This is a genomic window from Streptomyces sp. CNP082, from assembly GCF_059570535.1.
Map to the genome: position 1 here is coordinate 114,161 of NZ_JCANSZ010000010.1, position 57,671 is coordinate 171,831.

Consider the following 57,671-nt stretch of genomic DNA (forward strand, 5'->3'; position numbering starts at 1 on the left):
GTTCGAGCCCATCACGTGGGACGAGGCCCTGCGCACCGTCGCCGCGAAGCTGCTGGAGCTGCGGGACGCGGGCCAGGCACACACCATCGCCAACCGCACCACCGGCCGCCTTCCCCGCGGCACGGGCTCCCTCGTGGCCCGCCTGTTCGCGATGCTCGGCAGCCCCAACAACACCGACGTCGGGCCCGTCTGCAACGACGCCGGCGGCAACGCCCTGGCCACCACGTTCGGCCTGGGGAACTTCACCAACGGCTACGGCACCGACGGCGCCACCGGCAAGGACGACCTCGGCTCGGCCCGCCACTACCTGTTCCTGGGCACGAACCAGGCGGAAACCCACCCGGTGACCTTCGACTACCTGCTGCGCGGCCGGAGCAGGACCAAGGCCACCCTGACCGTGGTCGACCCCCGCCTGACCCCGACCGGCGCGGAGGCCGACCGGTGGGTGGCGCCCAAGCCGCACACCGACTTCGCGCTGCTGCTTGCCATGCTCCACCACGTCGTCGAGCAGGGGCTGTACGACAAGGCGTTCGTCAAGCGGTGGGTGGTCGGCTTCGACGAGCTGCGGGCACACCTGGAGAAGCATCGGTACACCCCCGCGTGGGCGGCGGAGGTCACGGGCGTAGAGGCCGCCACCATCAGGGAGATGGCCGAGGAGTACGCGACGGCGAAACCGGCGGCGATCTTCTGCAACGCCGGCATCTCCCACCAGCTCGGCGCCTTCGACACCTACCGGGTGGCGGCGTTCCTGGCCGCGGTGACCGGCAACATCGGCGTACCGGGCGGCGGCTGCAACTTCATGCACAACACCTGGCCGGGTGACCTGCACCTGCCGCCGCTCACGGTCGAGGTGCCCGAGCGGCGCGAAGCACTGCCCGTCGGCCCGGACTACTTCGCCGAGTCCATCCTGACGGGCGACCCCTACCGGCTGCGCGCGGTGATCACGCAGGGCAACCCGCTGGTGTCCTCGGCCAACACCACCAAGGTCAAGAAGGCGTTCGAGCAACTCGACTTCTACGTCTACACCGGCTTGTTCATGGAGGAGGCGGCCTTCTACGCCGACATCATCCTGCCCGTCTGCAGCGGGCTGGAGATGGACGGCGTCTACATGCGCCGCGACGACCGGGCCATCCGCTGGCAGGAGCAGGTCGTCGACCGGGTGGGCGAGTCCCGGCCCGACTGGGAGATCTGGATCGGCCTGGCGCACACCCTGGCCGAGTTGGACACCGACCGCCCCGGGGCCGAGTGGCGCGAGGCGTTCCCGGAGCGGTGGACGGACTACCGGCACCTGTGGGACGACTTCACCGCCCACACCCCCGGCACCGGCGGGATGACCCGTACCCGGATGCGCCGGCGCGCCGAGCCGCTGCGCTGGCCGTGCCCCACCCCCGAGCACCCCGGGGTCAGCACCCTGTACCTGGATCACCCGAGCTGGTACGAAGCCGCCGAGTCGCTGGATCCGGGCAACCGCGGCAAACGCTTCCTCACCCCCAGCGGGAAGGTCGAGATCACCACCCCGGAGCTGGAGAGCAAGCTGGCCGCGACCGGGCACAGTGCCCTGCCGGTCTTCTACACCCACCCCGAGGTCACCGGAAAGAACCCGACTCTGTCGTACAGCCGCAGGTTCGTCACCAACCCGATCAACCCCCAGGCCGTGACCCACCCGGTACGCCTGGGCGTTCCCGGAGACGACGCCGTGCACCGGGACTTCCCGTTGATGGGGATGACCGGCCGGCCCAGCGTCGTGCACTTCGCCGAGATCACCCACTGGACGCCGACGGGCAAGCAGCTCAACGGCATCCGCTTCATCCAGATCCACCCCGACACCGCCCGCCGGGCCGGCATCCGGGACGGCGACGACGTCCGCGTCGAAAGCCCGCGCGGCTCGGTCACGGGCACGGCACTGCTGTGGGAGGGGATCAGGACGGACACCGTGTTCGTCCCCAACACCTTCGGCCCCGCCCAGAAGACCGGCGACCTCTTCGACGACCCCCGTTACGAGGCGGCCAACACCCTCCCGGACGACCGCTACTACGACAACCTCTCGGGCCAGCAGGCGTTCAAGTGCTTCGCCTGCCGGGTCGTCAGGGCCTGACCGCCACGCGACGCCGCACCGTTCGTCCCCGACCGCTGGAGGCAGTGCATGACCGCAACGTCCGATCCACGCCTTGAGGCCGAGTCCGTCACCGTCCGGCCGCTGCCCGGTTTCGACGAGACCGTCCACGTCCTGGGTTCCAAGAGCTACACCAACCGCTACCTGGCCATCGCCTCCCTGTCCGGGCAGCAGACGGTCATCGACAAGGCGCTGCTCTCCGACGACACCGTCTACCTCGCCCGCGCCATCGAGAAGTTCGGGCACGTCACCTGCGACATCGACCGGCAGGCGGCCCGCATCCGGGTCACGCCCACCGGCAGGCCGATGCGCGCACCGAGTGAGGAGATCTTCGTCGGCGGCGCCGGCACCCCGCTGCGGTTCCTGATCTCCATGGCCGGGCACGCCGAGGGCACCACGATCATCAACGGCAACGCCCGTATGCAGGAACGCCCGATGGGCGACCTCCTCAAGGCGCTGCCCGCGCTCGGCGTGGACGCCGCCGCGGTCCGCGGCAACGGCAGCCCGCCCATCCGGGTGGTCGGCGGCTCCTTCAAGGGAGGCGCCACCTCGATCAGCGGCGCCGTCTCCAGCCAGTTCACCTCCAGCCTCATCATCAACGCGCTGCGGGCACAGACCACCACTGAGATCACCATCAGCGACGAGCTGATCTCCAAGCCGTACGTGGAGATGACGCTCGCCGCGCTGAAGGAGATGGGGGTGAGCGTCGACCGCGACGGCCACCGGCGGTTCACCGTCGCCGCCGGCCAGCAGGCCCGCGGCGGCACGGTCACCGTGGAGCCGGACGCCTCCGGCATGTCCTACTTCCTGATCGCCGCGGCCATCCTGAAGTCCAGGGTCGTCATCCCCGGCATCGGCAGCGGCTCCCACCAGGGTGACGCGCACCTGGTCCAGGCACTGGAGCGCATGGGCTGCCGCGCCGAGGTCACGGACGACTCCATCATCCTGACCGGGGGGCCGCTGCACGGCATCGACATCGACATGGAGGCCATGCCCGACGTCGTGCCGTCCCTGGCGGTCGCCGCCGCCCACGCCCGGGGCACCACCCGGATCACCAACATCGCCTCCCTGCGGGTCAAGGAGTGCGACCGCATCGCCGCCGTCACCACCGAGCTGCGCAAGATGGGCATCGAGGTCGAAGAGCACGCCGACGCCATGTACATCACCGGCGGCACCCCGAGCGGCGCGGAGATCGACACCTACGACGACCACCGCATCGCCATGACCTTCGCGATCGCCGGTCTGCGCACCGAGGGCGTGGTCATCAAGGACCCCGGCTGCGTCGCCAAGTCCTTCCCCACCTTCTGGCAGACCCTCGACACCCTGCACCCCACCCTCCAGAGCACCGTATGAGCGCGCCGGACGACAGCCGCGCCGGCCCGGGCATCCTTCTGGTGCTCGACGGCTGGGGCCACGCCCCGGCGGCCGACGACAACGCGCTTGCCCTGGCCCGCACTCCGGTCCTGGACGACATGGTCATGCGGTTCCCGAACACGCTCGCCGACGCCTCCGGCGAAGCCGTCGGACTGACCGCGGGTACGGTCGGCAACTCCGAGATCGGGCACATGGTCATCGGCGCCGGACGGCCCGTGCCGTACGACAGCCTGCTGGTCCAGCAGGCCATCGCCACCGGCACCCTGCGCACCCACCCGCGGCTGGGTGCCGTCCTGGACAGTACGGCTGCCGCGGGGCGTGCCCTGCATCTGATCGGCCTTTGCTCGGACGGGCAGATCCACGCCCACGTCGGGCATCTCGCCGAACTGCTGGCGGCAGCAGCGGCCCACGAGGTGGGCCGGGTGTTCATCCACGCCATCACCGACGGACGGGACGTCGCCGACGGCACCGCCCGCACCTTCCTGGCACAGGTCGGCGAGATGACCGACCGCGCCGGTACGGGACAGCTCGCCACCGTCATCGGCCGCGGCTACGCCATGGACAAGGCCGGCAATCTGGACCTCACCGAGCAGGCCGTCGCCCTGGTCGCCGACGGCCGGGGCACCCCCGCCGGCAGCGTGCAGCAGGCACTGACCGCCTCCGAACGCGGCGACGAATGGGTGCCCGCGAGCGTGCTCACCACCGCCGGAGACGCAGCCGTCGCCGACGGCGACGCGGTGCTGTGGTTCAACTTCCGCAGCGACCGCATCCAGCAGTTCGCCGACCGCCTCGCCGGGCACCTCACGGCCACCGGGCGCTCGACGCGGATGCTCAGCCTGGCCCAGTACGACACCCGCGCCGCCATCCCCGCTCTGGTGGAGCGGGCGGACGCCTCCGGCGGCCTGGCCGACGAACTCTCCGCGGCCGGACTGCGCAGCGTCCGCATCGCCGAGGCGGAGAAGTTCGAGCACGTGACGTACTACGTCAACGGCCGCGACGACACGGTGCGCAGCGTCGAGGAGCACGTGCGGATCACGGGCGACGGCAGACCCGACTACGTCGCCCGCCCGCAGATGAACCTCGACCGCGTCACCACGGCCGTCATCGAGGCCGCCGGCCGCGCGGACGCCGACCTTGTCGTCGCCAATCTGGCCAACATCGACGTGGTGGGGCACACCGGCCACCTGGCCGCCACCGTCAGCGCGTGCGAGGCCACGGACGGCGCGATGGGACGGATCCTCAGGGCGGCACGGGCCGGCGGGCGGTGGGTGCTCGCCGTCGGCGACCACGGCAACGCCGAGAAGATGACCAAGGAGGCGGCGGACGGCACCACCCGCCCCTACGGCGGCCACACCACCAACCCGGTCCCTGTGGTGCTGATCCCCCGCGAGTGGAGCGCGCCCATGCCGGCGCTGTCCCGGGCGGCGACGCTCGCCGACGTCGCCCCCACGGTCCTGCACCTGCTGGGCCGGAAGCCGGGCTCCGCCATGACAGGAAGGACACTGCTGTGACCCCCCACCCCGCTGCTCCCGCGAAGACCGTCTGGACCCGGGTACCGGAAATGACCCGGTGCCTGGACACGCCGCAGGTCGCGGCCGCGTTCGCCGACGACGCGGTCGTGCGCCGGATGGACATCGACGGGGTCGACGTCGTCGTACGCGAGCCGGCCGACCGCTCCTGCGTGGTGCTGGGCCTCTGCAACCTGTCCACGCACGAAGCCCGCATCGGCCTCAACGCCCTGCTGCCCGCCTACGCCGACAGCGCCTGGCGCTTCATCAGCGGCTCCATGCGCACCAGTCCCGCCGCAGACGGGATGAACGTCCACCTTCAGGCAGCAGGCCACGTCTGGCTGACCGCCACCCTCTGAGGAAGGGAGACCTCAGCTTTCCGGGCAGACTGAGCCCGCTTCTTGTCAACGGGCCGGCAGCGCCCCGCTGCCGGCACACCTGCGCCAGATCCACCGCAGCCTGCGCGGGGCAGCCCATCCGGGCACCGATGCCCCGCGTTCTCTTCAGGGCACCGCCAACCCGAAGGATCTGACCATGCACCAGCCCGTTCGCTTCGCCATGCCTGTTTCCGCCGCTGCCACCGGCACGGCAAGGACAGCAGCCGGACCTCCCCGTGTCGCTCCCGGCGACTCCCGGCTTTCCTCGGCCGCCTTCTGCGGCAATGCGTGCACCGCCGTCTCCCCCTCCGGGAGATCGAGCGGGATGTCTCGACCACTTCGCCGATCCGTCGCCCATCACCACGTCGGGTGACCTCCCGAAGAGGCTGAGCACGTCACCAACCACACCACAGCGCACATCACGCGCACGCACGCAGAGAAACCCGCAGAGGAAAGAGTCCCCATAATGATCACTTACAAGCGCCCCGCCGCATATCTCACCTCGACCGCCGTGCTGTTCATGTCCCTGGCCGGCTGTGCCGGCGACGATGCCGGATCAGGAGGTGCGCTGCAGGTCAGCGGCTCCACCACGGTGGCTCCGGTGGCAGCGGACGCGGCCGAGGCACTCAAGTCGAAGGGCCTCGACATCATCGTGGCCACCCAGGGCGGCTCCGCCGGCGGCATCTCCCAGCTCGCGGCGGGCCAGATCGGCATCGCGATGAGCTCCAAGCCCATAGCGGAGGAAGACAAGTCCGCCCATCCCGACACCGACTTCCGTCCCACCCAGGTCGGCGCGGATGCCGTCGGCGTCATCGTCAGCGATGAAGTCGCCGAAGGCGGCGTGGAGAACCTCACCGCTGCCCAGGTGCGTGACCTGTTCGAAGGGAAGATCACCAACTGGTCCGAACTCGGCGGCCCGGACCTCGAGGTCTTCGTCTACGACAAGGAACCCGGACGCGGCACCCGCGAAGTACTCGACAAGTACATCTACGGCGAAGAAAAGGCCCCGCCCCCGCCGGAGTCGGGCAACTTCGCCATCGTCGGCGGCAACCTCGAAACCCGCAACAAGCTGAAGTCGACCCCCGGCGCCGTGGCGCCGCTGTCCACCAGCTTCGTCGAAGGTCACGACGACCTGGCGGCCGTGACGCTGGACGGCATCGCGCCCAGCCCCGAGAACATCGCCTCCGGCACGTACCCCATGTCCCGGCCGCTGTTCCTCATCACCGATGGCAAGCCGGAGGGGACGGCGAAGAAGTTCATCAACTACGTCCTTTCCCCGAAGGGGCAAGAGCTGATGACCAAGCACGGCTACCTCAAGCTCATGGAAATCGGGAAGTAGCCGATGGCTGTGACCAAGACACCGGCTCGACCATCCGTCGCCCCCGGAGAGGGAAGACGCCCACGCCCGTCCACGTGGGTGTGGAGCTGGGTCTACGCCGGAGCGCTCGCCGTCGCGGGGCTGCTGCTGGCCGTTGCCGGGTATCTCGGCAACGGTATCGGCAGCGGCACCGTCGACTGGCTGAACCTGGTGACCGAGGCCGCGTGGAGCCCGCCCAACTCCGCGTTCGGCGGCCTGGCGATGATCTACGGCACCGCCGTGGTCTCCGTCCTCGCCCTCGTCCTCGCCGTACCCGTCGGATGGGCGGCGGCCATCGCCCTGTCGGAGTACCTCCCGCCGCGCATCGGCCGGCCGATGCGCATGTGCGTGGAGTTGCTCGCCGCCGTACCGTCGATCGTCTACGGCCTCATCGGCATCGCCGTCCTCCGTCCCGTCATCGCGTCGATCGCCGACGTGCCGGGCGGAGACAGCCTCGCGGCAGCCGGCATCGTCCTCGCCGTCATGATCGTTCCCACGGTCGTGGCCGTCAGCGTCGACGCCCTCGCCGCGGTTCCCGACCGCTACCGCGAGGCCGCCTTCTCCCTCGGCCTCACCCGCGGGGAAGTGATCCGCTCGGCGGTCCTGCCGCTGGCGCGGCCGGGTATGCGTGCCGCCGTTCTGCTCGGCCTGGCCCGGGCGCTGGGGGAAGCCATCGCGGTGTTCCTGGTCGTGGGCAGGGCCGACGGGCGGGTGCCCCGCAGCTTCGGCGAGTTCCTCGACTCGCTGAGCCACCCCGGCCAGACGCTGACCACGAAACTCGCCGGCCCCGAGCCCGTACTCGCCGGCACCTCAGGACCGCACTTCGCCGCCCTGTGCGGCCTGGGCATCATCCTCCTGGTGCTGGTGGCCGGAGCGACGGTCTGGGGCACGCGGGAGCGACGCCAGAGCGCCCGCAAGGCCGGGCACCTGCCGACACCGCGGCTGCGGCAGCAGCGGGACCGGCTGCTGACGGCATGGCGGCTGGGAGCCCTGCTGCTGCCCAGCGCACTGCTGATCGGGATACTCGGCCTCCTCGTGACACGGGGCAGCGAGGCGTTCAACCCGTCGTTCTGGTTCAGCGCTGCGACAGGAGCGGCCGGCGGCGGCGTACGCGACCAGATAGCCGGCACCGTCCTGCTCGTCCTCACCACCGGACTGCTCGCCCTGCCGCTGGGCTTCGGCGCCGGCATCCTGATCGGCACCCACGCCTCCCCGCGGACGGCGCGTGTCCTGCAGACGCTGACGCTCGTCCTGGGCGGCGTTCCGACCATCCTGCTGGGGCTTGCCGGATTCGTCATCCTGTCCACCACCATGGGATGGGGAAGATCGTGGCTGGCCGGCGCCATCGTCCTCGTCCCCGTCGTGGCACCCGTCGTGGCCCTGACCACCGCGGCACGAATCCGGAGCCTGCCGCCCGAACTCACGGAAAGCGCGCTGTCGCTGGGGCTCACACGTGCCCAGTACATCCGGTCGGTCGTCGTGCCCTACACCTGGCCCGCCACCGTCACCGGACTGCTCCTCGGCCTGGCGCGCGCAGCCGGCGAGACCGCTCCGCTGCTCTTCACCGCCACCGTGTTCTTCGGCGCTCCCGCGGTGCCGAACGGGATCGTGGAGTCCCCGGTGCAGGCACTGCCGACCCACATCTTCACCCTCTCCCAGGACTCCGGTGACCCGCAGGCCGTCGACCAGGCCTGGGGAAGCGCCATGGTGCTGGTCCTGATCACCGCGGTACTCCTCAGCGCGGCGATCGCGCTGCGCAACCGCTTCGAAGGAGAACGATGGACGACGTAATCACGGTGCACCAGCTCTGCGTACGCACGCGCGACAAGACCCTGGTCGGCCCGGTCTCCTTCAGCCTCGAACGGGGCTCCACCACCGGACTGTGCGGCCCCTCGGGCGCCGGCAAGTCCACCGTCCTGCGCGCCCTGGTGGACCTGCTTCCCCACGGGCTGGTCAGAGACGGCGACTTGAAGGTGCTCGATCGCACCATCGCACCCGGCAAGGGAGACGCGGACCTCAGAGCGAAGGTCGTCCTGGTGCCCCAGACGCCGGTCGTCTTCGGGGGCAGCGTCCTCGACAACGCCCTGTTCGGCCTGTGCCACGTCCTGCGCGCGTCCCGTGAGGCGCTACGCGAACGAGCGGAGCAGGCCCTGCGCGAGGCCGGGCTGTGGAAGGAGGTCGCCGACAGGCTCGACGCCCCGGCCCAGACCCTGTCCGCGGGACAGCGGCAGCGACTGTGCCTGGCCCGTGCGCTGGCCCTGGAACCGGCCGGGCTGCTTCTCGACGAGCCCACCAGTGCGCTCGACGAGCAGAGCAGGGACACGGTCGAGCAGTCCATCGCGGCGCTGCGCGGGCGACGCACGGTCCTCCTGGTCTCCCACGACCCGGCGCAGGTGGAACGGCTGTGCGACACGACCGTCCACCTGGACCTGCCCGCCGTAGCCGCGGTTCCCTGACCGCCTCCGCCGAAGAGGACACCCGTACCGCGGTACGCCCCGGCGCCCCGGCTTCGTACCGCCGTACGGGACCGGGCCGCAGGGACGGCCGGCCCTATGGGACACCGACCTGGCTGCGCTGATGCAGGATGTGCATCAGGGCCGTGCGCACTTCCGCACGCAGGCGGTAGTAGACGAGCCGGCCGTCCCGCCTGCTCTCGATCAGACCGATGCAGCGCAGGCGCTTCAGGTGGTGGCTGACCGTCGCGAGAGACACCCCGACGTCCGCCAGTTCGTGCACCGCCACCTCGGCCCCCTGCCGTTCGGCCAGGCGCATCAGGAGCCGGAGGCGCACCGGATCTCCCAAGGTCTTGAACACGCTGGACCACCAGACCACGTCCGCCGCGCTGAGCGTCAGGCATGTTCCGTCGCAAGCAGCAGCGCCGTCCCGGCACATGTCGTCTCCTCAGCCGCCGATCGGGTCGGTCTGCGACAGCAGGCCGGCCATGACCGACAGCGCCCCGGGCACGACCCGGTAATACACCCAACTGGCGCGGCGTTCGGACAACAGCAGCCCGGCTTCCCGCAGTTTGCGCAGGTGGTGGCTGACCGTGGGCTGGGAGACACCGACGTCCTGGATCTCGCAGACGCAGGCTTCCCCGCCCGGGCGAGCCGCGATCCTTGAGAAGAGCCTCAGGCGGACGGGGTCGGACAGCGCCTTGAACATGGCGGCGACCTGCTCGGCGTCCGCGGGGGAGAGCTCTTCCCGACCCAGCGGCTGGCAGCACCCCAGCGGCGTGACGGTGGCGAGCACGGCGGAGTCCGAAGCCAACTTAGACATACGTCTATGTTGACATCCGCCGAATCACCTGCCAAGAGTCGTGCGTGCTACGGGCGGCTTCCACCGGATGGATTAGACGAATCTCTATGTTGACGAACGTCGATTCAGCGTGCACGCTAGGCAGTATCGAAGAACGTCGAAACAGAAGGAGCGGCTCATGTCTCGGATGCAACTCGCTCTGCGCGTCCCCGACCTGCAAGCATCGATCGACTTCTACAGCAAGTTGTTCGGGGCCGAGCCGGCCAAGCTCCGCGACGGCTACGCCAACTTCGCCATCGCCGAGCCTCCCCTCAAGCTGGTCCTCATCGAGGGAACGGCGGGGGAGGATACCCGCCTGGACCACCTGGGAGTCGAAGTGGCGTCCGCCGAGGACGTCCGGCAGGCCACCGCCAGACTGGACCAGGCCGGACTGCCCACCGTCGAGGAGAATGACACCACCTGCTGTTACGCCCTGCAGGACAAGGTCTGGGTGCAGGGCCCGGGCCAGGAGCCGTGGGAGGTGTACGTCGTCAAGGCCGACGCCGACTCCCTGGTGAAGGAGCAGAACAGCAACTGCTGCACGCCCGCTGGCGCTGCCGCCACTCCCGCGGAGCAACAGACCGCAGCCGCCGGTTGCTGCTGACCGGCCGATGAGCGACGTGGGCACGAGCGGGGACGCGACCACAGCCGGTCACCGGCCGCGTCCCCGCGCGGCTCTGCCCGCCCTGTGCCTGACCCAGATCACGAGCTGGGGCATCGTCTACTACGCCTTCCCCGTCCTCAACCCCGAGATCACCGCCGCCACCGGCTGGAGCCCGGCGGCCACCACCGCGGCGTTCTCCGCCGCGCTCCTCGTCTCCGCCCTCGCCGGTATCCGCATCGGCCGCATCCTCGACGCCCACGGCCCGCGCAGAGTGATGACGTGGGGGTCGGTTGCCGGCATCACGAGCCTGGCCCTCATCGCCACGGCCCCCGGCCTCCCCCAGTTCTTCGCGGGGTGGCTGCTGGCCGGGCTCGCGATGGCGGCCACCTTCTATCAGCCCGCCTTCGCGGCCCTCACCCGGTGGTTCGCGCCGGACCACGTACGCGCCCTCACGACCGTCACCCTCGCCGGCGGGCTGGCCTCCACCGTCTTCGCGCCCCTGACCGCCGAACTCGCCGCCCACTTCTCCTGGCGGCACACCTACCTCATCCTCGCCGCCGTCCTGGCCGCACTCACCCTGCCCGCCCATGCCCTCGCCCTGCGCGGCCCCTGGCCGCCCGCCCCGCCGCCTCCCGCAGCGGGCCCGACGACCTCGACAAGCATCGCCCGCAGCCGCACCTTCGTACTCCTCGCCGCAGCCCTGACGCTCTCCGCCTTCGCCATGTACGCGGTCGTCGTCACGGTCGTACCCCTGCTCCTCGAACGCGGATACACCACGGGACAGGCAGCCTGGGTCCTCGGTCTGGGAGGCGTGGGCCAGACCCTCGGGCGCACCCTGTACGCGGCCCTCGCCCGCCGCACCCGGCCCGCGGCACGCACCGCCGCCCTCGTCGGCCTGGGCGGCCTGAGCACCCTCGCGTTCGCCCTCATCCCCGGCCCGTACGCGCTGCTCGCCGCCCTCGCCGTCACCGCGGGCGTCGTCCGCGGCAACCTCACCCTCCTGCAGGCCACCGCCATCACCGACCGCTGGGGCACCACCCACTACGGACGCCTCTCCGGGCTGCTCGCCGCACCCACTATCACCGCCTCCGCCCTGGCCCCCTTCGCGGGCACCGCCCTGGCCGCACCGCTCGGCGGCTACCCGCACCTCTTCGCCGCCCTCGCCGTGATCAGCGCGGTGGCGGCGCTGACGGCTCATCGCACGGCACCTCCGCAAGGGAGCCTGCCGGGGGAGGGGACGGTGCCGCCCGAGAGGGCGACCCGCCAGCCCCGCCGGTCATGACTCCCTACGCGCCGGCTGCCGGGGCGATGCCGGCGATGAGGGCTTCGATACGCGCACGGATCTCGTCGCGGATGGGACGTACGGTCTCGACGCCCTGCCCGGCGGGGTCGTCGAGATCCCAGTCGAGGCAGGTCTTGCCGGGGAAGACGGGGCAGGCGTCGCCGCAGCCATGGTGATGACGACGTCGGACGCCTGCACGGCGTCGGCGGTGAGGACTTTGGGCTGCTCGTGGGTGATGTCGATGCCGACCTCCCGCATCGCCTCGACGGCCGCGGGGTTGACGGTGCCGGCGGGGATCGAGCCGGCGGAGCGGACGTCGACGCGGTCGCCGGCGAGGTGGGTCAGCCAGGCGGCGGCCATCTGGGAGCGGCCGGCGTTGTGGACGCAGACGAACAGGACGGAGGGCTTGTCGGGCATCGCGGTCTGGCTCGTCGGCCCGGCGGTGATGTCCGCCCTCGCCTGGACCTTCCTGCCCGGCCTGCCCGAGTACCGCACCGGCCTGATCATCGTCGGGCTCGCCCGCTGCATCGCGATGGTCATCATCTGGAACGACCTGGCCTGCGGCGACCGCGAAGCCGCCGCCGTCCTGGTGGCGCTCAACTCCGTCTTCCAGGTCCTGGCCTTGGGCCTCCTCGGCTGGTTCTGCCTCGACCTCCTCCCCGGCTGGCTCGGCCTGGGTGAAGGCGAACACCTGGACATCTCCGCCTGGAAGATCGCCGCCAACGTCGCCGTCTTCCCCGGCGTCCCCCTCCTCGCCGGCTTCCTCACCCGCCGCCTCGGCGAACGCAGGCTGGGGCGCACGGACTACGAGCAGAAGTTCCTGCCCCGCATGGGCCCCTGGGCCCTGTACGGGCTGCTCTTCACGATCGTGCTCCTCTTCGCCCTCCAAGGCGAGACCATCACCTCGCGGCCCCTGGACGTCGCCCGGATCGCGCTGCCGCTCCTGGTCTACTTCGCAGTGATGTGGTTCGGCACCTTCGCCCTCGGCAAGGCCATCGGCCTGACCTGCGACCGCACCGCCACCCTCGCCTTCACCGCGGCCGGCAAACAACTTCGAACTCGCCATCGCGGTCGCCATCGCCACCTTCGGCGTCACCTCCGGCCAGGCCCTCTCCGGCGTCGTCGGCCCCCTCATCGAGGTCCCGGTCCTCGTCGCCCTGGTGTACGTCTCCCTGGCCTGGCGCCGGAAGTTCACCCCCCGCCGAGCGGACCCGCCTTGAAGGTGCGAACGAGGGTCGACGGCGGTCCGCTCGTTCCGGTGTGGAAGACGCTGACCACCACCGACACAAGGGCATTAGATAGACATGAAAACCATGTTCATCTAGCATGGCGCAGAGCACCAGTGCCGGTCAACCCTTGGGAGTCTTGCCATGCCAGAGACGCGGCTGCGCAGGACGCGGCAGCGCGCCGCGGTGTTCAGCGCGTTGCAGCGTGGCGGCGACTTCGTCTCTGCCCAGCAGTTGCACGCGCAACTGGCCGCGGTGGGTGCCGCCGTCGGGCTGACGACGGTCTACCGCACGCTGCGCGAGTTGGAGCGCATCGGGCGAGTGGACGTCGTACGGGATGAGTCCGGCGAGCGGCTGTACCGCCCGCGGCCGGACGCCGGTCACCGTCACTACCTGATCTGCCGCCTGTGCGGCTTCAGCCGGGCCGTCGATACCGAGGTCGTCGAGCGCTGGGCCGACTGCCTCACCGGCGCGACCGGCTTCGCCGACATCGAGCACACCCTCGAACTCAGCGGCGTCTGCGCCCGCTGCGTGCCGGACCACAGATAGGAGCCGCCCCATGCCGCCCGGTGTTCCTCAGCTCCACCCGTCCTCCCGCGTCACCGAGTTGAAGCGGCCCGTCCGTGAACTGCTCGGCCCGGACGACGCCGCCGCCGTGATGAACCGTCAGCCTGCCGAAGGAGCCTGACCACCATGACCGATGCCACCGCCCACGCAGAGCGCGTCGACGACCGGGTGCCGGTGACGGTGCTGACCGGCTTCCTGGGCTCCGGCAAGACCACTCTGCTCAACCGCATCCTCACCGAGCACCACGGCCTGCGCATCGCCGTCATCGAGAACGAGTACGGCGAGGTCGGCATCGACGACGGCCTCAGCGGCGTCGAGGTCATACCGGCCGCGCACGCCGAGATCGACCTGCGGCGCATCCTCGACGTCATCGGCCGCCACCTGGACCGGGCCGAACTGGAGCGCGGCTTCGCCGGCTGCCTGGTGGGTGCGGAGGCCGTCGTATGAGCACCACGTCTGACACGGTTCCCGGGACCGACGGCTCCCCGGCCGCGTACGCGTGGACCACCGAGGTGGACGACGCCCCGGTCTCCGTCAGCGCCGCCGGTGACCTGGTCGTGGTCGCCGGGGCCGGCGGCACGGCCTGGGTCTTCCATGCGGCTGCCGGCGCGCCGATTGACCACTTTCCGCTGCCCGAAGGCATGTTGCACACCGCGCTCTCCCCCGACGCGCAGCACCTGGCCGTTGCCGGCCCCGGCGGCCACGCGCTCTGGCGCCGTGCCGACCGGCGCGTACGACGGGCCGCCACCGGCACCTGGTCGCAGGCCGCCGCCTGGTCCGGCGTGGACCAGGTGGCCGTCGCGACCGGTCGCCGGGCCGTCGTCCTCCGCCCCGACGGCACCGAGGTGTGGACCACCGAGCCGGCGGCCAGCACGGTCACCGACGTCGCCTGGATGCGCGGCGGACGGCGGCTGGCCGTCGCCGCGTACGGGGCGGTGCGCTGCCACGAACGCCACCAGGCCGCACCCGTGGTCACCTATCCCTATGCCGGCTCCCACCTGGCGCTCGCCGTCGCCCCGACCGGCCGCTGGATCTGCAGTGGCAACCAGGACGCCTCCATCCACATCTGGCGCACCCGCGACGGCGACGAGCTGACCATGTCCGGCTACCCGGCGAAGGTCTCCCGGCTCGCTTTCGACGACACCGGCCGCTGGCTCGCCGCCGACGGTGCCCCCGACGTCACCGTCTGGGACTTCTCCGGTCAGGGCCCTGCCGGCACCAGTCCGCGCATGCTCCGGGCCCATGAGACCGTCACCGCGCTGGCCTGGCGTCCCGGCACCCGTGCCCACCTGGCCAGCGGCGGCGACGACGGCACGCTCGCCCTCTGGCACGCGGCTGCCGGCCAGGCGGGGGGACGCGTGCGACCCGTGCACCGGTACGAACTCGGTGCCCCCGTCACCGCGTTGGCCTGGTCCGGCCCGGGGCTGCTGGTCGCCGCCACCCGCGACGGGCGCGTCGCGGCGCTCCGGCTGCCGGACGGGACCCGGCTGTGACGCCTCAGCCTCCTGGCCCTGTCGATTGGCCGGAGAACTCGGACATCGTGAGGAAGAGGTAGTTCATGGATCCCGAAGAGTTCTGGGAGAACTTCTACCGCGAGCACCGGCAGGACGGTGCCGTGTGGCGAACCCGGACCAACCCGCTGCTTGTCGACGTGGCCGGGCAGCTTCCGGCCGGCACCGCACTGGATCTGGGGTGCGGTGCCGGCGGTGACACGCTCTGGCTCGCGCGCCGGGGTTGGCGGGTCACCGCGGCCGACATCTCGGCCACCGCGGTCGAGCAGATCCTCCTCATCGCCGGGGAGGCCGGTCTCGGCGGCCTTGTGGCCGCGGAACGGCACGACCTGGGACGGTCGTTCCCGAGCGGTACGTTCGACCTGATCTCGGCGCAGTACTTCCACACTCCCTTCGACCTCCCCCGCGCGGCGATCCTGCGCACCGCAGCCAGGGCGCTGAACCCGGGCGGGCACCTCCTGGTCGTCGACCACGGATCCATCGCCCCCTGGTCCTGGAACCAGGACCCCGACACCCGCTTCCCGGCCCCGGAGGAGATCCACGCCGAACTCGACCTGCCCACCTCCACCTGGACCGTCGAACGGGCCGATGCTCCCGAACGTGAGGCAACCGGCCCCGGCGGACAGACGGCCACCGTCACCGACCATGTACTGCTCATCCGCCGGACACCGCGCTGATCGCCCGTACCGTACGGGCGGTTCATGCGCGCACCGTGGACCGCGCCGCGGTGCGGCGGGCACCAGCCTTTTGACATCCGTTCCGGCCCATGATGAAAATGATTGTCATGAAGATTAGTCGCCGATGCATACCCGGCCTCTCCGTGACCGCTTTCGCCTCCGCCGCTGTGCTGACGCTTGCCGCCTGCGGCTGTGACGGTGGCGCCGGTGCCGGTGGCGGGGACGGCAAGCTGCAGGTGACCGCGTCGTTCTACCCCATGCAGTTCCTTGCCGAGGAGATCGGCGGCGAGCGCGCCGAGGTCACCACGCTCACCGCGCCCGGGGCCGAGCCGCACGACCTGGAGCTCTCCCCGCAGCAGATCGGCGAACTGGGCGATGCCGGCCTGATCCTCTACCTCAAGGACATACAGCCCGTGGTCGACGAGGCGATCGAGCAGTCCGGTGCCGAGCACGTGGTGGAAGCGTCGGAGTTCACCACCCTCGAGGCGCACGGGGGTGAGGAGGACGGCCGCGACCACGGCGGCGAGCACGCTGAGGGCGAGTCCGAGGACGAGGGACACGCCGAGGAGGAGGGCGAGGGCCACGACCACGGTGAGGAAGGTCTCGACCCGCACGTCTGGCTCGACCCCGTGCGCTACGCCGAGGTCGCCGAGGGCGTCGGCAAGGCGATGGCGAAGGCCGACCCGGAGCACGCCGCGGCGTACGAGAAGAACGCCGCCGGCCTCGCCGACCGCCTGCACAAGCTCGACAGGCGGTTCGAGGAGGGGCTGGGGAACATGAAGACCGATACCTTCATCACCACCCACGCCGCCTTCGGCTACCTCGCCGAGCGATACGGTCTGACGCAGGAGGCGATCAGCGGCCTCGCCCCCGAGTCCGAGCCCAGCGCGGCCCGGATACAGGAGCTTCAGGACATCGCCGAGCACGACGGCGTCACCACGGTCTTCTTCGAGACGCTGGTCAGCGACAAGACGGCGAAGACCCTCGCGGACGACCTGGGCCTGAAGACCGACGTGCTGGACCCGGTCGAGGGCATCACCGGCAAGTCGAAGGGCGACGACTACTTCACGATCATGGAAGCGAACCTCACCGCGCTCCAGAAGTCGCTCGGAACCAGCTGAGCGACCGGGCGGAGCTCCGGCGCTCGACGCCACGCGGGTGCGGTGAAGCCGGTCAAGCCGGCCGTCCGCGGTGCCGAGGGCGGGCGACGGTACGGGCCGTCCCGACTGCCCCGTCATGCCCGGCCGTTCACGGGGACCGGCCGGGGGGACGGGGCCGCGGCCCGCAGCAGTGTCGGGTGCAGCGGGCCGGCGACGAACCGTACGCCTTGCGGAACGATGAGGCCGACGAGGCCGATCGCGCCGACGGAGGCGACCGCGACCGCCGTCATCAGCGAGGTGACGACCAGGAGGACCGTACGGGTCCGGCGTACGGTGATGCTCAGCGAGCCCGCGCCGTCGCCCGAGGACGACCACGATCACGGCCCCGGTCGACGCGCCGGGGGAGACCCCGAGCAGGTACGGGTCGGCGAGCGGGTTGCGCGTGACGGCCTGCAGCGCGGCGCCGCACATCGCGAGACCGGCGCCGACCAGGGCCGCGAGCCCACCGACACCATCGCCACCGCCGGCGGCCGCACCATCTTCGCCGACCTCGACGAGCGCTGGACCCAGGTGGGCTGGGAGGCATCAGCGGCCCGCGGAACATCGACGGCCTGGAGAAGCTCGGGCGTTACCTGCGCGGACTGGAGAGCTGAGCCGGACGACCGCCCGGCCGCGCGGGCGGTCTCCGCGGCGTACCTGCTCGGCAGGCTCTACGTCACGATCCGGCCGTGGCGGTCACGCGCCATCTGCGTGCGCTCCTCTGCGCGGCCCACATGCCGGCGTAGCGCCCGCCCCTCTCCAGCAGTTCGGCGTGCGTGCCGCGCTCGGCGACCCCGCCCCCGTCGATCACGAGGATCTGGTCGGCACCGGCCACGGTGGACAGCCGGTGTGCGATGACCAGCACGGTCTTGTGCGCGACCAACGTGTCGATGGCTTCCTGGACTGCTGTCTCGCTCTCGCTGTCGAGTGCGGCGGTCGGCTCGTCGAGGATGACGACGGGCGCGTCCTTCAAAATGGCCCGGGCGATCGACACCCGCTGTCGCTCGCCTCCCGAGAGCGCGCCCCCGATCTCGCCGACGCGGGTGTCGTAGCCCCGGGGGAGGCGGGTGACGAACTCGTGCACGTTCGCCGCCCGGGCCGCAGCCTCCACTTCCTCGTCGGACGCCCCGGGACGGGCCATGGCGATGTTGGCACGGATGGTGTCGTTGAAGAGGTAGACGTCCTGGAAGACCACCGCGACATGGCGGTAGATCTCCCCGGGCGCGACATCCCGCAGATCGGCGTCGCCGATCCGGACGGTCCCGGCTTCGGGGTCGGCGTAGCGGGTGATGAGCTTGGAGATCGTGGACTTGCCCGACCCGGAGGGGCCCACGAGCGCGGTCAGGGAACGTGCCGGCAGGGTGAAGGAGAGGGCGTCGAGTACGGGCTCGGGGTCGGACGGGTGGTAGCGGAACGTCACTTCCTCGAAGGAGATGTCGAAGCGGTCGAGGCGCGCGTCACCGCCGGCGGCCGGCAGTGGCTCGCTGTCCATGATCTCGGCGATGCGCTCCAGCGATGCCTCCGACAGTTCGAATACGGCGATCATGGAGGCGGCGTTGGCGAGCGGCTCGGCGAGCTTGACGGCGGCCACCACCAGCGCGACGAGCAGTGCGGCGGACAGGTCGGCGTCGAAGACCATGGATGCCCCCGCCGCGGAGGCCGCGACGATGCCGATCTGCATGGCCGTGGTGGCGACGATGCTGGGCAGGGTGAGCGACTTCTGGGTCTTGCTCATGACGTGCGTCTGATGTTCGAGCGCCTCGTTGAGCCGGCGGGAGGAGGCGCCCGCCTGACCCGTCGCCCGCAGCACGGGCAGAGCCTGCACGTACTCGACGATCCTCGACGAGGCCGCGGCGTCCGCGGCGGCGCCAGCCCGCTGTCCCTCGCCGGAACGCCGCTGGATGCGGCGGACGAAGGGCAGTGCCGCCGGCAGCGTCACCGACAGCACCAGTCCGACGCGCCAGTCGACCGCGAAGATGACGGCCACGAGCACGACGGGAACGATGGCGGCCTGCAGGAACAGGAACGCGATATGCGACGCGCCCATCGATGCGTACGCGACGTTGCCGCCCACCACGGCGCTGAGATCGCCCGCGGATCGCTTCTCCAGGTCCCGCAGGGGCATCGTGCGAAGCTTCTCACCGAGCCCGAGGCGCAGGTCGGACATGACCTGCGCCCAGTCGTGGTACTGGAAGCGGAGTTCCGCCAGCCGGCAGACGGCTTCGATCGCGTACAGCGCGACGAATGCCGCGAACCAGGTCCAGGCGGCGGCACTGTCGACATCGGGCTGCGCCAGCTCGTGGATCAGGCCGATCAGGACGCCGTACGCGGCTGCCTGCGCGACCGAGCCGACGACCGACGCGCGCAGCGAGGCAAGGAACTGACGGCGGCGCGATCCGGCGGCGAGCAGCATCAGGCGGTAGAGGCGCTTCATGCCGGAACCTCCGAGGTGTCGGCGGTGGCCACCGCGGCGGGCCGGCTGCCGCCGAGCCCCCACCCGTCGGCCTTGGTGTGCTGCCGCCACAGGGCGGCGTAGCGGCCGTCGGCGTCGAGCAGGGACGTATGGGTGCCGCTCTCCGCGACCTTGCCGTGGTCGAGGACCACGATCTGGTCGGCGTCGACGATGGTGGCCAGGCGGTGCGCGACCACCACGACCGTGCGTCCGCGGGTCAGTTCGGCCAGGGCGCGCTGGATCGCGGCCTCGTTCTCCGGGTCCGCGAACGCGGTGGCCTCGTCGAGGACGATGACGGGCGCGTCGGCCAAGAGCGCCCGGGCGATGGTGATGCGCTGCCGCTGTCCGCCCGAGAGCAGGGTTCCGCGCTCGCCCACGCGGGTGTCGTAGCCGTCGGGCAGCTCGGTACGGATGAACTCGTCGGCCTGCGCGGCGCGTGCCGCGGCGCGCACGTCGTCGTCGGAGGCGTCGGGGCGGGCCAGCCGGATGTTCTCCGCGACGGTGTCGTCGAGGAGGAAGGGGTCCTGGAAGACGAGGCCGACGTGCCGCAGCAGCACGTCCGGGGCCATGTCGCGGACGTCGACGCCACCGACGCGCACGGTGCCCGAAGCCACGTCCCAGAACCGGGGGATGAGCCTGGCGACGGTCGACTTGCCCGAGCCCGAGGCGCCGACGAGGGCGCACACCGTGCCGTCGGGGATGTGCAGGCCGACCCCGTCGAGCGCTCTGCGGCCGGCGGACTCGCTCCCGCCGCCGGCGGTCGCACCGACGCCCGGGCCGTAGGAGAAGACGACGTTCTCGAAGGTGATCGAGCCGTCGGCCGGCTGCCGGGGGGCCTCCGGCTCGGGAAGGCGTTCGATGGCGAGGATCTCGCCGATACGGATGGCGCCGGCGCGGGAGTCGGTGATGAAGTTGCTCAGGTACATCAGCGGCACCACCGACTCGATCGGCATCGTGCCCAGCAGCGTGGCGAGGACGAGGTCGATGACGGACATGGAGTCCGCCGACACCAGCCAGGTGCCGACCGCGAGGACGATCACCAGGGTGGGAAGAGGCGTCATCGCGGCCCGGGTGAGAACCCCGGCGGTCCTGCTCTGCCGCTGCCAGACCTCGGTTGCCCTGGTGAAGTCCTCGACCCGGTCGGAGAAGCGGGCGAACGAGGTCGTGCCGTCGTCGAAGGTGCGGACCACCGGCATGCCCTGGACGAATTCGACGACGGCTTCGTTGACGGCTTCGTTGGCCTCGTCGTAGGCGCGGCGCTGGGCCGCGTAGTCGCGCGTCACGAGGCGGAAGCCGATCGCGACGGCCGGGACCAGCGCGAGAACCGCAAGCAGCAGCCGCCAGTCGATGACCGCGAGCGCGGCGAGGGCGGCGAGGGGCTGGGCCAGGCTCGCGCCGAGCATCGGTGTCGCGTCGGCCACGGCGCCGTGCAGAGCGCGGACATCGTCCTGGACGACCTTCTTGAGCGCCCCGGAGCCGAGGTTCTGGACTTCGCCGAGCGGCACGGCCGACAGGTGCTCGGCCAGATCGCGCCTGAGGGTGGTCTCCAAGGCGAACGAGGCGAGGTGCGACAGGTCGAAGGCCCACTTGCGCGTCGCGAACCGACCGATCATGACCGCTGTGGCGGCGGCGAGGAGCCATGCGACGCGCGTGCCCGACGGGTCGCCGGCGAACAGCTCGTCGAGCGCGAACCCGACCAGCACCAGCCCGGCGACACCGAGGACTCCGCCGGCGGCCCCCACAACGAGTGCCAGACACAAGCGTGCTCGGACGCTGCCGAGCAGAGCGAAGAGCGGATCCCCGCCGCCCGGCGGTTCCTTGCCCGTGCTCTCTGCCCTGCCGGGCTGTGCCGTGGTGTCCCTGACGGACATGGGTTCCTCCCTGAGTCATGCGGATACCGGAGCCAATTCGGGTATGAAAATCATTATCATATACTCTGGTCGTCAGTTCGGTGGCCGATGGGTAAGGGTAGCCTTACGCGCACACCGTACGCATAGCTCTGCCGATCGAACACCGGAGTGTCATGTCCCGCATTGCGCCGCCCGGCGGCCATCCGCTGTCCCAGCCCCTCACCGGTCACGTCACCCGGCGCGGTGTGCTCTCCCTTCTGGGGCTCGGCGCCGCCTCCGCCGCCGCGCCGCTCCTCGTCGGCTGCGCGTCGGGCGAGGAGCCCGGCCCGGCGGTCACCGGTGCCCCGAGCGGCAAGCCGAGACGTGGAGGCACCGTGCGTCTGGCCTTCGCCGGCTCAGGCGCGGGCGAATCACTCGACCCCACCGTCGGCACCGCGCCCTGCGACCTCGCCAGGTACGCCATCGTGTTCGACCAGCTCTTCTTCTTCGCCGACGGCGAGGCGCAGCCAGCCCTGGCGACCTCCGCCAAGCCCGACGCACGGGGCAGCCAGTGCACTCTGACGCTGCGTCAGGACGTCACCTGGCACGACGGCTCCGCCTTCACCTCGAACGACGTGGTGTACACGCTGGGGCACCGCGCCTCGCCCGACCGGGCGTTCCCCAGCGAGCTCTCCGCGTACTTCGACCTCGCGGCGGCCAAGGCGACGGACGAGCACACCGTCGTCCTGCCCACGGTGCAGCCGGTGGGGGATCCCGCGACCCTGCTCGCCGGCTCCGGCCTCTACGTCATCAAGAACGGTGCCGCCCACTTCACCCCGGCGGACACCGTGGGCACCGGCCCCTACCGGGTCACCGCGTTCAAGCCGGGGGTCGAGACCCGGCTCGAACGGTACGACGACCACTGGGACGGTGCCGGATACGCCGAGGCCGTCACCCTCCTCAGCGTCAACGACCCGCAGGCCCGGGTGAACGCGGTCAAGGGAGACCAGGCCGACTACGCCTCGGACATCGCCTACGTCACCGCCAGGACCGGCGTCCAGGAGTCCGGTCTGCAGATCCGTGACGGCGGCGAGGCCATGCGTACGACATACGGGTTCGTCCTCAACGTCACGCGCGGCATCTCGTCCGATCCCCGGGTCCGCGAAGCCATCAAGCTGGGCATCGACCGCGCAGCCTTGGTGGAGGCCGTGTTCCTCGGGTTCGGAGAGGTCGCCAACGATTTGTTCGGGGCAGGTGCGAAGCACTTCCTCGAAGGCGTCCCGGTGCCGGTGCGCGATGTGCGGAAGGCCAAGCGCCTGCTGCGGACGGCCGGGGCGGCGGGCAAGCCGTTCGTGGTCAGGACGGCGGAGTACGAGTCGGGGCTCAACTCCTCCGCGGAGCTGTTCGTCGAGCAGCTCGGCGGCCTGGGGCTCGACGCGACCCTGGACAAGGTGACCGTCAACGAGGGCTTCGACCCCGAGGGCATGAAGGCATGCGACGCCATCTCCTTCCCCCTCGGCCCCTTCTCCCTGGCCGTCACCTACACGCGCTCCGCCGCGTACGAGACCCTCGCCTTCCCGGACGCGGAGCTGACCCGGGCGGTCGCCACCGCGATATCCACGACGTCCGAGACCACCCGGGCCGCGGCGTGGAAGACGGCGCAGCAGGTGATGGCGGACCGCGGCAACTGGGTGGCCTGGGGGCGCGGCGACGTGCTCAGCCTGGCGAAGGAGAAGCTCACCGGCGTGGACGGCCGCGAGTCGCCCAAGTACCCGTGGCTGGGCAGAGTCGGGTTCGTCGCGTGAGAGCGAACACCCTGCGGTACGTCGCCGTGCGGCTCGCGACAGCCGCGGTGCTGCTCACCGTGCTGTCCCTGGTCGTCTACGCCGGCGTGGACCTGCTCCCCGGAGATCCGGCCACCGCCCGCCTCGGGCCCGGTGCCACACCCGAGCAGGCGGCGCTCGCCCGCGAACGGCTCGGTCTCGACGCACCGTTGTTCCAGCGGTATCTGGAGTGGGCCGGCGGGCTGCTGCGAGGCGATCTCGGCACGGCGGCGAACGGCACGCCGGTCTCGCAGATGCTCTCAGACCGGATCGGCAACACCGCTGTCCTCGCCGGGCTCACCATCCTTCTCCTCGTGCCGCTCTCACTTGCCCTGGGCGTCGCGCTCGGCCGCCGGGCCGGCAGCCGGCTGGACCGGCTGGGGTCGGCGGGCCTGCTCCTGACCTCCGCGGTGCCCGAGTTCGTCGTCGCGGGAGCGCTCGCCCTCGTACTCGCCGGGCAACTGGGCTGGTTCCCGGCCACCTCGCTCGTCCCGGCGGGAGACCATCCGCTCGCTCATCCCGAGGTAATCGCCCTGCCGGTGCTGAGCCTGCTATGGGTGAGCCTCGCCTACGCCACCAGGGTCATCCGCGCCCAGACCTCGACAGCCATGCGGGCGCCGCACGTCGAGGCCATGCGGCTGAACGGCGTACCGGAGCGGACCGTCGTGCGTCAGGGCGTCCTGCCCGCGGTCCTCCCGTCCGCGGCGCAGATCTGGTTGATCAGCGCCGCGGCGCTGCTGGGAGGAACGGTTCTGGTGGAAGTCGTCTACAGCTATCCCGGGATCGGGGAGGTGCTCGTCACCTCGGTGGCCGCCGGCGACCTGCCCGTGGTCCAGGCGCTGGCCATGATCATGGGTGCACTCACCCTCGTGGCCACCGTAGCCGCCGACGTCATCGGTGCGGCCGTCGGCCGTACGAGGTCGGCGTGAGCGCCCGTGCGCCGGTGAACGGCGCTGCTCGGGGCCGGCGTGCGCGCCGTCACCGGATAGCCGCGGTCACGGTCGCCACCGTGGTGGCGGCGGGACTGCTCGGGCCGCTTCTCGCACCGCACCCGCCCACCGCGACGATCGCCGCCCCCTACGCGCCGCCCAGCGTGGGCCATCCCCTCGGCAGTGACCACCTCGGCCGCGACGTGCTGTCCCGGCTGCTGGACGGGGGCCCGTCGGTGCTGGTCACGACCACGCTCGCGACCGCCGTCACCGTCGTCCTCGGTACGACAGCCGGACTGCTCGCCGCGTTCGCCGGTCACCGCAGGCGCGGATGGGAAGGGCTCGTCATGCGCCCGCTCGACGCGGTCGCCGCCATCCCGCCGGTCCTCGCACTCCTGCTGGTCCTCACCGTGACCCCGGGGCGTCTCGGCATGGTGCTCGCCACCTCACTGGCGAGCGTCCCGCTGTCCGCTCGCGTGATCCGCGCGGCGGCTGCGCCGGTGCTGCGCCGGTCCCATGTGGAACTCGCGATCGCCCGCGGCGAGCGGTGGCCGTGGCTGCTGCGCCATGAGGTGCTGCCCCTGGTGTCCGCGACCGTGGTCGCCGACGCCGGCCTGCGATTCGTCCTGGCGCTGTACCTGGTCACCGCGGCCGGATTCCTCGGCGTGGGGGGCGCCGCCACCGACTGGGGGACGCTCGTCCATGACGCCCTGCCGGGAGCCGCCCTGCAGCCGGTGGCGTTGCTTGCACCGCTGCTGCTCATCGCCACGCTCGCGGTGAGCGTGAACCTGTTGTCCGACCGCTGGACTCTCCGGAAGCGGGTGGCCGCGCCATGAGCGAGACGATGGTCAGCATCGAAGGTCTGGAGCTCTGCTCGTCCGAGGGGCCGGTGCTCGACGGGGTCTCCCTGGCCATGGGCCCGGGGGAGTCCGTCGCCGTGGTCGGCTCGTCCGGCTCGGGCAAGACGACGCTCGCCCTTTCCGTGTTCGGTCATCTGCGCCCCGGGATCACCCACCGCGCCGGTCAGGTCACCGTCGGCGGACGTCCCACGCTGCCGGTCCCTCCGCGCGGGCTGCGCGGAGGGACCGTCGCGTACCTCGGACAGGACCCGGGCACCACCCTCAACCCGTACCGGCGACTGGCGACGAACATCCGGGCGGCCCTCGGCACCACCGACGGACACGCGGTCGGGTCCCTGCTGGAGAGGGTCGGACTGCCCCCTTCACTCGGCGCGCGCAAGCCGGCAGAACTCTCCGGCGGCCAGCAGCAACGCGGGGCACTCGCCCTCGCGCTGGCCGCCGGACCGCGTCTGCTGGTGCTCGACGAACCGACCTCGGCCCTCGACACCGCCGCCAAGGCCGAGGTACGGGAAGAGCTGGCGCGCCTCCGCGCCTCCGGCGTCGGACTGCTGTGGGTCACCCACGACCTGACGTCGGTTGACGGTCTCGTCGACCGGATCGTCGTCCTCAGCGACGGCCGCGTGGTCGAGGACGGGTCACCGCGGCAGATCACCGAGGCGCCGGCATCCGCGGCAGCCGGATCACTCGTTGCGGCAACCCGGTTCGCGTCACCTCGCCGTCGCGGTACGGAACAGAAGACCCCCGTACTGCAGGCCGAAGGGCTACGTGCACACCACAGCCACCACCTGGTGCTGGACGGCATCAGCCTCGCTGTGCACGCCGGCCAGTGCACGACCGTGACCGGCGCCTCGGGAGCCGGCAAGAGCACGCTCGCCCGCTGCCTGGCCGGTCTGCACCGACCCGCCGGGGGAACGGTCCTGCTGGACGGGCGACCCCTGCACCATCAGGCACGCAAACGAACACCCGGCGACCGTGCGGCGCTCCAACTGGTACCCCAGAGCCCGGCGGAGACACTGCACCCCGCGCAGAGCGTGCACGCGGCTCTCGCGCGCCCCCTGCGGGTCCTGCGGGGCATGAGGCAGACGGCGGAGATCGACCAGGAGATCGAACGGCTGCTGTCGATGGTCCATCTGCGGACGGACCATCTGCGCAGGCTCCCGGGCGAGCTGTCGGGCGGACAGCGCCAGCGTGTCGCGATCGCCCGAGCCCTGGCCGCACGCCCCCGCGTGCTCCTGTGCGACGAGATGACCTCCGCGCTCGACTCGGTCACCCAGGCATCCGTGCTCGACCTCGTGCGTGAACTCTGCGAACAGGAGAAGCTCGGTGTCCTCGTGATCACCCACGACCCCCAGGTGGTCCGCCGAGTCGGCGACGAGACGGCCGTACTCGCCGACGGCACGTTGCACTGGACCGGCCCGCCGCAAGAGGCCCCGACGCACGAGGACCGGCCCGCCGGCCCCCTCCCGCGCCCCACCGGCGCCCCCCGGCCGGAAGCCCGCCGCTGACCAGGCGCACGGTTGCCGGGGCAGCGAAGGCGCATCCGCGGGCGCCGGCCGATCGCCCGCCTTGCGCACAGCCCCGCGACACGGCTCCGTACACGGCCCGCGTCAGGGGAACCCCACGTGCGGAAGCGTGCGGGCGCGGGCGGACGCCCGTCGTGCGAGCATGACCGGATGGCGAAACAGACCTGGCCGCACGGCGTCGGCCGCTACGGACCGCGTCGTCCCAGACCCGGGCTGACGACCGCGTCCGTCGTCGCGGCCGGACGGCGCGTCATCGAGCGGGACGGCATCGACGCCCTGTCCATGCGAGCGGTGGCCGCCGAACTCGGCACGGCCGCCACCTCCCTGTACCGCCATATCGCCGACCGCGACGCGCTGTTGCTCGCCATCCTGGAAGAGATCGCGGACGGCCTGCCGGTCGACGTGCCCGGGAAGAGCCCACATGCCCGGCTGCTGACACGTCTGGTGGCCGCGCACGACTACATGGCCGATCACGTGTGGGTCCTGCACGTACTGATCCGGGGAGAACTCGTCGCCGAAAACGCCTTCCCCTTCACCGACGCGTGTCTCGCGGACTTCCTGGCGGCGGGGCTGGAACCCCGCCCGGCGATGTCCGCCTTCCGGTCATGCTGGCACCTGATCGTCGGTGAACTCGTCTCCCAGCACCCGCTGTCGCCCCCCAGCCGGCCGAGCCAACGCGACCGCGCCGTAGCCGCCATCGACCCCGACGCGCTCCCCGCACTCGCGCGCATCATGAAGGCCACACCGGATGCCGCCCTGCCGAACGACGAATTCGCTCAGGCCATCGCCGGCCTGCTGACCTCGCTGCTCCCCAGCCGCTGACTCCCTCGTTCACACGGTCGCCGTGCGGAACGAAGAGATGCGCGGGGCCGAGCCCTTGGCCGATGGGCCGGCATCAGGTCCACCACAGGAGCTCGTCGCCCACGATGCCGGTGAAGCAGGTGATCAGCAGCCGCCGGTTCGCGTCCTCGGCCGGCCGGCCGCCCAGAACCGCATGGATCAGGTTCCCGTTGATCAGGCACAGATCCCCCGTCTCGACGGGGACCACGAGGGTCGGCAGCCCGGACAGCGCGGCCCGGGGGTAGGGGAAGCCGCTGTGGGTCAGGCCGAGCCGGGCACGGGAGTCGTCGTCCGGGGCGATGTTCCAGAGCTGGAGCTGGCCGGTCCCGGCCGGCACGTACGGGTAGGCGTTCACCGCCATTACCCGGTGCACAGCCTGGATCTCGAAACCGGCCTGGAGCGGGTCGCCGAGCTGGGCCACGTCGTCGTGCGGCTCCAGCAGGAAGTACCCGGTCCCGGTCCAGCTCACCGCCTTCGCGGAGCCGGATGCACGGCCGTCCTGCTCGGCCGCACGTACCCGCCGGACGGGGCCGTGGCCGGCGAGCCGGTCCCGGAGGCTGGAGACCGGGTCGGACACCCCGCTGAAGAGGTCCGCGAGGGCCCCGGCGAAGCGCCCGGCCTCTCCGAGATAGGCGTCGGTGGTCTTCTCGATGTGCGAGGCGCCGACGAAATAGCCCTCGACGCCCTCCTCACCCACACCGTAGCGGGGGGTACGCATGGAGGACGCCTGGAAGTTGCGCACGATACGCACGCAGTCCTGCGCGGGGATGAAGTGGCGCACCCGGTGGGCGGCCAGCTCGCCGCCGAGTACCGCGAGTGCCGCCTCGGCATCGACGTCGTGGTCGGTCTCGTGCACCCGGAACCCTCCCGGCGCCAGGGAGGTGCCGGTGAGCTCGGATACGGCCGCATCGGATTGCTGGTGCGCCGTCGACACGCGCTCCCCGCTCATGGGCGCTCACCCCGGATCTGGTGCAGCATCGGTCTGTCGCGGTACAGGAAGCCGAGCATGGCCGGTACGGGGCTGATGACCCGCTCGCCGCTGTCAAGCCGGTCCCGGGACCGCTCGCGCACCCGGGGCAACTCCGACCAGTGCGAGGACGGGCTCAGATGGTGCTCCTGGTGGTAACCGTCGTTGAATGCGATCAGGTTGTAGAGGCGACTGTAGTGACTCACCGCGTCCGCGGTCCGATGGTCGGGGTCAGCGCCGTAGTGCCGGTAGTAGTTCTGCACGTTGACCATCGTCAGGGCGAGGAAGAACGCGGGCAGATACACCGTGAGCGTCCACTGCCAGGAGATCACGGCGAAGCCTGCCAGCGACCCCACGTGCGCGACCCGGTCGAGCCGGACCTGGCGCAGCTCCCGGGCACGACGGGGATCTCGCGGGGCGGCCAGGGAAAGCAGGGTGCGTTCATGGGAGCCGACCCGCCACAGCCGGGTCACGGCCAGTACTTCGCGGGCGCGGTCGGCCAGCGACTCCAGTGCGCCGCCCAGGGCGTACGACAGCAACGGCTCGTGCTCACCGTTCCTGCCCTTCCGGTAGGTCGAGGAGAGATCACGGGTGGTGCCCTCCGCGTCCTGCCGGTCATTGTTGAACCGGTGGTGGTTGCGCACATGGGTGAGGTGGTATGCCTGCACCGACTGCCCGATGTTCACTGAATTCAGCAGAGATGCCACGGCATTGAGCCGTCTGGAGACGAACCACGGCGCGTGTGTGAACAGGTGGCTGACGACGATGATGTGGTACGCGATAAGGACCGCCACGGCCGGCACCGAGACCAGGCGTTCCGCCGTGGACGCCTCGGTCCACCTGCCGCACAGCCCCAGCATCACCGTGAGCTGAATGATGCTGACCCCGAGCAGGATTCCGTCCCGGGGAGTGTTCTTCCATATCCGCACACCGGCCTCCTAGAAGTACGACTGGAGATCGCCGCGACGGCGAACGTCGAGGGTGGCGCAATGAAATGACCCGCCGAAGCTGTTGAAGTGCCGGAAGTCGCAGAGGATGGGGGTGAATCCGTGGCTCTTCATCAGCGCGATCATGGGTTCGTCCTGCCGTTCGACCATGACCCGCTGCTCGTCCAGCATCAGGACGTTCATGTTTATCCATTTGCTGGTCATGTACAGGGGATGGCTGTCGGAGATGACGGGGCGTGGTGCCACGATGACGTCCCAGCCCTTGAAGAGCTTCGGCACCTTCGGCACGCGTTCGGGATTGATGAGCACCTTGCCCGGTGCGAGCGGGACGAGGGTGGCGTCGATGTGCATCGGGTGGGGGTCGTCGAACTCCAGAACATGAATGGTGTAGTCACTGGTGAGGTGGCGGCGCAGCCACTCGATCCCGAATGCGTTGGTGACGTTGCTCTTCTGGGCGATGATGTCCCGCCCCAGGCGGGTGAAGTCCGCCGCGTCGAACGTGGGCTCGAACTCGGTCACCACCAGCCGGGCCGGGCCGTCGTCCCCGGGATCCGTCCAGTCCTCGTCGTACAGGGCATCGCTCAACTCCGGCTTGGGGCCGGCAGTCCAGCGGGCGCCGCCGTGGAAGTACTCCTTGAGCAGGGGCCGGTAGGCGAGCGACTCGTAGTACCGGGAGCGCCACGCCATCGGGCACTCGATGATCTCGTCGCCCACCACCAGCAGCACGTCCCTGGGCATCGCCGCGTACATGCCCGTGCTCGTCCACGCCCGGGTGGCGTACGGCGTCCGCTGCGGGATCGGTTCGGGGCGCCGTACGGTCACGCCCTCGCCCTGAAGGATGTGCGCGAACTCGTCGAGTTCGCGGCGGGCGGCGGCCACCGCTTCGGCCGGGAAGGGCCTGCCCGCGCGCGTGCGGAAGGTCTCGTGCTGGTGCTCGGGCAGCAGCCGGTGGCAGCGCACGGTGCCAGGGCGGGAAGCTGGCATCGTCGACGATGCCGACGATCACCTCCTCAAGCGGGTCCCACTCGTTGTAGGAACAGACGGGGCCCGCCAGGCCCGCATCGGCCGAAGGCGTGACGCCGCGGGGTGCATCCGGCATAGAGATGTCTTCCCTGCTCTCGTGTCGGTTTCGTCAGCGTGGGGTCACTGCGGGCCGGCTTCGGCCAGTACGGCGCGCAACCGGCCGGCCAGCGCGGTCACATGAGGGCTTTTCATCATCGAGAAGTGGTCGCCCGGTACCTCGTGGACGGTCAGGCCGGCCGCGGCCAGCTCCCGCCACCCCAGGTGGGCATCGGCGGCCGTGTCGCCGGGCCGGCCGGCCGCCCGGAGCAGCACCACAGGCGTGCGCAGCGGCGCGGGCCGATGGTGCCGCATGGCGTGGACGTGCGCCCGCGCCACCTCGCGTGTCCGGGCGTCGAGCAACAGCATCCGGTAGACCACGGGTGCATCCGGGTCCAGCAACTCGCGGGCGAGCGCCGGCGGGACGCCGGCCGCCCTGATCTCCTCCCCGGTGGGCTCCGGCTCGGCGAGGAGCCGCGGCACCGCCTGAAGGTGCGGTTCCCAGGCGTCGAGGAAGTCCGCCAGCCCCGCCATCTGACGGGCCATCCGGCGGGGTGCTCGGCTGTCGAGGAGGACGACCGGTCCCACCTCGCGGCCGTCCTCGGCGAGCAGCCTGGCCACCTCGGTCGCGACCACGCCGCCGAAGGACCAGCCGCCCAGCAGCAGCGGGCCGTCCGGCCGGACCGAGCCGATGTGCCGGGCGTAGTGGCGGGCGAGTTGCCGGACATCCCGGAAGGGTTCCTGCCCGCCGTCGAGCCCGGGGGCCCGCAGCGCGTGGAACGGCCGGTCGGTGCCGAGTTCGGCGGCGAGCGCACGCAGTCCGACGGCACTCCCTTCGACCGGGTGGACGCAGAAGAACGGAGGAGCGTCCCCGGCCGCCTGGAGCGTGACCACCGGACCGTGGGCCGCGCCGGCCGTGCTGTCCTCGCTCTGCAGCCAGCGGGCCAGAGCCGCGATCGTCGGATGCTCGAACAGGCCCCCCAGCGGCACCCGTCGGCCGAGTTGCTTCTCCAGGCGTGCCTGGACCCGTACGAGGAGCAGGGAGTTGCCGCCGATGTCGAAGAAGTCCTCGTCCCGGCCGATCCCTTCGCGGTCGAGCACCTCGCCCCAGACGGCGGCAGCCTCGGCCTCCAGGCCGGGAAGAGGCGGGGCGGTGGCGCCGGCCGGCTGCCCGGCGGCGGGCAGCAGCGAGCGGTCCAGCTTCCCCCGCGGTGTGAGGGGCAGCCGGTCCAGGACCGTCACCGGGGGCACGAGGGCGGCGGGTAGCAGGTCACGCAGGTGCGCGCGGACCTCCTCCACGGACACCTCCGGTCCCGTCACATAGCCGGCCAGCCGGTCCCGGTGCCAGACGGCCGCGGCCGAACGCACACCGGGGGCGCCCCGCAGGGCCGCCTCGATCTCACCGGGCTCCACCCGGTGGCCGTTCAGGTTGAGCTGGTCGTCCATCCGGCCGAGTACCAGGACCGTGCCGTCCGCGCGCCGTCGCCCGAGGTCGCCGGTGCGGTAGAGCCGCTCTCCGCCGTACTCGCCGAACCGCGCACCGGTGGCTGCGGGATCACCGTCATAGCCCTGAGACAGGTACGGCGTGCGGACGGCGATCTCACCGACCTCGTCGACCGCGGCCGGGAACCCGCCGCGCGTCAGCACCAGGAGCTGCACGCCGTCGATACCCGTCCCGACCGGGACCGGGTCGAAGGCCGTGCGGGGGATCCGGTACGAGGACACCGCCTGCGGGGTCTCCGTCGTGCCGTAGAAGTTGACGAACTCGGCGTGCGGAGCCCGCAGGTCGTGCACGTGCCGGGCCGTCAGCCGCTCGCCGCCGAAGAAGACGTACCGCAGGTCCGGCAGTTCCTCCCCCGGCAGCGCGGCGATCTCGCCAAGACCGGGGGTGAGATGGGTGACGGTGACGTGCTGCCGGCGCAGCCAGTGCGCCAGCCTCTCCGGCGACCGGGCCTCGGCCTCGGCCGGCACGCACACCGTGCCGCCGAGGGTCAGCGGACCCAGCGTCTCCCGCAGGAACGGGTCGTGCCCCAGCCCGCCCAGCGCGCTCCACCGGTCCCCGGGACCGAGGCCGAACTCGGCCGCCTGCCAGTCGAAGAAGTGGGTCAGCGCGGCGTGGGATCCCCGTACGGCCTTCGGCGTGCCCGTGGTGCCGGAGGTGAAGGCCAGATATGCGGTGTCCCACGGTCCGGCGGACGGCCCGGGCCGCGGCGCCGTCGCGGTGAGGTCCGTGTGCAGCACCACCGGTGCCTCCAGCCCGGCCGGCGGGCCGTACACGACGAGGCCGCGTGCCGCCGACGCGGCCAGTTGGGTACGGCGCCTGGCCACCGGGTCGGCGGGATCGAGCAGCACGAACGACGCACCGGCCTTGAGTACGCCCACCATGAGACCTATCAGCCCGGCCGACCGCGGGCCGTGCAGCGCCACCCGGTCCCCCGGTCCGATTCCGGCCGCGTTCAGCTCGGCGGCGAGCCCGTTGGCGCGGTCGTCCAGCTCCCGATAGGTCCAGGAGCCGGCCGGGTCGACCAGGGCGACGGCCTCCGGGGTGCGGTCCGCCCGCGCCTCGATCAGGTGGTGCACGGCGTGTTCGGCCCGCCGGGGCAACGCCGGTACGGCGCTTTCCGCACCGGCCGGGGGCGCCTGGAGCCGGTACTCCTCGATGGGGAGCGCCGGTTCTGCGGCGATGTGCTCAAGCAGGGCCACGTACTGCCCGAGAAGGCGCTCCATGCGCTCCGGGAGGAACAGGCCGGAGTTGTAGACGAGGGTGAGCACCAGTTCGGCGCCGGGATCCTGCACGTACAGCGTGAGGTCCAGCTTCGACGGGGTGTCGTCGTAGAGGTCCGCCTGCACCGCGACGTCTCCGAGATCGGGCTCCGGAGCGGCGCCGCCGAGCATGTTCAGCATGACCTGGAAGAGAGGCTGCCGGGCGAGGTCCCGCTCCGGGGCCACGGCCTCGACGATCTGCTCGAAGGGCACGTCCTGCCCGTCGAAGGCGTCCAGTACGTGATCACGGACCTGGTCCAGCAGATCGGTGAACCGGGGATTCCCGGAGAGGTCGGTGCGCAGGGGCAGCATGTTCAGGAAGCAGCCGACCAGGTGCTCCACCTCGGCGTGCTGCCGCCCGGAGACGGGCGACCCGACGACGATGTCGCGCTGCCCGGAGATCCGGGCGAGCAGGAGCTGGAAACCGGCGAGCAGCGTCATGAACAGTGTCGCGCCCCCCGGCCTGCCGACCGCCCGCAGCCGGTCCGCCAGTTCGGCACTCACCTCCGCACGCACCCGGCCACCGGTGAACGTCTGCACGCGCGGCCGGGGCCGGTCGGTCGGAAGGCCGAGGAGGGGCGCGTCCGTCAGATGGCCGCGCCAGCGTGCCAGGTGCCGGTCGGGGGAGAGGCGGCGTTGCCACGAGGCGTAGTCGGCGTACTGCACCGGGAGCGGGGCGAGGTCCGCATCCGAGCCGCCCGCGCGGTACATCTCCGACAGCTCGCGCATCAGCACCCGCAGCGACAGGCCGTCCCCGGCGATGTGGTGCAGGGTCATGGCCAGCACGTGCTCCTCCGGCCGGATGCGCAGCAGCAGCCACCGCACCGGCACATCCCGCCGCAGGTCGAACGGGGCCGAGTGCGCGCGGTGGATCCGCGCGGCGACCTCGTCCTCCGCGACATCGGCCACCGGCAGCACGTTCTCGGGTACGTCGACGACGCGCACCCACGGCACCCCGTCCCGCTCCGCGCACACGCTGCGCAGCACCTCGTGACGGCGCATCAGATTCCGCAGGGACCGGCGCAGCGCCCCGACGTCCAGCTCTCCGGTGAGCCGCAGCGTGCCGGGCATGTGGAACGCGTCGCCCGCCGACCCCAGCCGCTCCACGAACCAGATCCGCTGCTGCGCGTAGGACAGGGGTCCCCGCTCTCCGGCCGGCCGCGGCGCAAGCGGAATCGCCTGCGTCTCCCCGGCTCCCGCCCGGGCGGCGTCTTCCACCAGCCGGGCGAGCCCCGCCGCGGTCGGTGCGTCGAACACGGCACGGACGGGGAGATCGGCACCCAGGGTCGTCCGGATGCGGCCGACGAGCTTCGCCACGAGCAGGGAGTGGCCGCCCAACTGGAAGAAGTCGTCGTGCGGTCCGACCGAGGCGATGCCGAGCACCTCGGCGACGAGCCCGCACAGGATCTCCTCCCGCGGGGTCCGCGCCCGCTCCCCGCGCGGCGCCGGGTCGGGTGCGGGCAGCGCGCGCACGTCGACCTTCCCGTTGCGGTTCAGCGGCAGAGCGGCCAGCGGCACGTAGACCGCGGGTACGAGATGTCTGGGCAGGATCGCCGCCACGTGATCGCGCAGGGTGTCGAGGTCGACGTCACCGTTCTCGGCGACGACATAGGCGACCAGCCGCTCGTCGTGGACCTGGACGTTCGCCTGCCGGACACCGGGGTACCGGGTGAGCGCGGCCTCGATCTCGCCCGGTTCGATCCGGAACCCGCGCAGCGAGATCTGCCGGTCCGCCCGGCCCAGGTACTCCAGCGTGCCGGATCGCGTCCAGCGGGCGAGGTCGCCCGTACGGTACATCCGCTCCCCGGAACCGGTGAACGGATCGGGGACGAACGACGCGGCGGTCCACCCCGGCCGCCTCAGGTAGCCCCGCGCCAACTGCGCACCCGCCACGTAGAGTTCGCCGGTCACCCCGGCCGGAACCGGCTCCATCCGCGCGTCCAGCACGTAGCAGCGGACGTTCCACATGGGACGGCCGATCGGCGGAAGCAGGGGGACCGGCTCGTCCGCGGGGGGCAGCACCCAGGAAGTGACGACGTGGGTCTCGGTCGGCCCGTAGTGGTTGTGGATACGGCTGTGCCCGCGCAGGCGCTCCATCGACTCGCTCATCACCAGCGCCTCACCGCCCTGGACGACGTCCGCCAGTTCGCCGGGCTCCTCGCCTGCCGCCTCGGCCACCGCCTCGATCACGGCGTTGGGCGCGAAGTAGCGGTTGACCCGCTGCTCCCGCAGCCAGGCGCCCATCGCCTCGGGTTCCAGCCGCAGATCCCGGTCGGGAATCACCAGGCACTGGCCGGTGGTCAGCACCGACAGGATCTCCTGGGCGAAGACGTCGAAGCCGCTCGCGGCGATCTGCCCGGTCCGCGTCCCGGGTCCGCCGGGCAGCCGCGACGCCTGCCAGGCCAGCAGGTTCACCAGCGAACTGCCCGGCATCACCACGCCTTTGGGCGTGCCCGTGGAGCCCGACGTGTGGACGACGAAGGCCGGGTGGGCGGGGAGCAGGGGAGTGGTGCGCTCCCGGTCGGTGAGGTTCCGGCCGGAGTACGCCGCGAGGTCCTGCGGCACCCCGGTGAGGACCAGGTCCGCCTGGGCACTGAGCAGCGCGATGCGCTCCGGCGGGTGTTCCTGGTCGATGGGCAGGTAGGCGGCGCCCGCCTTGAGTACGGCGACCATCGCCACCACCAGCTCCGGGGAGCGCCCCAGGCTGAGACCCACGGCCGCCTCCGGCCCGACTCCCCGCTCGGCCAGCCACCGTGCCCACCGGTTCGCCATGGTGTTCAGCTCGGCGTAGGTGAGGGCGCCGTGCACCGCCTCGGCGTCGGGGGTGCGGTCCACCTGCGCCTCGATGAGTTCGGGCAGGGTCCGCCGCGGCACCGGGTGCCCGGTGTCGTTCCACACTCGCAGCACCTGGTCGCGTTCGTGCGCGTCCAGGACCGGCAGGTCTCCGAGACGTATCCCGGGGTCGGCCGCGACCGCCGACAGGATCGCGAGGTACCGGGCACCGATCCGCTCGACGGTGTCGGCGTCATACAGGTCGGTGCTGTACTGCAGACCCAGATCCAGTCCGGCGGCCTCGCCGTCTTCCGTGCGGGGCCGCACGTTGAACAGCAGGTCGAACTTCGACGCCCGGACCTCGGCGTGCTCCCAGCGGAAGGCCAGGCCCTCGACGTCGAGCGCGCCGTCGGAGAACTGGTCGAAGGCGAGCATGGTCTGCACGACCGGATGGCGGGACGCGGCACGTACCGGGTTGAGCTCGTCGACGACGAGGTCGAACGGCACGTCGGCGTTGGCGTAGGCGTCGAGACTGACCGAGCGCACCCGTTCCAGGAGGTCGGTGAACCCGGGGTCTCCGCTGGTGTCGGTGCGCAGCACGAGGGTGTTGACGAAGAAGCCGATCAGACCGTCCAGTTGCGGGTCGTCCCGCCCCGCGGTGGGCACGGCGACGGGGATGTCCTCCCCCGCGCCGAGCCGCGTGTACAGCGCGGTGAGTGCGGCGTGCAGCACCATGAAGAGCGTGGCCCGGTTCCCCCTGGCAAGCCGCAGCAGCGCCCGGTGCAGGGCGGGGTCCACGGTGAGGCCGACAGTACCGCCTTGGCCGGTGGGGTCGACGGGACGCGGGCGGTCGGCCGGCAGGGCGAGTTCCTCGGCGAGGCCGGAGAGCCTTTCCCGCCAGTGGTCGAGTTGCCGGGAGAGCCGGCTCGCGGGGTCGTCCTCGTCGCCGAGCAGCGCCCGCTGCCAGAGGGTGTAGTCGGCGTACTGCAGAGCCAGCGGCTGCCAGCTCGGGGCGGCACCCGCCCTGCGTGCGGCGTAGGCGTCCGCCGTGTCGCGGACCAGGGTGGCCATGGAGGCGCCGTCACAGGCGATGTGGTGGATGACCAGGAGGAGGACGTGCTCCTCGGCACCCAGGGAGAAGAGATGTGCGCGGAAGGGAAGGTCGGTCCGCAGGCCGAAGGGGACCGCGGCTGCTTCGGCGAGCCGCCGGGTCAGCTCCGCCTCCGGCACGCTCTCGCAGGACAGCACCGGTGTCTCGTCGAGAATCTGCTGGCAGGGCTCCCCGGAGGCCACGGGGAAGACGGTGCGCAGACTCTCGTGCCGACTCGCCACGTCGCCGAGCGCCGCACGCACCGCCGCCACGTCGAGCACGCCGGACAGCCGCACGGCGATCGGCATGTTGTACGCCGGGCTGTCCGGCTGCATCTCGGCCAGGAACCACAGCCGGCGCTGCGCGTGCGACAGCGGCAGCTTCCCGGGCCGGGGCCCGGCGGGCACGGCGGGTCTGGCCTCGGCGTGCACGTCGGCGAGGCGGGCGCTCAGTTCGGCGACGGTCGGCGACTCGAACAGCACCGGCAGCGGCAGCTCCACGTTCAGCGCCTTGCGCACCCTGCTGACCAGTCGGGTCGCCAGCATGGAGTGTCCGCCGAGCTCGAAGAAGCCGTCGTCGATGCCGACCTCGTCCACTTCCAGCACATCGGCGAAGAGAGCGCAGAGGTATTCCTCCCGCGGGTTGCGCGGCGCCCTGGAGTTCTGCCGGGACCCGAGGTCCGGCAGGCGGGCGCGGTCCAGCTTGCCGTTCGCGGTCCGGGGCAGCGCGGGCAGGACGACGACCCCCGCTGGGACGGCGTGTGCGGGCAGCCTCGCCGCGGCGTGCCGGCGCACGTCCGCCGCATCCGCCACCCGGCCCGGCCCGGACACCACGTAGCCGCCCAGCCGGCCGTCGGCGGTGAGGTGCGCCGCCGCCTGGGCGACGTCAGGGTGGCCGCCCAGGACGGCGGCCACATCGCCCAGCTCAACGCGGAAGCCGCTGACCTTCACCTGCTCGTCGGCGCGCCCGAGGAACTCGACGACGCCGTCGCTCCGGCGGCGCCCGAGGTCGCCCGTGCGGTACATCCGTGCGCCGGGCCCGCCGTAGGGATCCGGAAGGAAGCGGGCGGCGGTGAGGCCCGGGCGGGCGTGGTAGCCGCGGGCCAGGCAGGTCCCGGCCGCGTACAGTTCGCCGCTCTCGCCGTTCTCGACCTGGTTCAGCTCCCCGTCGAGGATGCGCAGCACGGCCCCGTCCACCGGAGCGCCGATCGCCGGGGTCTCGCTGGTGTGCAGGCCGCAGACGAGCATGTCGATCGTGCATTCGGTCGGTCCGTACAGATTGAACGCCGTGACACCGGTCTGCTCCCGCAGCCGCCGCCACAGCGGCTCGGGGACCTCCTCGCCACCGAGCAGGACGACGCCCGGCCGGTGCCGCCCGGTGCTGAGCAGCCCGGAGTTCACGAGGTGACCGCAGTAGGTCGGGGTGATGTCCACGACGTCGATCCGGCGGGTTTCGACCGTGGCGAGGAACGCGTCGGCGTCCTTGACGACGTCGTCCTCGACGAGCAGCAGGTGGTGCCCGGCGAGCATCCACAGCAGACCGCACCAGGAGGCGTCGAAGCCCAGCGGCGCGGAGAGCGCGACCCGCAGCGGCCGGCCGGCCGCTGCGGGTTCGAAGATCGTCCGCTGGTGGGAGTGGAACAGTGTGAGCACGCTGCGGTGCTCGACCGCCACGCCGTTGGGCTGCCCGGTGGTGCCGGACGTGTAGAGGATGTAGGCCCGGCGTTCCGGCTCGACCGGCAGACCGAGGTCGGAGAGGTCCTCGCCGTCGACGCTGATGTCCTCCAGGACCAGCCGGGGCACTCCTTCGGCGGCGGCGGCCTCGGCCGCCGCCGCGGCGCCGCGCCCGCACACCAGGAGGCGGGGGGCGGCGTCCTTCAGGAGCAGGGCACACCGGTGGGCCGGAGCGTCCTGGGAGATCGGCAGGTACGTCGCCCCGGCCTTGAGCACGGCCAGCAGGACGGCGAGCGTCTGCGGCGTCTTGTCCGCGGCCACGGCGACGACGTCCTCGGCACCGACCCGGTGGCGGCGCAGCGTCCGGGCCACCCCGTTGGCGCGTGCGTTCAGCTCGGCGAAGGTCCAGGCGTCCGTGCCGCCGGTGACAGCCGTCGCTTCCGGTGTGCGGGCGGCCTGCTGTTCGAACAGCTCGCCCAGGGACCGCGCCCGCTCCCGGGCGAGCCGGCCGCGGTCCACCTTTCCCCCGACGGTGACGGGCATCGCCGGCACTTCGACGACCCGGGCCGGGATCATCACCGGGGGCAACCGGTCCCGCAGGAACGACCGGACCTCGGCGGCCGTCGGCGCCCCGTCCGCGCCGGGAACCACGTGGGCCACCAGGTTCCGGTCGCCGTCCTTGCCGTCGGTCACCGAGACCGCGACCTGGTCGATGTCCGGGTGCTCCCCGAGCACGGCCTCGACCTCGGCCGGCTCGACCCGGTGTCCGCGGATCTTGACCTGCCGGTCGGTGCGGCCGAGGATCTCCAGGTGCCCGTCGCGGCGCCGGGCCAGGTCGCCGGTCCGGTACATGCGCGTACCGGGAGGTCCGAACGGATCGGGCACGAACCGCTCCGCGGTCAGTCCGGGCCGGCCGAGGTAGCCGCGCGCCAGCCCGGCACCGGCGATGTGGAGTTCCCCGGCGGCGCCGTCGGGGACCGGATCACCTTCGTCGTCCAGGAGGTGGACCCGGTAGCCGGCCCGCGCCCCGCCGATGGACGGCAGCCCGTCCCGGTCCGCGCCGTCCAGGGGACCGCAGGTGGCTTCGACGGTGGTCTCGGCCGGGCCGTAACCGTTCTGGATCACACGGCCTTCGGCACGCCACCGGCGGACCAGGTCCTTGCCCGGCGTCTCCCCGCCGATCGTCAGCTTCCGCAGGTCGGGCAGGTCGTAGCCGTCCAGGAGGGAGAGCGTCGCCGGAGTGGACAGGAACACGCTGACCCGTTCCCGGCGCATCAGGCCGGCCAGCGCCCGGGGGTCCATCAGGACCGTCCTGGGCGCGGTGACGAGGCAGCCGCCGCCGGCCAGCGTCGCGAACATCTCGTAGATGCTGACGTCGAAGGCGGGGCTGGTGAACTGCACGACCCGGTCGCGGTGGTCCGGGGCGAACCGGCGGGGGATCCCCCGGACGAAGTTGACCGCCGCCGCATGCTCGATCAGCACACCCTTGGGTTCTCCGGTGGAGCCCGACGTGAAGATGATGTAAGCGAGATGCCCGGGGCGCGCGGCACAAGGCGGTGCGGTGACCGGCCCGCCGTGCCCGCGCGGTTCGATGACGGTGACGGCGGACGGCAGTTCCCCGCCCCGGGACGACGGCGTGACGGCCAGGCGGCATCCGGCCTGCCGGATGACCTCTGCCCACCGGGCCTGCGGGTGGAGCGGATCGAGAGGCAGGTAGGCGGCTCCGGACTTCATCACGGCGAGAGCGGCGACGGTCAGTTCGGGGCCGGGGTCGAGCAGGACGGCGACCGGCACGTCCGGCCCGGCGCCGGCCTCCTGCAGGACGCGGGCCAGCCGGTTGGCCTCGGCGTCGAGTTCGCCGTAGCTCAGCGTCCCGTCAGCGGTGAGCAGCGCGGGCGCGGCCGGTCGCGCGGCGGCCTGGTCCTCGAAGAGCCGGTGCAGCAGTGCGGTGCCCCGTCCCGCGCCGATCCGGGTCTGGAGGGACGTGGTCATCGCCGTGAGCGCGTCCACGTAGTCCGCGCAGAGCCGCTCGATGCGCTCGGGCTCGAACAGGTCGGTGGAGTACTCCAGCCAGAGCCGTACGCCTTCGCCGATGACCTCGGTGACCTCCACGGTGAGGTCGAACTGGGAGGTACGCCGCGGCAGCCTGAAGGCGCTGATGTCCACGTCCCCGACGCGGGCCGACTCGGCCAGGGCGTGATGCATGGTGAAGCACACGTCGAACAGCGGGTTGCGGCCCGGCTCCCGGGTGATGCCCAGGTCCTTGACGAGATGGTGGAAGGGCACGTCCTGGTGGAGGTGGGCGCCGACGACGGTTTCGTGCGTGCGGCGCAGCAGTTCGCCGAAGGCCGGGTTGCCCTCCGCGGAGACGCGCAGCACCAGCGTGTTGGCGAAATAGCCGATCAGCCGCTCGGTATCGCGCCGGGTGCGTCCGGAGAACACCGACCCCACGCACAGGTCGCTCTGCCCGGTGTGGTCGGCGAGCACCGCGTAGAAGGCGGTCAGGTACACACTGAGCGGGGACACCCGGCTGCTCTTCGCCAGCGCGGCCAGTTCGTCGGAGAGCCGCGCGGGGAGAGTGAGCGAGTGCGCCGCTCCGGCGCCGCTGGGCCGCGTCGGGCGGGGGCGATCCGCCGGGAGCACGGGCGCCGTCGCACCTGTCAGCCGCTCGCGCCAGTAGCCGAGCTGCTTCGCGAGCAGCTCCCGGGCTGTGGAGCCCCGCTGCCAGGCCGCAAAGTCCCCGTATTGTACGGGAAGTTCGCGAAGCGCGGGTTCGCTGCCGGCGGTTGCGGCCGCGTAACCCGCGACCAGTTCCTCGGTGAGCGTCGCGAGTGAAGCCCCGTCGAAGGCGATGTGGTGGATGACGAGGACGAGGACGTGGTCCTCGGGGGCGGCCCGGACCAGTGTCGCGCGCAGCACCGGACCGTGCTCCAGGTCGAAGGGCTCGCCGCCCAGCCCGGCGACCAGTTCGGTGAGGCCGTCCTCGTCCCGGCCGGTGGCGTCCACGACGGAGAGGTCCGGCCCGCCGGGCGGGTGCACGATCAGACGGGGAGTCCCGTCCTCCTCCCCGTAGCTGGTGCGCAGGATCTCGTGCCGCTCGACGACGGTGCGCAGGGCCCGGTGCAGGGCCGCCACGTCGAGTGGGCCGCGCAGCCGCACCGGAACGGTGGCGTTGTACTCCGGCCGGGCCGGATCCCACCGGTGGAGGAACCACTGCTGCTCCTGGTTGAACGACAGCGCCAGTCCCGTGCGGTCACCGACCGGCTCGATGCCGTTCCCCGGCGGCGCCGCCGTGCCGGGTGCACTTCGCAGCGCCTTCCGGGCCTCCGCGAGCGTAGGGGGGCGCCGGGTGGTCATCGGTCCCCGGCTTCCGGTGCGCCCTGCTGACCGGAGTGGCTGGCGAGGTCCCTGATCGTGTGGGCGCCGAGGAAGGTCTCGACGGGCACCTCGACACCGTGCTCACGTGCCCGGGTCATCACCCGGATCGCGCGCAGCGAATTGCCGCCGAGCGCGTAGAAGTCGTCGTCGACGGAGACGTCGTCGACCTCCAGGACGTCGATCCAGATCCGGGTCAGCAGATGTTCCAGGGCACCGTCCGGTTGCGCCGTGCGGACCGCGGCGGAGTCCGGCTCGGTGACGGGGTCGTCCTGCCGTACCAGGAAGGGCAGATCGGCCAGCCTCGTCTCGGTGGGCGCCCGCAGGATCGCCTCGAACGTCCGTGCCACCTCCGCCACGGTCGGCGTCGCGAACGCGTCAGCCGCGCAGGCCAGCCGTCCGGTCAGCGCACCACCGTCGTCCCGTAGCTCAAGCAGGACGTCGAACGGGGACCGTTCGTCCCCTGCCACGACGACCGGATCGACCTTCCGGCCGAAGAGCGGCGGCAGGCTCACGGCGTCCTGGAGTACGACCCAGGCGCGGGCCAGCGGCAGCCTGCCGCTGTGCCGCTGCGGCCGGACCTCGTCCACGAGCCTTTCGAACGGCACCGACGCGTGGGCGAACGCCTCCAGGCACCGCTCACGGGTGCGGCGCAGTATCCCGGCCAGCGACGGATCTCCGTCCAGATCGATACGGACGGGCACGGTGTTGACGAAGAACCCGACGAGTCCCTGGAGTTCCGGCTCCTCCCTGCCCGAGACCGGCAGGGCGATCACCACCGAGGACTGGCCGCTCCAGCGCCCGAGGAGGGCCGCGTATCCGGCTACGGCGATCATGAACGGCGTCGCGCCCCCGGCGGCGTGCCGCAACCCCTCGACGACTTCCGCGGGGACGGCCACCTCTGCGGAGCCCACCGCATAGGTCGGCCGCGCCGGCCGGGCGTGGTCCTGGGGCAGCACCAGCTCCGGGGCCCCGGCCAGCCGCTCGCGCCAGTGGGCGAGCTGGGTGTCGAGCGCACCGGACTCCAGCACCTTGCGTTGCCAGGACGCGAAGTCCCCGTACTGAACGGGCAGTTCGGGAAGCTGCGGCTCCCTGCCCGCCGCTCCCGCGGCGTACAGCTCGCTCAGTTCGGCCAGCAGGACGTCCCGGGACCGGCCGTCGCTGATGATGTGGTGCATGACGACGAACAGGATCTGCTCCCCCGTACCGGGACAGAGCAGGTGACAGCGGAAGAGCGGGCCTTCCGCCAGGTCGAAGGACTCGGCCGCGAGTTCCCGCAGGGTCTCGTCGAGGTCGCCGGCCGGCTCGAGAACCGGCACCTCCACCTCGGCCGACGGCCGCACCACCTGAACGACCTCGCCCCCGGACAGGGCGAACACGGTACGCAGGACCTCGTGACGCTCGACGATCAGACGCAGGCAGGAGCGCAGCAGACCGGTGTCGAGCTCACCCCGGAAGCGAAGGCCGCCCGCCACGTTGTACATCGGCTGGCCGAGGTCCGACTGCTCGTGGAGCCACAGCCGCTCCTGAGCGAAGGAGGCGGGCAACGTGAAGGGTTCGCGTTCAGACATGGATGAAGTCCTCACGGTCGTCCGGCTTCTTCAGCCGTGCGGCAGATGTCCGTCAGTAGTCGGTCGATGGTGGTCGCGTCGAAGATCTCGGTGGCGTAGTTCGCACGGAACTCCCAGCCCCGGGCCCCGAGGTCGGCCGCGTCGATGAAGCAGTCGAACTTCGCCCGGGCGGACGGCAGCGGGTAGAGGCTCAGTTCGAGACCGCCGAGCTGCGGCAGCCTGCGCTCGGCGGTGAACTGCACGATGTGCCGGATGAGCGGGACCTGCCCGGCCGCACCGCGCGCCCGCCGCTGCGTCCTCACCACGTGGTCGAACGGCACGTCGCCGTTCTCCTGCGCTTCGATGACGACGTCCCGTACCTGCCGGAGCACCCGGCTGAACGAAGGTGCGCCGGACACGTTTATCCGGAGCGGGACCATGTTGACGAAACAGCCCGCCATGTCGGCGAGTTCGGGGCGGTTCCTTCCGTTCAGCGGCATGCCGATCACGAGGTCGGACTGTCCCGACCAGCGGCCGAGCGCACCTGCGTGCAGAGCAGCGGCCACCATGAAGGGCGTGGCCCGGTGGTGCGCCATGCGCGCCGTCAGCCCCGCCACCGCATCCGGGCCGATCCGGCGGGACGCCCAGGCGCCGGCGAAGGAGGGCCGTGCCGGTCGAGGGCGGTCCGCAGGAGCCGAGCCGGTGGGCGCGCCGCGAAGCCGCTCCCGCCAGTAGGCACGCTGGCCGTCGAAGGCGCCCGCCTCCACCCGCGCGTTGTGCCAGCCCGCATAGTCGGCGTACTGCAGGGGCGGTTCGGGCAGCGGACCGTCCTGCCGGTACGCGGCGACCAGATCGCGCAGCAGGATCTCCATCGCGGTGCCGTCCACCACCATGTGGTGGGCCGTGACGACGAGCAGGTGGTCACGCGGAGCAGAGCGCAGCAGCGCGCCCCGCAGGACGGAGCCTTCCATGGCGTTCAGAGGGCCGGCGGCGGCTTCCTCCGCGGCTCTGCGGAGCCCGGTTTCGCCGCCGTCGACGTCCGCGACGACGAGCTTCGGCACCTCGTCCGACGGCAGGCCCACCAGCCGTCCCCTGCTGTCGGGCCGGAACGCCGACCGCAGCACCTCGTGCCTGCCGACGGCGGCCCCGAAGGCACGGGCGAGAGCGTCGGCGTCGAGCGGCCCGCGGAGCCGGAGTCCGGCGGTGACGTGGTACAGCCCGCTGCCGGACGAGAGCTGGTCGAGAAGCCAGAGCCGCTGCTGGGCGAAGGAAAGCGGCAGGGGGGCGTCCCGGGGAAGACGCCGGATTCCGTGGCCGAGGCCCGGGCCGTGGGCCTGCCGCAGCAGCGCACGACGCCCTCCGGCAAGCCACTCGCTCCCGCTCATATCGCCCCCTTTGCAGGTGGGTCGGGCTCCCCGGCCGACGTCACGTCGATCGTCCGCTCCCCGGGACCTGCGGGCTATCGGGGTTATCCCCGACTCCGCACGCCCAGGTCCCAGCGGCTACGGTCTGATCCGGTGCCGGGGGCCGAGAGGACGCCGACGTACGCATCCATGACCCGAGGTGCCGATGAACACAGTCCTCAGCCTGCGCAGGGCGCTCCGTCGCGGTTCGCTGTCCAGCCGGGAGCTGGTCGAGAGGTGTCTGAGCCGGATCCGGCTCCGCAATCCGGCACTCAACGCGGTGGTCACCCTGGACGCGGACCGGGCGCGCGCCGCCGCCGACCGCGCGGACCGGGCCGCGCACCGGGGCGAGTGGGCCGGTCCGCTTCACGGACTGCCCTTCACCGTCAAGGACGCGCTGTCCACCTCCGGCGTGCGCACCACAGCAGGCGTGGCGGAACGGATCGATCACGTTCCCGGCCACGACGCCGCCGCGGTCGCCGCCCTGCGACGGGCCGGTGCCATCGTGCTGGGCAAAACCAACACTCCACCGTGGGCGACGGGCCTCCAGACGCACAACGAGGTGTTCGGCACGACCCGCAACCCGTACGACACGTCGCGAACCCCGGGAGGGTCCTCCGGCGGGGCGGCCGTGGGGGTCGCCACGGGGATGACCGTGTTCGAGGTGGGCACCGACCTCGCCGGATCCCTTCGGGTACCGGCGGCCTTCTGCGGGATCTACGCCCACAAACCGACCTATGGGCTGGTGCCGCAGGACGGGTACCTCGGACTGCACGAGGACGTCGACATGAACGTGGTCGGGCCCCTGGCGCGGGCCGCCGGTGATCTCGACCTGCTGCTCACCGTCCTGTCCGGCGCGGCGGCGGGCCGGCTGCCCCCGCCGCGCCACGGGCGTCTGGAAGAGCACCGCATCGGTCTGTGGCTGGACGATCCGGGCTGCCCCGTGGACTCCGAGGTCGGGGACGTGCTCGCACCGATCGGGCACCGGCTCGCCTCCTGGGGGGCGAGGATCGCCGACCGGCCTCCGATCGACCTCGCCGACGCCGCCGCCGCGTTCCGGGAACTCGTCACCATCGCCACGCTGAGGCAACGGGCCCCGGAGGGACGGCGGATCGAGCCCACGGCAGAGCTCGAAGCCGTCCGCACCCGGCTGCGGTCCGTCTGGGACGACTACTTCCGGACCTGTGACGTCCTGCTCTGCCCGGTCACGCCGATGGTCGCGTTCCCGCACGACCGCCGCCCGGCAGCGGCCCAGCGGGTGACGGTCGGCGGCCGGGCCCTGCCCCCTCTGCGCTGCCTGTCGTGGGCCGGTCTGGCCAGTGCCGCCTACCTGCCCGCTACCGTCGTTCCCGTCGGGCACACCCGCACCGGGCTGCCCGTGGGGCTGCAGATCGTCGGCCCGTACGGAGAGGACCGGACCCCCCTGCGGGTCGCGCGGGAGCTGGCCCGGCGCCTCGGCTGAGCCGGAGCCGCACCACCGGGCGCCCCGTCACCGACCGCCCCCCGTCGGCAGGTGGACCACCGGGCCGCCGCCCGGGCGGTCCGCGCGGGAGGAGCGGAAGTCGAGCTGGATGAACGCCCTCTGCAGCCAGCGGTCGTGCCCGTCGTAGCGCGGCCGGAAGACACTGCGCCCGTGCAGCGCCACCCGGTTGTCCACGAGCGCCAGATCACCCGGCCGGAGGCGCACCCCGCGGCTCGCCGTCCGCAGGGCCTCGCCCAGCTCCGCCATCGCGGCCCCGGCCGCCGTGTCGCGTGGCCGGGTACTGGTGAAGTCCACCCTGATCCCGGGGTCTTCCGGTGCCCCGTACAGGATCGCGTGCGGCCCGGGCGTACGGTCGACGGCACCGAACGACGCCGGTGCAAGCGTCTCGAACCGTTCCTCGTGCAGTACCCGCCGGGTTCCGGGCGAGAGGTGCTCCAGCGCTCCGCGCACGCACGCCACCGTCAGCACGGCGTCGTCGTCGTGGTCGTTGCGCAGGCAGAGCAGCGCCACGTGGTCGGGGCGGTGGGAGTGGAACGCGTTCTCCACATGCAGCGTCAGCTCGGTCGAGCCGGCATTGCCCTGGTACTCCTCCATTCCGCGGACCGGAACCACGTTCTGTATCAGGGCTCCGCCCTTCTCCTCGCGGTAGGCGAGCAGTTCACCGAGCTGAAGCGCCACGAGCGCCAGCGTCGACGCGGACACCGTGGGGGCCCGCTCGACGGAGTCCGGTACGCACGGAGTGGGAGGCAGCGGCCCCGAGGCGACGGGCAGCCCGCGCAGCAGGAGCATGCCGTCGGGTCCGGGGTCGCGGCGGAACCGGCGCAGTGCGTTCCGGATCCGCTCCGGCAACCCGTTCGAACCGGCGGTCGCCTCCTCCACCCACGCCGGATCGTCGACCCCCGCGGCCGACGAGGCCGCGAGATCGGCGGCGAGCGTACGCAGGGTGAGCTGTTCCCGCGTGCTCGCGACAACGGTGCCGGAGTGCGTCATGGCCGACGGCATCTTGATCCTCACTGTCGTATCAGAGCAGCTCGCGGTCGAGCTTTCCGTTGGCGGTCAGGGGAAGGCGCCGGCGGACCGCGATCTCGTCCGGTACCAGATAGGCGGGCAGTGTCCGCACCAACTGGTGCCGGAGGGCGGCGGGGACGGGTCTCGCACCCTCGACGGGCACCACGTGGGCCACCAGGCGCCCCTCGGAGACACCGACGGCCGCCTGCGCGACATCCGGGTGTGTTTCCAGCGCCGCCTCGACTTCGCCCGGTTCGATCCGGTATCCCCTGAGCTTGATCTGGGAGTCCGCCCGGCCGGCGAACTCCAGCAACCCGGCCGCGTTCCACCGGCCGAGGTCACCGCTGCGGTACATACGTGAACCGGGCGGACCGTACGGATCGGGGACGAACCGCTCCGCCGTCAGCGCCGCCCTCCCCAGGTAGCCCCGGGCGACCTGCGGGCCGGCGATGCACAGCTCCCCGACGGCACCCCGCGGTACCTGCCGGAGCCGGTCGTCCAGCACGTGGATCCGCGTACCCGCCACCGGGAGTCCCAGCGGCAGCACGCCGTCCGCCACCTCGTCCTCCGGCCCGATGCGGAACTCCGTGCAGCCCACCGTCGTCTCGGTGGGCCCGTACTCGTTCACGACGGTCACCCCCGGGTGCCGTGCCCGCCAGGCGGCGACGGCCGCCCCGGACAGCGGCTCTCCCCCGAGGACCAACTGCCCGCTGGGGGAGCAGGCGGCCGGCAGCGCCGTCAGCAGGGGGACGTGGCTGGGGGTGGCCTTGAGGAAGGTGTAGCGGTGGCCCTCCGGGCTGCCCGTTCCCACCGGCACGATCCTCACGGCACCGCCGGCCAGCAGCGGAGCGAAGAGCGCGGTGACGGTGAGGTCGAACGACAGCGGCGAGTGCAGGGGTACGTGCCCGGCCACTCCGGGATAGGCGTCCAGACACCAGCGCAGGTAGTTCACGACCGACCCGTGGGTGACCATCACGCCCTTGGGCCGTCCCGACGAGCCCGAGGTGTAGATCACGTACGCGCAGTTGGCGGCCGTGCTCCTGGCGGGCAGCGCAGGCTGCCCGCGGTCACCGGACGAGTCGAGATCGTCCGCGGTGAGGACGCAGACGGGCGAGGAGTCACGGACCATGAGCCGGATGCGTTCGGCCGGGTAGGCCGGGTCGATCGGGAGGTAGCAGCCGCCCGCCTTGAGCACCCCTATGCAGGCCGCGACCGCTTCCGGCGACGGCGCGATCTGCACCGCGACCACCCGCTCGGCGCCGACCCCGCGAGCCACGAGCTCACGGGCGACGTGCTCGGCGCGGGCATCGAGTTCGGCGTAGGTCCACCGGGTCGACTCGGCTGCGACGGCCGTCGCGTCGGGGGTGCGCCGGACCTGTTCGGCCAGCAGGCTGGTGAGCGTCGCGTCCGCCATGACGCCATGCAAGCGTCTTCGGCACGAGCCTCGTAGTCCGGGAAACCACCTACGTGCGCGGGCGCGTGTCCTCACCGATCGTGGTGAACAGTCCCCGGCCGATTGGACGGACACGTGCACACCGAAGTCATGCATCTCCCGGTCGCCTACGCTCAGCAACGGATCATGCTCATCGAGCGACTGGCGCCGGGGACTGCGGCGTACCATGTTCCGTTCGCGCTGCGGCTGCGGGGGAGTCTGGACACCGGGGCGCTGCGGAAGGCGCTGCGCGACGTGATCGCTCGGCATGAGGCGCTGCGTACGTCGATCGGGCTGGTCGACGGCACATTCGTCCAGGTCGTCCGATCGGCCATGGAGAGCCCGCTGCGTGTCGTCGACCTCGGCGGCACGCCGGAGGCGGCGGACGACGGCCTCCTGCACGCCCTGCTGCAGGAACGGGCAGCCGCGCCTTTCGACCTCGACGCATGCCTGCTCCGGCTGGAGCTGTACCGCCTCGGCGAAGCGCACCACGTGCTCGCCGTGACCATGCATCACGCCATCTGCGACCACTGGTCCTGCGGCGTCTTCATCCGCGATCTCTCGGCGCTGTACCACCGGCACCGCACCGGCGAACCCGCCGGTCTGCCCGAACTGCCCGTGCAGTACGCCGACTACGCCGTCTGGCAACGCGAAACCCTGACCGAGGACCGGATCGCCGAGCTCGTCCGGCACTGGCGCGCGGAGCTGGACGGGGCGCCGGAGGTCATGCACGTTCCGTCCGACCGGCCCAGGACCGCCACCCAGACCTTCCGCGGCGCGGCCGAGCGGGTGGGACTGTCCCCCGAGGTGTCCCGCGCGGTGCTCGATCTCGGCAGGAAGCTGGGCGCAACTCCGTTCATGATCATGCTCGCGGCGTTCCAGCTCGTACTCGGACGCTGGACCGACCGCGAGGACGTGGTCGTCAGCACCGGAGTCGCCACCAGGACGCCGCAGGTCGAGGAGCTCATCGGAAGCTTCATCAACATCGTCCTCATCCGGTCGTCGCTGGCCGGCAATCCGTCCTTCGCCGACTTCGTGGGCAGGGTGCGGTCCGGCAGCCTCGCCGCGTTCGACCACCAGGACCTGCCGTTCGACGAACTCGTCGCGGCCATCACGCCCTCGCGTGACCTGAGCTACCAACCTCTCACCCAGGTCATGTTCACCGTGCAGAACGCCCCCATGCCCACACCGGACATAGCGGGGCTCGACGTCAGCGCGTGGCCGGTCGGCCGGCACGCCACCCAGACCGACGTGAACCTGCAGCTCTGGCTGGACGGCGCCCGCTTCGAGGGCTTCGTCGAGTACAGCACCGACCTGTACGACGCCGCCACCGTCCGGCGCCTGTTCGCACAGTTCGACACCCTGCTGGCCGCGGCGGTCGCCGCCCCCGACTCCCCGGTGGACGGGCTTCCGGTGCACGACGCCGAGGCTGAGGCGAGGATCGTCTCGGCCTGGAACGCGACCGGGACGGCACACCCCCGGCCGGGCCTGCATGAGCTGGTCGCGGAGCAGGCCGCGGCCGATCCCGCGGCGACGGCGGTCATCCACGGCGACATCCGCGTCAGCTACGGCGAGTTACTGCGGCGGGTGACGGAGCTGGCCGGGAGGCTGCGATCGGCCGGGGCCGGCCCCGACGTGGTGACCGCCGTGTACCTCGACCATTCGGTCGACCGCGTCGTGGCGACCCTGGCCGCGCTGACCGCGGGCAGCGCCTATCTGCCGCTGGATCCCGGCTACCCGGCCGACCGGCTGACGTTCATGGTCGCGGACGCCGCGCCGCAGGTGCTGGTGACACGTGGCGACCTGCACACCACGGCCGCCGGCGGGATCGCGGCCGGTGTCCCGGCAGTCGTCCGCATGGACGAGCAGACCGGTCCCGCCGGGCCGGTTTCCGTGTCCACCCACCCGGAGAACCTGGCCTACGTCATCTACACCTCGGGCTCCACCGGCCGGCCCAAGGGCATCGCCGTGCGGCACGGCGGGGTGACGAACAACATCGCGGATCTGAACCGCATGGCGGAACTAGGCCCGGGGGACCGGGTGCTGGCCCTGTCGTCCATGAGCTTCGACATGTCGGTCTACGAGATGCTGGGCGTGCTGGCGGCGGGCGCGACGGTCGTCCTCCCGGATGCGGAAAGGGCCGGAGACCCCCGGCACTGGCTCGACCTGGCGGTCGAGCACGAGATCGCCGTGTGGAACTCGGCGCCCGCCCTGCTCGAGGCGTTCGCAACGGCGGCCGAGACCTCCGGGACGCTGCTGCCGTCCCTGAAGACGGCGTTCCTGGGCGGGGACTGGGTCCCCCTCACGCTGCCCGGCCGGATGCGCGCCATCGCACCCCGGATGGCCTTCGTGAGTCTCGGCGGGGCGACCGAAGCGTCCATCCACTCGATCGTCTACCGGGTGGAGAAGGTATCGCCGGAGTGGACGAGCATCCCGTACGGCCGTCCGCAGGACAATCAGCAGGCGCTCATCCTCGACTCCCGCGGGCGGGTCGTCCCGGTCGGGGTGCCCGGCGAGCTGTACCTCGCCGGCGCCGGGCTCGGCCGCGGATACCTCAACCGCCCGGGGCACACCGCCGAGCGGTTCCTTCCCCACCCCTACGCCGGCCGCTATCCGAACGTCCCGGCCGGAGCGCGCGTCTACCGGACCGGTGACCTGGCGAAGTACCGGCCCGACGGAGTGATCGAGCTGCTCGGCCGCCTGGACCACCAGGTGAAGATCCGGGGGTTCCGGATCGAGCCGGGGGAGGTCGAGGCGGCCCTGCTCACCGAGCCCGATGTCGACGAGGCCGTGGTCGCCGCCGCCACCGGGGCGAACAAGGAGCGCGTCCTCACGGCGTTCGTCGTCGCGTCTCCCGGCGGCGAACCGGATCCCGGGCGGCTGAGAGAGCGGCTGCGTGACGTACTCCCCGGTTATCTGGTCCCGGCGTCGATCACGGTCGTCGACCGGATTCCCCTTTCCCCCAACGGCAAGGTCGACCGCGCCGCGCTCGCCGCGCGGCGGCCCGCACCGCACGCCCCGCCCGGCGACGACGCGCCGCGCACCCCGGTCGAGCAGGTGATCGCCGCGATGTGGCGCAGTGTCCTCGACCTCGACACGGCCGGAGTGACGGGGGACTTCTTCGCCCTCGGAGGGCATTCGCTCAACGCCGTCGAGCTGGCTGCCCTGCTGGAGGAGACATTCGGCGTCGAGGTGCCGCTGCGCGTCGTCTTCGAGGCTCCCTCCGTCAGCGCGCAGGCCGCCTGGCTGTCCGGCGCCGCCGGCAAAGACCTGGATCTGGACGCGATAGCCCGCTCCGCGCTGCACCTCAACAGCCTGTCCGATGCCGAGGTCGAGCGTCTGCTGGCCGGGGAGGCAGGATGACCGCGTCGGTCGCTCCCGCTCCGGTCGGCACCGGCCTCGGCTCCGCGGATCCCGTCCTGTCCGGCCTGCTCGAACGCGAACGCGAGCGCCAGCACCGCACGCTGGCGATGATCGCGTCCGCGAGCCCGGCCGACGCCTCGGTGCTGGCCTGTATGGGCAGTGACCTGGGAAACGTGACCGCCGAGGGCTATCCCGGCGCCCGGTACCACGCCGGCTGCGAGGTCGCCGACGCGGTCGAGCGCCTGGCCGTCGACCGCGCGCTGGCGGCCTTCAACGCGCGCTACGCCAACGTCCAGCCGCACTCCGGAACCACGGCGAACCAGATCGTCCTCACCAGCCTGATGAATCCCGGCGACACCCTCCTGGGCCAGCGCCTCGACGCGGGCGGCCACCTCACGCACGGGGCCCGGCCGTCGTTCACCGGCAGGTACTTCAACGGCGTGGGCTACGGCGTCGGCGCGGACGGGCTGCTGGACTACGGGGAGATCAGGCGACTCGCGCACCGGCACCGCCCGCGGGTCATCGTCAGCGGGGCGAGCGCCTACCCCCGGCAGATCCGGTTCGACCGGTTCCGGGCGATCGCCGACGAGGTGGGCGCCTACCTCGTCGCCGACATCTCCCATATCGCCGGGCTGGTGGCAACCGGCCGCCATCCCAGCCCGATCGACATCGCACACGCCACGACGACCAGCACGTACAAGCAGTTGTACGGCCCCCGGGGCGGCCTGATCCTCAGCGGTCGCGACGCCGACGCGCCCGGACCGGGCGGGGTGTCCCTGCGTGAGACCTTCCAGCGCGCGGTCTTCCCCTACTTCCAGGGCACGCCTCAGCTCAACGCCGTGGCGGCGAAGGCGCGGGCGCTGGCGATCGCCGCCTCACCGGAGTTCGCCGCCCTCACCGGGAGGATCACCGAGGGCGCACGGGCACTCGCCGCGGAGCTGCAGTCCCGGGGCTGGCAGATCGTCACCGGCGGAACGGACACCCACATGGTGCTCGCCGACGTGCGCGCGCTCGGCCTCACCGGCGTCATCGCAGAACGGGCGCTGGAGCGCTGCGGCATCCTCACCAACAGGAATTCCATCCCCCAGGACGGCCTCGGGCCGAGGGTGGCGGGGGGCCTGCGTCTCGGCACCAACACGCTCGCCGTCCGGGGCATGGCCGATGCCGCCGTCCGGGAGTGCGGTCGCCTCCTCGACGACGTGTGCCGAGCGGTCCGGCCCCGGGGACACACCGGATTCGACCTCCCCGAGAAGGTACGCCGGGACGCGGCCGACCGCGTGGCACGTCTGTGCAGGGCCCACCCACTGCCGAACTGAAGGAGATTGCGATGAGTGACCATTCCGGCGTCGAGGAGGCGCTCCGCGAACATGAGGCGGTCGAGCACGCCGCGGTCGCCGTCGTCGACGGGACGCCGACGGCGTACCTGGCCGCCACTCGCGCCCTCGGTACGGAGGAGATCCGCACGTTCGTCGCGGCCCGGCTGCCCGCCGACCGGATCCCCGACGTCTTCGTCCAGCTCCCCGCGTTGCCGCTCACGCAGGACGGCGAGGTCGACCGCGCCCGGCTCGCCGGCATCGACCTGGACGCCCAGCACGACCGTCCCCCCTACGTGCCGGCGCGGACGGACGAGGAGAAGGCCGTGGCCCGGGCGTGGACGGAACTGCTGGGAGTCTCCCCGGTCGGGGTGCACGACGACTTCTTCCAGCTCGGCGGGCATTCCCTGATGATCATTGAGCTGGTGACGCTGCTGGAGGACGGATCCGGCCGGCGGGTGCCTCTGAACGAACTGTTCACCGCCGCCACACTGGAGGAGCAGGCGCGGCTCCTCACCGCACCCGCTGAGGGTCCGGTCGCACGGCTCACCGCCCTGCCCCGGCCGCGGGAATGAGCACGGACCGCGCTGTTCCCGTGTTCGCAGCCTGACGACCACCGAGGAAAACCCATGGCTCTGCTCGACATCACGCTCAGCCCGGCCGACGCGGCCACGCTCTCCGCGCTCGCCGAAGAGATCGACGCAGACCCCGGCGAGCCCGGTTTCTACGACCGCTGCTGGTCGCACAGCGACCGGCTGCCCGACCGGCTGCACCGTCAGCTCACGGACTTCCGGCGCACCGAGCCCGCCGAAGGGTGCATCGTACGGGGCCTGCCGGTCACCGCACACGGGGCCGGCCCGACGCCCGCGCACTGGGCGGAGGCGGCGGACGACACCACGGCCAGGAAGGCGGAGACCCTGCTCGCGCTGTGCGGGATGGTCCTGGGCGAGCCGTTCGCCTGGTCGACGCTCCAGGCGGGGCGCATGGTGCAGAACATCCTGCCGATCCGCGGTGACGAGCAGGAGCAGAACGGCCACGGCAGCCAGGCCCTGCTGGAGTTCCACACCGAGGACGGGTTCCACCCCGACCGATGTGACTACCTGCTGCTGCTCGGCGTACGCAACCACGACGGAGTGCCGACCCTCGTCTCCTCGGTCCGCGACATCCGCCTGGACGAGCGCACCCGGACCGTACTCGCCGAACCCCGCTTCCACATCCTTCCCGACCACGAGCACATCCGGCAGCTCGCCGAGCGCGACCCGGGGGGCCCGGCCCTGGCCGCGGCACAGGAAATGGCGGAGCACCCGCCCGCGGTACCGGTCCTCTTCGGCGACCGGCTGCATCCCTACCTGCGGATCGACCGGCCGTTCATGAGGTGCGTATCGGACGACGAAGAGGCCGAGGCCGCGCTCGACACGCTGATGGAGGAACTGCACCGGGTCCGGCGCGAGGTCGTCGTCGGCACCGGCTCCCTGCTCGTCGTCGACAACTACCTGGCCGTGCACGGCCGCAAGGCGTTCCCGGCCCGCTACGACGGGACCGACCGCTGGCTCAAGAAGCTGACGGTCCGGCGCGACCTTCGCCGCCTTGAACGGGCCCGGCCCGCCGGGAGCCGGCGAGTTCTGTACTGACGCCGATCACCATGGAGGAGCCATGCGGACCGTCATCATCTCCGGAGCGTCGAGCGGAATAGGGGAGGCCACGGCGGATCGCTTCGCCCGGGCCGGCGACCACGTGGTCAACCTCGACGTCGCCCCGCCGCGGGACGGCTCGCCCGCGGAGTGGATCGCGGTCGACGTCGCCGAGTGGGATGCCGTGGCGCAGGCGGTCGCAGGGGTGTACGAGCAGCGAGGGCGGCTGGATGTCGTGATCGCCAACGCCGGCATCAGCGTGCGCCACGGCGTCCTTGAGCTGACGGAGCAACAGGCCCGGCGCACCGTGTCGGTCAACCTCCTCGGCGTTCTCGCCCTGTGGCAGGCCGCGGCGCGCGTCATGGTGGCGCGAAAGGAGGGCGTGCTCCTGGCGACCGCCTCGGTCAACGGGCTGCGCGGCTATCCGTTCTACGCGGACTACAACGCGACCAAGGCGGGGGTGGCGGCGCTGTGCCGCACCTTCGCGCTGGAGCTGAGCCCTCATGTCCGCGCGGCATGCGTGAGCCCGGGGGCCGTGCTCACGCCCATGCAACTCGCCGAGTACAGCGAGGCCATGCTCGACGAGACCAACCAGCGGATCCCGGCCGGGCGCCACGCCGCCCCGTCCGAGGTCGCGGAGGCGTTCTACTTCCTGGCTTCGCCTGCCGCGGGCTTCCTCACCGGGCAGGAGCTGGTCCTCGACGGCGGTGAGACGGCCGGGGCCACCACGAGCGTCTTCGGCAAGGGCGGACTGTCCTGACGGACGGGGGCAGCGGCCGGCGCCCCGGCGCTTGCCCGCCGACGGCCCGGGTCAGGACCCGTCCGGGCCGCGGACGACGTACCGGCTGCGGTCCACGGGCACGATCGGACCCGCGGCCGACGGCCGCGCCCCGCCCGCACGCCGTGCCGCCGCCAGCCGCGCCGCGACACCGGCGACCGTCGGCTCCTCAATCACCTGTCGCAGCGGCAGGCGCACCCCGAAGGTCTGGTCGATCCTGTTCGCCAGTCGCGACATCATCAGCGAGGTCCCGCCGACGTCGAAGAAGCTGACGCTGCGGCCGACCGACGCCATGGGCAGCAACTCCCCGACGAGGCGGGCAAGCTGCCGCTCCTCGGGACTCATCGCCGGGCCGTCGTCGACGGCCGCCGCCAGCGGGGGCGGCGGGGGGAGGGCACCGCGGTCCACCTTCCCGCTGGCGTTCACCGGCAGTCCGGGCAGCCACACCACCCCGGCCGGCACCATGTAGCCCGGCAGCTCTGCGCTGAGACCACCGAGGATCTCCTGCTCCGAAGCCGTCCCGTCCCCGACGAGATACGCGATCAGGACCGGGTCGGCACCGCCGCGGTACACCTCGACCACCGAGCGGCGCACGGCAGGGTGCTGCTCCAGCAGCGCCTCGATCTCCCCCAGCTCGACGCGCCGCCCGCTCAGCTTGACCTGCTGGTCGATGCGGCCCAGAAACTCGATGCGGCCGTCGGCGCGCACCCGGGCGAGGTCGCCGGTGGCGTACATCCGCTGACCCGCCACCCCGCAGAACGGGTCCGGGAGGAACCGTTCCGCGGTCAGCCCGGGCCGGCCGAGGTAGCCGGTGGCCACGCCGTGGCCACCGATGTACAGCTCGCCCGTGGCCCCGGCCGGCAGCGGACCGAGGTGCTCGTCGAGCACGTACACCGTGGTGTTCGCGACGGGCCCGCCGATCGGCGGGGAGCCGGCCGTGTCCGCGGCATCGAGGCGGGCCGAGGCCGACCAGATGGTCGTCTCGGTCGGACCGTACATGTTGAACACCCGGTCCGCAGACGCGCACAGCCGCGCGGCGAGCTGCCGCGGCATCGCCTCTCCTCCGCTCAGCACGGTCAGACCGGGGTCCGGGGACCACCCGGCATCGGTGAGGAGCCCCCAGGTGACCGGCGTGGCCTGCATGTGGGTGAAGGCCCCGGCCTCCAGCCTGCTCCGCAGCCCGTGGCCGTCACGGACGGTGTGGTCTGCGGCGAGGTGGCAGGTCCCGCCGGAGACCAGCGGGAGGTAGACCTCCAGTGCGGAGATGTCGAAGGAGAGGCTCGACGGCGCCAGCAGGCTCGATTTCCCGTCCATCGGGACGATACGCGCCATCGCGGCAAGGAAGTTGTTCAGCGCACGGTGCGGCACCACCACACCCTTGGGCCTGCCGGTGGACCCCGACGTGTACAGGACGTAGGCGGGGGCCTCGGGGTGCACGGGCACCTCGGGCGCCGCGGCGGGCGGGTCGGACAGCCCGCCGGCCACCCGGTCGAGGTCGAGGACCGGGCAGGGCGGCGCGGATCCGGCGGCCCCGGAACGGCTGATCATCAGGTACGCGCCGCTGTCCGCCACCAGGTAGCCGATCCGCGCCGGCGGCAGCCCCGGGGACACCGGCAGATAGGCGGCTCCGGCCTTCAGCACGGCCAGCATGCTCACCACGGCGTCCGCGCTCCGCGGCAACTGGACGGCGACCACGTGCCCCGGGCGCACGCCCCGCGCGATCAGCACGTGTGCGAGCGCACCGGCGGCACGCTCGAGCCCCCCGTAGGTCAGCTCCTC

The 57,671-nt window shown here is 71.9% G+C and carries 39 protein-coding genes and 4 pseudogenes (2 of these 43 running past the window's edge); 27 read left to right on the forward strand and 16 right to left on the reverse strand.

Annotated elements, in window-relative coordinates:
* From B124_RS11790 to B124_RS11820, 7 genes are all read left to right on the forward strand, one after another.
* Nucleotides 1-2,095, forward strand: the 3' portion of a protein-coding gene (locus tag B124_RS11790) for a molybdopterin-containing oxidoreductase family protein (RefSeq protein WP_496502704.1). Its footprint begins 431 nt before the window's first position; only the last 2,095 of its 2,526 coding nucleotides appear in the window; its start codon lies beyond the left edge, outside the window; it ends in the stop codon at nucleotides 2,093-2,095.
* A gap of 48 nt (nucleotides 2,096-2,143) precedes the next feature.
* Complete coding sequence (gene aroA, locus B124_RS11795; protein WP_496502705.1) at nucleotides 2,144-3,466, forward strand: 3-phosphoshikimate 1-carboxyvinyltransferase; 1,323 nt, start codon at nucleotides 2,144-2,146, stop codon at nucleotides 3,464-3,466.
* A complete protein-coding gene (gene gpmI, locus B124_RS11800; protein ID WP_496502706.1) occupies nucleotides 3,463-4,998 on the forward strand; it encodes a 2,3-bisphosphoglycerate-independent phosphoglycerate mutase in 1,536 nt (511 codons plus the stop codon). Before aroA ends, gpmI begins: the two co-directional genes overlap by 4 nt.
* Nucleotides 4,995-5,354: a hypothetical protein gene (locus B124_RS11805; RefSeq protein ID WP_496502707.1), complete on the forward strand. Its 360-nt coding sequence runs from the start codon at nucleotides 4,995-4,997 to the stop codon at nucleotides 5,352-5,354. Before gpmI ends, B124_RS11805 begins: the two co-directional genes overlap by 4 nt.
* Nucleotides 5,355-5,838: 484 nt before the next feature.
* The gene (locus B124_RS11810; RefSeq protein ID WP_496502708.1) at nucleotides 5,839-6,711 is read left to right on the forward strand and encodes a phosphate ABC transporter substrate-binding protein; all 873 of its coding nucleotides are present in this window, start codon (nucleotides 5,839-5,841) and stop codon (nucleotides 6,709-6,711) included.
* A gap of 3 nt (nucleotides 6,712-6,714) precedes the next feature.
* A complete protein-coding gene (gene pstC, locus B124_RS11815; RefSeq protein ID WP_496502709.1) occupies nucleotides 6,715-8,520 on the forward strand; it encodes a phosphate ABC transporter permease subunit PstC in 1,806 nt (601 codons plus the stop codon).
* The gene (locus tag B124_RS11820) at nucleotides 8,508-9,185 is read left to right on the forward strand and encodes a phosphate ABC transporter ATP-binding protein (RefSeq protein WP_496502710.1); all 678 of its coding nucleotides are present in this window, start codon (nucleotides 8,508-8,510) and stop codon (nucleotides 9,183-9,185) included. The genes pstC and B124_RS11820 overlap by 13 nt, the downstream gene beginning before the upstream one ends.
* Before the next feature lie 94 nt (nucleotides 9,186-9,279).
* Here the strand turns inward: B124_RS11820 and B124_RS11825 are convergent, their stop codons facing one another.
* On the reverse strand, nucleotides 9,280-9,621 hold the full coding sequence (locus tag B124_RS11825; protein WP_496502711.1) for an ArsR/SmtB family transcription factor: 342 nt from the start codon (nucleotides 9,619-9,621) through the stop codon (nucleotides 9,280-9,282).
* 9 nt (nucleotides 9,622-9,630) lie between these two features.
* Nucleotides 9,631-10,005, reverse strand: a complete 375-nt coding sequence (locus B124_RS11830) for an ArsR/SmtB family transcription factor (RefSeq protein ID WP_496502712.1) — start codon at nucleotides 10,003-10,005, stop codon at nucleotides 9,631-9,633.
* Between the two features lie 157 nt (nucleotides 10,006-10,162).
* Here B124_RS11830 and B124_RS11835 point away from each other — a divergent pair, with 157 nt between their 5' ends.
* Nucleotides 10,163-10,627, forward strand: coding sequence for an ArsI/CadI family heavy metal resistance metalloenzyme (locus B124_RS11835; protein ID WP_496502713.1), 465 nt, complete (start codon nucleotides 10,163-10,165; stop codon nucleotides 10,625-10,627).
* Between the two features lie 7 nt (nucleotides 10,628-10,634).
* On the forward strand, nucleotides 10,635-11,909 hold the full coding sequence (locus B124_RS11840) for an MFS transporter (protein ID WP_496502714.1): 1,275 nt from the start codon (nucleotides 10,635-10,637) through the stop codon (nucleotides 11,907-11,909).
* 4 nt (nucleotides 11,910-11,913) lie between these two features.
* Here B124_RS11840 and B124_RS11845 read toward each other — a convergent pair.
* Nucleotides 11,914-12,326 (reverse strand): annotated as a pseudogene (locus tag B124_RS11845) (arsenate reductase ArsC).
* A 7-nt stretch (nucleotides 12,327-12,333) separates the two neighbouring features.
* Between B124_RS11845 and arsB the strand changes: the two are divergent.
* The 7 genes and pseudogenes from arsB to B124_RS11880 form a co-directional block, all read left to right on the forward strand.
* Nucleotides 12,334-13,129 (forward strand): annotated as a pseudogene (gene arsB / locus B124_RS11850) (ACR3 family arsenite efflux transporter); the annotation flags it as partial.
* A gap of 150 nt (nucleotides 13,130-13,279) precedes the next feature.
* A complete protein-coding gene (locus tag B124_RS11855; RefSeq protein WP_496502715.1) occupies nucleotides 13,280-13,684 on the forward strand; it encodes a Fur family transcriptional regulator in 405 nt (134 codons plus the stop codon).
* A gap of 10 nt (nucleotides 13,685-13,694) precedes the next feature.
* Nucleotides 13,695-13,823 carry a hypothetical protein gene (locus tag B124_RS11860; protein WP_496502716.1) on the forward strand — a complete coding sequence of 43 codons (129 nt, stop codon included), beginning with the start codon at nucleotides 13,695-13,697 and terminating at the stop codon, nucleotides 13,821-13,823.
* A 5-nt stretch (nucleotides 13,824-13,828) separates the two neighbouring features.
* Nucleotides 13,829-14,008 (forward strand): annotated as a pseudogene (locus B124_RS11865) (GTP-binding protein); the annotation flags it as partial.
* A 137-nt stretch (nucleotides 14,009-14,145) separates the two neighbouring features.
* Complete coding sequence (locus B124_RS11870) at nucleotides 14,146-15,195, forward strand: WD40 repeat domain-containing protein (protein ID WP_496502717.1); 1,050 nt, start codon at nucleotides 14,146-14,148, stop codon at nucleotides 15,193-15,195.
* A gap of 65 nt (nucleotides 15,196-15,260) precedes the next feature.
* The gene (locus B124_RS11875; protein ID WP_496502718.1) at nucleotides 15,261-15,890 is read left to right on the forward strand and encodes a class I SAM-dependent methyltransferase; all 630 of its coding nucleotides are present in this window, start codon (nucleotides 15,261-15,263) and stop codon (nucleotides 15,888-15,890) included.
* Nucleotides 15,891-15,997: 107 nt separating this feature from the next.
* Nucleotides 15,998-17,011, forward strand: a complete 1,014-nt coding sequence (locus B124_RS11880; RefSeq protein WP_496502719.1) for a metal ABC transporter substrate-binding protein — start codon at nucleotides 15,998-16,000, stop codon at nucleotides 17,009-17,011.
* A 113-nt stretch (nucleotides 17,012-17,124) separates the two neighbouring features.
* Here the strand turns inward: B124_RS11880 and B124_RS11885 are convergent, their stop codons facing one another.
* The 4 genes and pseudogenes from B124_RS11885 to B124_RS11900 all read right to left on the reverse strand — a co-directional run bounded on the left by B124_RS11885 (nucleotide 17,125) and on the right by B124_RS11900 (nucleotide 21,352).
* Nucleotides 17,125-17,334, reverse strand: a complete 210-nt coding sequence (locus B124_RS11885; protein WP_496502757.1) for an iron chelate uptake ABC transporter family permease subunit — start codon at nucleotides 17,332-17,334, stop codon at nucleotides 17,125-17,127.
* Nucleotides 17,335-17,410: 76 nt separating this feature from the next.
* A pseudogene (locus tag B124_RS11890) lies at nucleotides 17,411-17,461 on the reverse strand (hypothetical protein); the annotation flags it as partial.
* A 244-nt stretch (nucleotides 17,462-17,705) separates the two neighbouring features.
* Nucleotides 17,706-19,463 (reverse strand): ABC transporter ATP-binding protein, encoded by a 1,758-nt coding sequence (locus B124_RS11895; protein WP_496502720.1) that lies wholly within the window; start codon nucleotides 19,461-19,463, stop codon nucleotides 17,706-17,708.
* Nucleotides 19,460-21,352, reverse strand: a complete 1,893-nt coding sequence (locus B124_RS11900; RefSeq protein WP_496502721.1) for an ABC transporter ATP-binding protein — start codon at nucleotides 21,350-21,352, stop codon at nucleotides 19,460-19,462. The genes B124_RS11895 and B124_RS11900 overlap by 4 nt, the downstream gene beginning before the upstream one ends.
* Before the next feature lie 152 nt (nucleotides 21,353-21,504).
* Here B124_RS11900 and B124_RS11905 point away from each other — a divergent pair, with 152 nt between their 5' ends.
* The 5 genes from B124_RS11905 (at nucleotide 21,505) to B124_RS11925 (ending at nucleotide 27,267) form a co-directional block, all read left to right on the forward strand.
* Nucleotides 21,505-23,115: an ABC transporter substrate-binding protein gene (locus B124_RS11905; RefSeq protein WP_496502722.1), complete on the forward strand. Its 1,611-nt coding sequence runs from the start codon at nucleotides 21,505-21,507 to the stop codon at nucleotides 23,113-23,115.
* Complete coding sequence (locus B124_RS11910; RefSeq protein ID WP_496502723.1) at nucleotides 23,112-24,062, forward strand: ABC transporter permease; 951 nt, start codon at nucleotides 23,112-23,114, stop codon at nucleotides 24,060-24,062. Before B124_RS11905 ends, B124_RS11910 begins: the two co-directional genes overlap by 4 nt.
* Nucleotides 24,059-24,898, forward strand: a complete 840-nt coding sequence (locus B124_RS11915) for an ABC transporter permease (protein WP_496502724.1) — start codon at nucleotides 24,059-24,061, stop codon at nucleotides 24,896-24,898. The genes B124_RS11910 and B124_RS11915 overlap by 4 nt, the downstream gene beginning before the upstream one ends.
* Nucleotides 24,895-26,427: an ABC transporter ATP-binding protein gene (locus tag B124_RS11920; protein WP_496502725.1), complete on the forward strand. Its 1,533-nt coding sequence runs from the start codon at nucleotides 24,895-24,897 to the stop codon at nucleotides 26,425-26,427. The genes B124_RS11915 and B124_RS11920 overlap by 4 nt, the downstream gene beginning before the upstream one ends.
* 168 nt (nucleotides 26,428-26,595) lie before the next feature.
* Complete coding sequence (locus tag B124_RS11925) at nucleotides 26,596-27,267, forward strand: TetR/AcrR family transcriptional regulator (RefSeq protein WP_496502726.1); 672 nt, start codon at nucleotides 26,596-26,598, stop codon at nucleotides 27,265-27,267.
* A 73-nt stretch (nucleotides 27,268-27,340) separates the two neighbouring features.
* On the opposite strand, the gene B124_RS11930 is transcribed toward B124_RS11925, so the two are convergent.
* From B124_RS11930 to B124_RS11955, 6 genes are all read right to left on the reverse strand, one after another.
* Nucleotides 27,341-28,234 carry a hypothetical protein gene (locus B124_RS11930; RefSeq protein WP_496502727.1) on the reverse strand — a complete coding sequence of 298 codons (894 nt, stop codon included), beginning with the start codon at nucleotides 28,232-28,234 and terminating at the stop codon, nucleotides 27,341-27,343.
* Nucleotides 28,231-29,181 (reverse strand): fatty acid desaturase family protein, encoded by a 951-nt coding sequence (locus tag B124_RS11935; RefSeq protein WP_496502728.1) that lies wholly within the window; start codon nucleotides 29,179-29,181, stop codon nucleotides 28,231-28,233. The genes B124_RS11930 and B124_RS11935 overlap by 4 nt, the downstream gene beginning before the upstream one ends.
* Before the next feature lie 9 nt (nucleotides 29,182-29,190).
* Nucleotides 29,191-30,183 (reverse strand): amidinotransferase, encoded by a 993-nt coding sequence (locus tag B124_RS11940; protein WP_496502729.1) that lies wholly within the window; start codon nucleotides 30,181-30,183, stop codon nucleotides 29,191-29,193.
* Between the two features lie 159 nt (nucleotides 30,184-30,342).
* The gene (locus B124_RS11945) at nucleotides 30,343-41,913 is read right to left on the reverse strand and encodes an amino acid adenylation domain-containing protein (protein WP_496502730.1); all 11,571 of its coding nucleotides are present in this window, start codon (nucleotides 41,911-41,913) and stop codon (nucleotides 30,343-30,345) included.
* Entirely contained in the window at nucleotides 41,910-43,502 is a 1,593-nt protein-coding gene (locus tag B124_RS11950; protein ID WP_496502731.1) for a condensation domain-containing protein, read from the reverse strand. Before B124_RS11950 ends, B124_RS11945 begins: the two co-directional genes overlap by 4 nt.
* 11 nt (nucleotides 43,503-43,513) lie before the next feature.
* Nucleotides 43,514-44,866, reverse strand: a complete 1,353-nt coding sequence (locus tag B124_RS11955) for a condensation domain-containing protein (protein ID WP_496502732.1) — start codon at nucleotides 44,864-44,866, stop codon at nucleotides 43,514-43,516.
* A 184-nt stretch (nucleotides 44,867-45,050) separates the two neighbouring features.
* Here B124_RS11955 and B124_RS11960 point away from each other — a divergent pair, with 184 nt between their 5' ends.
* The gene (locus B124_RS11960) at nucleotides 45,051-46,346 is read left to right on the forward strand and encodes an amidase family protein (RefSeq protein ID WP_496502733.1); all 1,296 of its coding nucleotides are present in this window, start codon (nucleotides 45,051-45,053) and stop codon (nucleotides 46,344-46,346) included.
* A gap of 27 nt (nucleotides 46,347-46,373) precedes the next feature.
* Here the strand turns inward: B124_RS11960 and B124_RS11965 are convergent, their stop codons facing one another.
* Entirely contained in the window at nucleotides 46,374-47,357 is a 984-nt protein-coding gene (locus tag B124_RS11965) for a TauD/TfdA family dioxygenase (RefSeq protein ID WP_496502734.1), read from the reverse strand.
* A 31-nt stretch (nucleotides 47,358-47,388) separates the two neighbouring features.
* Complete coding sequence (locus B124_RS11970) at nucleotides 47,389-48,789, reverse strand: amino acid adenylation domain-containing protein (RefSeq protein ID WP_496502735.1); 1,401 nt, start codon at nucleotides 48,787-48,789, stop codon at nucleotides 47,389-47,391.
* Nucleotides 48,790-48,918: 129 nt separating this feature from the next.
* Between B124_RS11970 and B124_RS11975 the strand changes: the two genes are divergently transcribed.
* Genes B124_RS11975 through B124_RS11995 form a run of 5 tightly spaced genes read left to right on the forward strand, consistent with a single transcriptional unit; the run spans nucleotide 48,919 to nucleotide 55,874 of the window.
* A complete protein-coding gene (locus B124_RS11975; RefSeq protein WP_496502736.1) occupies nucleotides 48,919-52,170 on the forward strand; it encodes a non-ribosomal peptide synthetase in 3,252 nt (1,083 codons plus the stop codon).
* The gene (gene glyA, locus B124_RS11980) at nucleotides 52,167-53,486 is read left to right on the forward strand and encodes a serine hydroxymethyltransferase (RefSeq protein ID WP_496502737.1); all 1,320 of its coding nucleotides are present in this window, start codon (nucleotides 52,167-52,169) and stop codon (nucleotides 53,484-53,486) included. The genes B124_RS11975 and glyA overlap by 4 nt, the downstream gene beginning before the upstream one ends.
* A gap of 11 nt (nucleotides 53,487-53,497) precedes the next feature.
* Nucleotides 53,498-54,058, forward strand: a complete 561-nt coding sequence (locus tag B124_RS11985) for a phosphopantetheine-binding protein (RefSeq protein WP_496502738.1) — start codon at nucleotides 53,498-53,500, stop codon at nucleotides 54,056-54,058.
* Between the two features lie 54 nt (nucleotides 54,059-54,112).
* Nucleotides 54,113-55,114 (forward strand): guanitoxin biosynthesis L-enduracididine beta-hydroxylase GntD, encoded by a 1,002-nt coding sequence (gene gntD, locus B124_RS11990; protein ID WP_496502739.1) that lies wholly within the window; start codon nucleotides 54,113-54,115, stop codon nucleotides 55,112-55,114.
* A 22-nt stretch (nucleotides 55,115-55,136) separates the two neighbouring features.
* Nucleotides 55,137-55,874: an SDR family NAD(P)-dependent oxidoreductase gene (locus tag B124_RS11995; RefSeq protein ID WP_496502740.1), complete on the forward strand. Its 738-nt coding sequence runs from the start codon at nucleotides 55,137-55,139 to the stop codon at nucleotides 55,872-55,874.
* A 51-nt stretch (nucleotides 55,875-55,925) separates the two neighbouring features.
* On the opposite strand, the gene B124_RS12000 is transcribed toward B124_RS11995, so the two are convergent.
* Nucleotides 55,926-57,671: the 3' portion of an amino acid adenylation domain-containing protein gene (locus B124_RS12000; protein WP_496502741.1), read on the reverse strand. Its footprint extends 3,384 nt past the window's final position; the window shows 1,746 of its 5,130 coding nt (coding positions 3,385-5,130); the start codon falls outside the window, past its right edge; its stop codon occupies nucleotides 55,926-55,928.

Coding starts and splice junctions, on each gene's coding strand:
- B124_RS11900 (WP_496502721.1), bottom strand. CDS start 21,352: ATGTCCGTCAGGGACACCACGGCACAGCCCGGCAGGGCAGAGAGCACG.
- B124_RS11955 (WP_496502732.1), bottom strand. CDS start 44,866: ATGAGCGGGAGCGAGTGGCTTGCCGGAGGGCGTCGTGCGCTGCTGCGG.
- B124_RS11835 (WP_496502713.1), top strand. CDS start 10,163: ATGTCTCGGATGCAACTCGCTCTGCGCGTCCCCGACCTGCAAGCATCG.
- B124_RS11860 (WP_496502716.1), top strand. CDS start 13,695: ATGCCGCCCGGTGTTCCTCAGCTCCACCCGTCCTCCCGCGTCACCGAG.
- B124_RS11975 (WP_496502736.1), top strand. CDS start 48,919: ATGCATCTCCCGGTCGCCTACGCTCAGCAACGGATCATGCTCATCGAG.
- gpmI (WP_496502706.1), top strand. CDS start 3,463: ATGAGCGCGCCGGACGACAGCCGCGCCGGCCCGGGCATCCTTCTGGTG.
- B124_RS11930 (WP_496502727.1), bottom strand. CDS start 28,234: ATGAGCGGGGAGCGCGTGTCGACGGCGCACCAGCAATCCGATGCGGCC.
- pstC (WP_496502709.1), top strand. CDS start 6,715: ATGGCTGTGACCAAGACACCGGCTCGACCATCCGTCGCCCCCGGAGAG.
- B124_RS11855 (WP_496502715.1), top strand. CDS start 13,280: ATGCCAGAGACGCGGCTGCGCAGGACGCGGCAGCGCGCCGCGGTGTTC.
- B124_RS11875 (WP_496502718.1), top strand. CDS start 15,261: ATGGATCCCGAAGAGTTCTGGGAGAACTTCTACCGCGAGCACCGGCAG.
- B124_RS11870 (WP_496502717.1), top strand. CDS start 14,146: ATGAGCACCACGTCTGACACGGTTCCCGGGACCGACGGCTCCCCGGCC.
- B124_RS11985 (WP_496502738.1), top strand. CDS start 53,498: ATGAGTGACCATTCCGGCGTCGAGGAGGCGCTCCGCGAACATGAGGCG.
- B124_RS11840 (WP_496502714.1), top strand. CDS start 10,635: ATGAGCGACGTGGGCACGAGCGGGGACGCGACCACAGCCGGTCACCGG.
- gntD (WP_496502739.1), top strand. CDS start 54,113: ATGGCTCTGCTCGACATCACGCTCAGCCCGGCCGACGCGGCCACGCTC.
- B124_RS11895 (WP_496502720.1), bottom strand. CDS start 19,463: ATGAAGCGCCTCTACCGCCTGATGCTGCTCGCCGCCGGATCGCGCCGC.
- glyA (WP_496502737.1), top strand. CDS start 52,167: ATGACCGCGTCGGTCGCTCCCGCTCCGGTCGGCACCGGCCTCGGCTCC.
- B124_RS11830 (WP_496502712.1), bottom strand. CDS start 10,005: ATGTCTAAGTTGGCTTCGGACTCCGCCGTGCTCGCCACCGTCACGCCG.
- aroA (WP_496502705.1), top strand. CDS start 2,144: ATGACCGCAACGTCCGATCCACGCCTTGAGGCCGAGTCCGTCACCGTC.
- B124_RS11960 (WP_496502733.1), top strand. CDS start 45,051: ATGAACACAGTCCTCAGCCTGCGCAGGGCGCTCCGTCGCGGTTCGCTG.
- B124_RS11925 (WP_496502726.1), top strand. CDS start 26,596: ATGGCGAAACAGACCTGGCCGCACGGCGTCGGCCGCTACGGACCGCGT.
- B124_RS11945 (WP_496502730.1), bottom strand. CDS start 41,913: ATGACCACCCGGCGCCCCCCTACGCTCGCGGAGGCCCGGAAGGCGCTG.
- B124_RS11920 (WP_496502725.1), top strand. CDS start 24,895: ATGAGCGAGACGATGGTCAGCATCGAAGGTCTGGAGCTCTGCTCGTCC.
- B124_RS11905 (WP_496502722.1), top strand. CDS start 21,505: ATGTCCCGCATTGCGCCGCCCGGCGGCCATCCGCTGTCCCAGCCCCTC.
- B124_RS11970 (WP_496502735.1), bottom strand. CDS start 48,789: ATGGCGGACGCGACGCTCACCAGCCTGCTGGCCGAACAGGTCCGGCGC.
- B124_RS11965 (WP_496502734.1), bottom strand. CDS start 47,357: ATGACGCACTCCGGCACCGTTGTCGCGAGCACGCGGGAACAGCTCACC.
- B124_RS11940 (WP_496502729.1), bottom strand. CDS start 30,183: ATGCCAGCTTCCCGCCCTGGCACCGTGCGCTGCCACCGGCTGCTGCCC.
- B124_RS11880 (WP_496502719.1), top strand. CDS start 15,998: ATGAAGATTAGTCGCCGATGCATACCCGGCCTCTCCGTGACCGCTTTC.
- B124_RS11995 (WP_496502740.1), top strand. CDS start 55,137: ATGCGGACCGTCATCATCTCCGGAGCGTCGAGCGGAATAGGGGAGGCC.
- B124_RS11950 (WP_496502731.1), bottom strand. CDS start 43,502: ATGTCTGAACGCGAACCCTTCACGTTGCCCGCCTCCTTCGCTCAGGAG.
- B124_RS11820 (WP_496502710.1), top strand. CDS start 8,508: ATGGACGACGTAATCACGGTGCACCAGCTCTGCGTACGCACGCGCGAC.
- B124_RS11810 (WP_496502708.1), top strand. CDS start 5,839: ATGATCACTTACAAGCGCCCCGCCGCATATCTCACCTCGACCGCCGTG.
- B124_RS11825 (WP_496502711.1), bottom strand. CDS start 9,621: ATGTGCCGGGACGGCGCTGCTGCTTGCGACGGAACATGCCTGACGCTC.